A 54,516-nucleotide genomic window follows, 5' to 3' on the forward strand; every position below is an offset into this window, starting at 1 on the left:
TCGCGGCCTGTTTGGCCTCGTGGGCCGAGGTGGCCGTGGGCAGCTCGTAGTCGCGGGCGTAGCGACTGAACTCGTCGAGCAGCTGCTCGCAGCGCGTCTCGGACACCAGGATGATCGCCGGCTTCACCCTGTCGATCCTAGGAGGGCGGGCGCCGAGAAGGTATGCCGTCGCGCTCAGTCCGTGATCACGGTGACGCCGGTGGGCCGCCGGTTTTCCTCTGGTCGCTGACGCAGGGTCAGCCACAACCGGTGCGCGGTGATCACCAGGAGCGCCCAGGCGAGGCCGATGAGCCAGCCGGCGACGACGTCGGTGAGCCAGTGGTGCCCGAGGAAGACGCGGGAGAGTCCCATCGCCACGACGAACACCGTGGCCGTCGTGATGGTGACGACGCGCTGCCAGGTGGCGGTCGTCTCGATGAGGATGAGGTAGGCCACCACGGTCGTCAGGACGGTGGCGTTGAGCGTGTGCCCGCTGGGGAAGCTCGGTGAGATCTCGAGCGGTGGCACGGCCAGCGCCGCCGGCGGCCGGGCCCGGTCGACGAAGTCCTTGCCCACGATCGTCATGGCGATGGACCCGGCGGCTGCGACGACGGTCAGGACGATGGGCGTCCAGCGACGGCGCCGCCAGGTGACGATGGCGACCGCCACGGCGGCGAGGATCGGCATGCCGACCGGCCCGCCGACGTCGGTGAAGGCGGTGACGGCCGAGTCGAGACCGGGGGATCGCAGCGTGACGGCCGCGTCGAGCACCGGCTGGTCGATCGCGGAGAGGGACCTGTTCTCGGTGACGCTCTCGTAGACCGACTCGATGCCCTCGACCAGCAGGACCATGACGACGATCGCGATCGCGGCGAAGACGACGAAGGCCAGGTGCGCGGACGACCACTGCACCGTTCGCGTCGTGGCGGCGACGAGCCACCGGCCGAATCTCGAGTGCCACGACGTGAGGTCGCGGGCGCCGATCGTGTCGTCTGGGGTGGATGGCCGGCCGGTCGGTGGCATGGCCCCATCCTCACCCATGGGTTCGGGACGTGGCGGGAGGCGGCGCCTCGCGTCGGCGGCGAGCTGTTGCCCAGCCAGGTCGGAGCGCGTGCTGCAGCCTTGGATGACTCTGCGGCGCAGTCTGTTTGCTGTGGACGGCCGGTTGACAGGGGTGTCGAACCCGTGTTCGAATGTATGTCAAGAGATGACAACGACGGGGTCGAAGGAGTGGGGCATGACGACCGACGCCTGTGCGCCACACGCCGTGCAGGCGCGGCCGTCGCACCACCTCTCCGACGCTCTCGTCGACCTGACTGACCTGTCCGAGCTCTATGGGGCGCGAGCGGCAGGACGCGCGACCGTGCCCGTTCACGACCGATCCAGCGTCGAGCGTGCCGTGCGTCGTGAGGTGGCTCGGGTCCTGCTGGAGCACCAGCTTCCTGTGCTCGTCGCTGAGCTCGTCGCTGCCGCGACGGACGACCTGGCACTCGAGCCGCCCACCGACCTCGAGGCGATGGCGAGTGCCGAGCTCCGTGTCGTCGAGGCCGTCGAGAGGTGCAAGGCGGTCCTCGACGGAGTCGCTCTGGAGTCGCTCGCGAGGCTCGAGTCCGACATCGAGGCGGGGGAGCAGGCGCGATTCGCCGCGCTCGGTCGGGCGCGACCGCCGGGCTGGGTCGACCCCGCAGAGCTCACCGTGCTCGAGGTCGCCACGGCGACCGGTCTCGGTCAGCACGAGGTGGGCGCTCGTCTCGACCTGGCGACCACCCGCAGTCCGGGCGCCGCTGAGCTGCGAGCTCGCCTGTCCCGCGGGGAGGTGAGCCTCTACCGAGCGTGCACCGTCGAGCACGAGATCCGGCAGCTGCCGGCCGAGGCCGGGCCCGACATCGTCGAGGCGGCACTCCGGTCGAAGGACGATGCGCCTCCCTCGCCGACACTGTTCCGCCAGCGGCTCACTCGTGCCTGCCTGGCAGCCGACCGTGAGGCCGCGGCTCGTAGACGTGCGGCCCGGAGGCGCCGTGGTGCGCATGCCCGCATCGACGCCGATGGTCTCGGCGTGCTCACCGTCACCAACGACGCCGACAAGATCATCGCCGCGATGGAGCGGGTGGACGTGCTGGCCCGTGGCGCACGGCAGGCCGGCGACTCGCGCTCGCTTGATGAGTTGCGGGCCGACATCATCAGCGATGCGCTGATCTTCGGCGAGACAGACCTGTCACCGCGAGGTCCAGTCGATGCCGGACGCACGAAGGCCGGCCGCCGGCCACCGGCGCAGGTCACGATCGTCGTGCCCCTCAGCACAGCCTTGGGGCTCACCGATGCACCGTGCGAGATCCCTGGCTACGGATGGGTCACCGCCGAGCACGCCAGACAGGTCATCCTCAACCCCGACTCGGCGTGGCGACGCCTCATCGTCGATGCCACGACGGGCACGGCGCTCAAGCTGGAGACCCAGGCCTACCGTCCTACGGCTGAGATGAGGGCGCACGTCGAGGCGGTCGACGGCAGCTGTCGGGGGCCCGGTTGCACGGTCCCGGCAGCACGCTGCGACCTCGACCACGACATCCCCTGGCCGCACGGTCCGACGACCTGCACCAACCTCACCGGCAAGCACCGTCTGCACCACAACGTCCGCACCCACGGGCAGTGGCAGGCCGAACGCGACCCCCTCGACCACACGGTCCGCTGGCGCACGGCGGCCGGACGCCGCTACACGAGCCGTCCCCACGACTGGCTCGAGGCGCTTCGAGATGGCCCGCCGCCTGAGACCCCGCGGCGCGAGCACTCGCCGCACGAACACCCGCCCCATGAGCACTCGCCGGACAGCGACGGGCCGCCCTTCTGAAGCTTGGCGCCGGTTCGGTCAGCCGCCGAAGTCCTGGGTCCAGTAGGCGCCGTAGGGGCCGCCGGTGGCGTAGCCGACCCCGATGGCCCGGTAGCCGCAGTTGAGGATGTTGGCCCGGTGGCCAGGGCTCTTCATCCAGGCGGTCATCACGGCAGACGGGGTGCGGTAGCCGGCCGCGATGTTCTCGCCGAGCCGGGTGCCGGTGTAGCCCTGAGCCCTGATCCGCTGCACGAAGGTGCGCCCGTCGAGGGAGGTGTGCGAGAAGTAGCGCCGCTTCGCCATGTCGGCGGAGTGTGCCTGGGCGGCGCGGGCGAGCCGGGCGTCGGCGACCACTCCGCGGCACCCCACCTTGGCCCGCTGTGCATTGACGAGCTGGACGACCTGCTGCTGGTAGGTGAGTGCGGCGCTCGCCGGTGCCGCCGCCGTCGCCAGCGGGGCCGCCGCCAGCAGGACGGTCAGGCCGGCGAGGACGGCCGGGCGGATGCGGCGCGCGCGAGTGGTGGGGGCGGGCGTGGTCTTCATGGTGCCTCCGGGGAGCGTGACTCCGGCCGTGTGCCGTCCGGCCACGCTAGGCGCGTACGCGTCGGTACACTTACGAAACCGGCAAAAAGGACAATGGTCCCGAGTCAGCCGTGGCACTCCCGATGCTCGGCCCGCCACGCCGTGTACGCCTCCACCTGCTCCACGGCGTCCCAGGCGGCCTTGAAGATGCGAGCCGCCTCGGCCTTCTCCGGGTCCTCCGGACCGCGGGGCAGAGCGGCCCGTCCGTGCGAGCCGCTCTGTCCGCGCCGGTCGGCCGGCACCGGCCCCGCATACTTCCGGCCGCCCGGGTGGTTGGCGTAGCGCCGAGCCCGGGTGAACCCCATCTGGAGGTACTTGCGGGCCACGTCGGCGCCCACCAGGTCGCCGGCCGCCAGGTACGCGTCGAACCGTGACCTGATCGCGGCCGCGCTCTCGCGGGCGGCCTCCGGGTTGCGGAAGCGCCACAGGGGGAGCAGCTCGTCCTTGTACGGCTGGACCCGCAGCACTCCCTGCTCGCCGCGCCCGACGCGGTAGAGCTCCGGATGGGCCCGCAGGTCGAGGGCTGAGAGGTCGACCCCGTCGTACGGGTCGGCTGACGGCGTCACGCCATGTCCATGCCCGCTCGGGCGCCCCGACCGTCGGTGCGGCTGGCTAGCGTGCTTCCCATGACCCTCGAGGTGCGCCCCGCGACGCACGCCCGCTTCGGCGACGTAGCGACCATGCTGGGCCCGACGAACCCGGCGAGCACCGTCTGCTGGTGCCTGAGCCACCGCCTCGACTCGAGGACGAGCAGGCAGCTCGTGGGCGCAGCTCGCGGCGAGTACGTCGAGCAGCTGACGCGACGGCGGGTCGCTCCCGGCGTGCTCGCCTACGACGGCGACGAGGTCGTCGGCTGGGCCGCCGTGGCGCCGCGCGCAGAGCTGCCGTTCGCGCGGTCCACGAAGATCCCGCACGTCGACGACATCCCCGTGTGGTCGATCTGGTGCATCCGCGTGCGTCCCGGTCACCGGCGCCAGGGCATCTCCCACGCGCTGCTCGAGGGCGCCGTCGACTACGCCCGGCAGCAGGGGGCGCCCGCCGTCGAGGGCTACCCCGTCGACAACCGCGGCGAGAAGGTCGACCTCACGATGGCGTACGTCGGCACGCGCGCCCTCTTCGAGCGCGCCGGCTTCACGAAGGCAGCCGACACCGACTCCGTCTCCGGCGGCTTCCCCCGCGTCGTCATGCGCCTGGCGCTGTCCTAGGGTCGGCGCCATGACGGTCGTAGGTGCAGACGGACTCGCCCGCCCCACGTGGGCCTCGGTCGACCCGCTCCTCAAGGAGTACTACGACACCGAGTGGGGCATGCCGATCCGCGACGAGCACGGGCTCTACGAGCGCATCTGTCTCGAGGGCTTCCAGTCGGGCCTGTCGTGGGCGACCATCCTGCGCAAGCGCCCCAACTTCCGCGCCGCCTTCGCGGACTTCGACCCCGACGTCGTGGCCGGCTTCACCGAGAGCGACGTCGAGCGGCTGCTCGGCGACGCCGGCATCATCCGGCACCGCGGCAAGATCCAGGCGACGATCACCAACGCGCGCGCCACGATCGCGCTGCGTGACGAGGGCGGTCTCGTCGACTTCGTCTGGGGCTTCCAGCCGACCGACACGCCGCGACCGAACGACCACTCCGAGGTGCCGACCGTCTCCGACGAGAGCAAGGCCCTGTCAAAGGCCTTGCGCAAGAAGGGCTTTGCCTTCGTCGGTCCCACGACGATGTATGCCCTCATGGAGGCCGTCGGCATCGTCGACACGCACCTGCTCACGAGCCACCGTCGCGGCAGCTCCGGGGTCTGGCCCGCCTAGCCGAGGATCGCCCTCGCTGCGTTGTGGCCCGGGATCGAGCTCACGCCGCCGCCCCTCCGTGCGCCTGCGCCGCCGAGCAGCACGTTGGCGTATGCCGTCTCGACACCCCACGTGCCCACCTCGGAGTCCCGCTCCGCCCAGGGCCACTGCAGAGACCGGTGGAAGATGTTGCCGCCCGGCAGCCCCACGGACTGCTCGAGGTCGACGGGGCTCTTCACCTCGATGCAGGGGTTGCCGTCCGTGTCGCGTGCGAGCACCGACTCGATCGGCTCGCCGAGCACCGAGTCGAGGGACCGGATCGTCGCGAGCAGCGCCTCCTTGGTGGCCGTCGCGTTGTCCTCGCGGAAGAGCCGTGCCGGCAGGTGCAGCCCGAAGAGCGTCAAGGTCTGCGCCTCGGTCGAGGCGAGCTCCGGGCCCAGGATCGAGCGGTCCGACAGGGTGTGGCAGTAGATCTCGCACGGCGGCAGGTCGGGGATGTTGCCGGCCGCCGCCGTGGCGTACGTCTGCTCGAGCTGGCCGTAGCCCTCGTTGATGTGGAAGGTGCCGGCGAAAGCGGCGGCCGGGTCGACGGAGGCGTCGCGCAGGCGCGGCAGCCGGGTGAGCAGCATGTTGACCTTGAGCTGAGCGCCCTCGACGTCGGGCTCGGTCTCGACGAGATCAGCCCCGGACGCGGCGAGCAGTCGGTTGAGCACAGCTGGTGCACACGCGGCGACGACCGACGCTGCCACGGCAGTGCCGCTGCCGGCCGACCCGCCGGCCCACGCCACCTCACCCGTCGACGGGTCGAGCGAGGTCACCTCGGCGCCGGTCACGATCGTCACACCAGCCGAAACAGCCGCAGCGGCAAGGGAGTCCGTCAGCGCGCCCATGCCGCCCACGGGCACGTCCCAGTCGCCGGTGCCGCCTCCGATGAGGTGGTAGAGGAAGCAGATGTTCTGGCGGAGGTCGGCGTCGCCGAGCGAGGCGAACGTGCCGATGAGGGCGTCCGTGGCGATGATGCCGCGCAGGGTGTCGTCGCTCGTCACCGACTCGATGAGCTCGCCGATCGGGCGCGTGGACAGGGCGTCGAAGAGCGCGTCGTCTCCGGCGAGGTCGCGCACGTCGGCGCGCGACCGCAGCGGTTCCAGCACGGTCGGGAAGACGCGTTCGGCCACCCGGCTCATGCGCGCGTAGAAGTCGGTCCAGCCGGCATACGCGTCGTCGCTGCCGGTCAGCCCGCGGAAGGCCGCCCGGGTGGCTGTCTCGTCGGCGTTGTCGACGAGCAACCCGCGGTCGGGGTCGGCCGGCACCGGCGTGTAGGAGGAGAACCGCCGCCGGATCAGGCGCAGGTCGAGGTCGAGGTCGGTGAGCACCTGCCGCGGCAGCAGCGACACGAGGTAGGAGTAGCGAGACAGACGAGCGTCGACGCCGGTGAACGCCTGGGCTGAGACAGCAGCGCCGCCCACCCGGTCCGAACGCTCGAGGAGGAGGACGGTCCTTCCCGCGCGGGCCAGGTAGGCGGCGGCCGTGAGGCCGTTGTGACCGGCCCCGATGATGATGTCGTCGTAGCGCACCCGGTCAGACTAGGTGGCCCGACCGGGCTGCGCCCGACGACCTCATCACGACTTCGTCGCGACCTCGTCGCGTGTCACCGCGCCGTCGCGGCCTGCCTCTGCGACCACGCGCGGTCGGCGGCGTCGATGCTCGCGCGGCTGCGCAGGTCGACCCCGGCCCGCTTGGCCGCGGCCTTCGCCCTGGCGGTCGTGAGGTCGGGCGTGGCGACCTCCTCCGGCGTGATCGTGCGGTCGGCGGCGGCATACCTCCTGTTGCCCGCGGCGATCGCGTCGGCGGAGTAGGTGGTGGCGCCTGCCCCGGCGGCGAGCGCGACCCCGAACGCCGGCTTCGTCACGACGGCATAGCCGTCGCGGTGGCCCGCGACGTTCGGGTGGTAGCTCTCGCTGATCGGGTTGGACAGGCCGTTGAGCCACTCGGGGTTGTCGCAGACGGCGTGCCCGACGAACTTCGGGGCCGGGTTGACGAAGGTGAACCCACGCGCTGTGGCGGCGCTCGACGTGCGGGAGTTGAGCAGGTCGGCGGTCGCGTTGAGCCGCGACTCCTCGGTCGGGGAGAACCACGTGAAGGCGTTGCAGTCCTCGCCGTTGAAGATGCGCGGGTAGCCGACGACGATGACCTTCGCGTTGGGGGCCTTCGTGCGGATCGAGGAGTAGAGCGTCGACAGGCGCCCCGGCAGCGTGTTGTTGATGATGCTCTGCGCTCCGTCGATCGCACCGTTGCAGTTGCTCATCCAGGCCGGCTGCGCGCACTCGGTCAGCACGTCGGCGAAGCCGGCGTCGTTGCCGCCCACCGAGATCGTCACGTATGCCGTCGAGCTCGACAGCGCCGACAGCTGGGTGTTCGTCACGTCGGCGACCGTGGCGCCCGAGCAGGCCCGGAGGGTGAGCGCGAGGCCGAGCGAGGCCGCGTCTAGTGACGGGTAGGCGTAGACCGAGCGCTGGCACGACGTTCCGTCGCTGATGTAGGTGCGGGTGCCGGTGCCCGACGAGTAGGAGTCGCCGAGGGCCACGTAGGACCCTCCGGCTGCGACCGCCGGCGGGCTGAGCGCCAGTGCGGCGCCGATGCCGACGAGGGTGGTGAGGCCGGCCCCGACGGCACGCCTCCGGGTGGTGGGACTGGAGGACCTGACGAACTTGCGCTTCACGACACACTCCTTTGTGGGTGGAAGGCTGATGACGCCGAGCACTGCAGAGCCGTGCGAAGGGCGCCGACCCTCGCTGTGTGCTGCGGGTCACGTCCCGTACCGGACAGTAGGGCCCGGCGGCCGACCCCGCGAGCCGAACTTCCCCCGCCTGCGACGCAGGAGGCCGTCACCCGTCGGGGGTGATGCCGGGCGGGCGCGTCGCGACCGACGATGAGTGCCGACGGCTTCGCCTCGACGTCGTCACCGACATCGGAGGGAGTTCCATGTCCACCGTGACGGAAGGGCCGATCGGGCCAGTTGACCTGGCCGTCATCGGGTTCCGCGGAGACCTGCAGCAGGGCGGCATCCGGGACGCCGTCGCCCGAGCCGTCGACCGCGGGGCCGTCCGAGTGCTCGACGTCCTCCTCGTCCACAAGGACGACCAGGGCCGCGTCGTCCTCTACGACGCCCGAGTCGCCGGAGGGCGCAGAGGAGCTGCTGGGCTTCCCCACGCTGATGCCCGATCTCGTCGGCGAGGACGACGCCATGGCGATCGCGGCGGAGATGGACCCGGGCACGACGGTCCTCGTCATCGCCTGGGAGAACGCGTGGGCCGCCGAGATCGCCACGGCGGTGCGCGACCTCGACGGGGAACTGCTCGTGCTGGAGCGGCTGCCGCGCGAGGACGTGGAGGTGGCGATCGGCGCCCCCGCCGGTCGCCGCGCCGGCGGCCCCGACGACCGACGACCTGCTCGGTGCCCTCGAACGCCTGGGGGCCCTGCACGCACAGGGCATCCTCACCGACGACGAGTTCGCCCAGCAGAAGGCACGGATGCTCGCGGGCTGACCGCGGCCCTTCCTCACCCGCGTCATGACCGGTTCGGCCTAGGCTGGCGGTGCACTCGTGGCCCGACTCGGGGCCCGACCGTGGCCCGAGGGGGTCGTGGCGACAGGAGGACTGACCGTGGGCTTCCCCGAGAACGTGCTGGCCAAGGGCGAAAAGGTCGAGCGGGACCTGCACCCGCACTGGCTCACCGTGGTCGCACCGACGATCTTCGGCGTGCTGCTCGCCGCCGCCTGCATCGCCATCGCGGTGATCACCCCCGACGACACCGCTGGCAACCGCATCCAGTGGATCGCGGTCATCGTGCTCGTCGTCGTCGCCGTCCCCGCGGTGGTGGTGCCCTACCTGCGGTGGCGCACGACGCACTACGTGATCACGTCGCACCGCGTCATGGTGCGCCGCGGCATCCTCACCAAGAACGGCAAGGACATCACCCTCTCGAAGATCACCGACGTGAGCTTCGAGCAGACCGTGCTCGACCGCATGATCCGGTCGGGGTCGCTGCACATCGAGTCCGCCGGCGACAGCCCCGACGAGAACCTCGCGAACATCCCCCGCAGCAACGAGGTGCAGCAGCTGATCAACCGGCTCATCGACGAGGATGACCTGCGCCGCCGGCGCCACGGCAGCGCGGCTCTCGGGGACGGCTACGACGATGCCTCCGACGACGGCGCCTACGAGCGCCCCGACGACACGACCGCCATCCCGCGCTCGCGCCCCGAGCTCGCCGAGGAGCGCCGCCGCCGACCCCGCGACACCGAGGGGCAGGACTGAGACCGTGGACGCCACCAACGCCTACCGCGCCGCCCGCGACCAGCTGCTCGAGCTGCGGGGCGACCATGCCCGGGCCGTGCGGGAGTTCAGCTTCCCCGACGTCGGCGACCGGTGGAACTGGGCCGTCGACTGGTTCGACGCCATCGCGCGCGGCAACGACAAGGCGGCCCTGACGATCGTCGAGGAGGACGAGTCGTCGGCGACGGTCAGCTTCGACGAGATGGCCCGGCGCTCCGACCGCGTCGCGGCGTGGCTCGGCTCGCTGGGGGTGGGCCGGGGCGACTCCGTCGTGCTCATGCTCGGCAACCAGGTCGAGCTGTGGGAGACGATGCTCGCAGTCATGAAGCTCGGCGCCGTCCTCGTGCCGACGACCACCGCCGTCGGCCCGGGCGACCTCGCCGACCGGGTCGAGCGGGTGTCGGCGCGTGCGGTCGTGACGAACGCCGCGGAGGTGCACAAGCTCGACGACCTGCCCGGTGACTACGTCCGCGTCGCCGTCGGGAGCGATGCTGCCGGCGGCCCGCTCGAGGGCTGGCACGCGTACGCCGACGCCCCCGCGTCCGACGCCGGGCCGACGGCTCACCCCGGCACCGGGCCAGAGGACCGGCTCCTGCTCTACTTCACGTCGGGCACGACGAGCCGCCCGAAGCTCGTCGAGCACACCCAGCGCTCCTACCCCGTCGGCCACCTCACGACGACCTACTGGATCGGCCTGCAGCCCGGCGACGTGCACCTCAACATCAGCAGTCCGGGCTGGGCCAAGCACGCGTGGTCCTCGTTCTTCGCCCCGTGGATCGCCGAGGCGACGATCTTCGTGTACAACTACGCCCGCTTCGACGCCGCCGCCCTGCTCCGCATCCTGCGCGAGCACGAGGTCACCTCCATGTGCGCGCCCCCGACCGTGTGGCGGATGCTCATCAAGAGCGACCTCTCGGGTGGACCCGGGTCGCTCCGCGAGGTGATCGGTGCGGGTGAGCCGCTCAACCCGGAGGTCATCGCCCAGGTCGAGAAGGCGTGGGGCCTGACGATCCGCGACGGCTACGGCCAGACCGAGATGACCCTGTCGGTGGGCAACACCCCTGGCTCCGTCGTGAAGCCCGGCTCGATGGGACGCCCACTGCCCGGCTACCCCATCGTCGTCGTCGACCCGGTGACGAACGAGCCCGTCACGGAGGCTGATCCGGCGGGCAACCGCGAGGGCGAGCTCTGCGTCGACCTGGCGCATCGACCCGTCCCGCTCATGACCGGCTACCAGGGCGACGAGCAGCGCAACGCCGACGCGATGGCCGGCGGTTTCTACCACACGGGCGACGTCGCGTCGGTCGACGCCGAGGGCTACATCTCCTTCGTCGGCCGCACCGACGACGTCTTCAAGGCGAGCGACTACAAGATCAGCCCGTTCGAGGTCGAGTCGGTGCTCATCGAGCACCCGGCCGTCGCCGAGGCCGCGGTGGTCCCAACACCCGACCCGGTGCGTCTGGCGGTGCCCAAGGCCTACATCGCCCTCGCTCCCGGCCACGAGCCGGGTGAGGAGGTGGCCCGCTCGATCCTCGCCCACGCCCGCGAGAAGCTCGCGCCCTGGCAGCGCGTGCGGCGCATCGAGTTCTTCGAGCTGCCCAAGACGATCTCGGGCAAGATCCGCCGCGTCGAGCTGCGCGGCCGCGAGCGCGACCTCCAGGCGCTCGGCGGCAGCCAGCCCGACCTCGAGTGGCGCGACGACCAGTTCCCCGACCTCAAGGGCTGACCGTCAGCCACTGATCGTCAAGGGGCGATGGTCGAGGTCGACGGGGTCGACGGCTCCTGGGGGATCGGCCGCAGCGTCGTCTCCTCGATGCGGCTGCAGATCCGCTTCTTGGGGTCGGGCTGCGGCTGGCCCGGCTGCTGGACCGTGGTCGGCGGCCGGTAGGGGTCGATGCGGGCGCCGCTGACGACCTGCACGCTGTCGTAGGCCGGGCGTCCCTCGAGCAGGTTGCGGAACGAGTAGCGGGTCAGCGAGGTCAGCTCGCACGACGTGCCGAACTGCGCGATGTCGAAGGAGTAGGGCTGGCCGTTGAGCTCCTGCCCCGCTCCCTCGGAGTAGTGCGACACCACGCCCCCGCCCGTGAACGTGCCGACCTGGATGTGGTTGCCCTCGAGGGCAGGGGTGTGGATGTGCCCGTTGATGAGGATGCGTCCGCGCTCGACCTGCTCGGCGGCATACGGCTCGTGGGTCACGACGACGTCGGGCTCGGGCTCGTCGACCACGGCAGAGTTGTAGCGGTCGACCGCCGGCTTCGCCTTGCCCGTGGGGTCGGCGTTGTCGTCGCCGAAGTAGCGCGGGTCGTTGAAGCCGGTGATCCGCAGGCCGTGGAAGGAGAGCTCACGCAGGGCGCCTGCGGGGTCCTCGAGGAGCACCACGTTGGGGATGCGCGCCATCCGGGCGAGGACGGCGCGGTCGGTCGGCGAGGACTGGTCGTGGTTGCCGCTCGTGAAGATGTAGGGCACCCCGAGCGACTGGATCGATCGGTAGATGCCCGCGGCGTCACCCTCCTGTACGCGTCCGAAGTTGACGAGGTCGCCGCTGTCGATGACGGCGTCGATGTCCTCCTCCTCGATGATCGTGCGCATCAGGGCGTACTGGTTGGCACCGTGGATGTCGGAGACGAGCAGGAAGCGTGCCGACGGTGGCCCCTCGACGGTGCCGGCGACGTACTTCTGCTGGAGCGCCTGCGTGACGGCGAGCAGGTTGCGGAAGTAGGGCGTCACCTGCGTCGCGCGCGCCTCGACGTCGGCGAGCAGGCCGGCGTTGCGCTGCACGACGCCCAGCACGCCGCTCGTGCGGTACTCCGCGAAGCGGGACGGCTGGTAGGTGGTGGCGATCCCGGCGAAGGTGCCGGCCGTGGCGACGACCATGGCCGAGGCGACGAACGCGACGTGGTGACGGCGGGTGTTGCGCTGGCGGATGTAGTGCGACGCCAGCGCGAGCAGCACGGCGATCGCGCCCGCGCCGAGGACGAAGCGGATGCCGACGCCCGTCGCCGCCTGTCCGATCGCGGCCGAGATCTCGTCGTTCGAGGGCTGCAGCGCCCGGATGTCGACGTTGGGCCGGGTGAAGAGGCTGGTGATCTCCTCGCGGACGGCGACCTGCACGTCGAGGCCCGGGGACACGAGCGGTGAGGCGAACTGGACGTCGACGTCGCCGACGATGGTCGGCGCGTGGAGGACAGGCGAGTGCCTGGGCACGGGGTCGAGGCGCAGGACGGCGCGGTACTGCGACGTCTCGGCCACCGTCGGCGCGAGGTTCGTCGCGGCGACCCCGCCGAGGTAGCAGGCCGCCAGCACGGCGAGCCACTTGAGCACGTGCGACCCGCGGCGCAGCCAATGGCTGTCGCCGGACAGCAGGTTCCTCACCTGTCGCACCGTTTCACCCTAACCGGACCGGGCCCTGTCACCTCGAGAGCACCCACCGTTCACGTCCGCATGCTGCCATGGGGCCATCCCGGCGACGACGCGAGGAGGAGACGTGGGACCCGTTCGCCGCAAGGCCGTCGTCGGCGCGCTCCTGATGGCGTATGCCGTCCTGCTCGCCTTCGGGCAGCGCCTCCTCGGCGGGTCGGCGGGCGTCGTCATCCTCGTCGCGAGCTTCGTCGTCGGCTTCGCGTGGCTGCTGCTGCTCGTCGCTCCGTGGGCGGCCCGGGGCCGTCCGCGCCGCCCGCGTCAGCAGGCCCGGGCGCGGCAACCGCACCCGTAGTCTGGCCGCGTGAGCCTCGAGCACCGGCCGAACCGGATCATCCTCGTGCGGCACGGAGAGTCGGAGGGCAACCTTGACGACACCGTCTACGAGCGAGTGCCCGACCACCGGATCAGCCTGACGGACAGGGGTTTCGAGCAGGCACGGTTGACCGGCGAGAACCTGCGGGCGTCGCTCGACGGCGAGTCGGTCGAGGTCTACGTGTCGCCGTACGTCCGCACGCGGCAGACGCTCGAGGCGCTCTCGCTGCCCGTGGCCGAGCACGACGTGCGGGTCGAGCCGCGCCTGCGCGAGCAGGACTGGGCCAACTTCCAGGACCCGGCCGACATCGCGGAGCAGCGGGAGCTGCGCGACCGCTACGGCCACTTCTACTACCGCTTCACCCACGGCGAGTCGGGCTCCGACGTCTACGACCGGGTCTCGACGTTCCTCGAGTCGATGCACCGCAACTTCGAGACGCCTGCGGCCCCACGCAACGTCGTCATCGTGACCCACGGCCTGACGATGCGGCTGTTCTGCATGCGCTGGTTCCACTGGAGCGTCGAGTACTTCGAGTCGCTCGACAACCCGGAGAACGCGCAGCCGGTCGTGCTCCTGCGCCAGCCCGACTGGCGCTACAAGCTCGAGCGGCCCTTCACGCAGTGGAACACCGAGGTCGTGCCGACCGAGCGCGAGCGGTCCAGCTGGCTCTGACGGGACGCGCCGGCCGGCATACGGCCTAGAGGTACTGGCCGGTGGGACCGGCCTCGCCCGGCTGCTGGTCGGGGTGGGCGCCGGGTGGCGTGCCGTACGACGAGCCCGGGCCGGGCGGGAGCGCCCGCATCTGCTGCAGCTGCTGCTGCGCCGCCATCTGCTGGGCGACGAGCGCCGTCTGGATGCCGTGGAACAGGCCCTCGAGCCACCCGACGAGCTGGGCCTGGGCGATGCGCAGCTCGGCGTCGCTGGGGGAGTCGTCGCGGAACGGCAGCGCGATGCGGTCGAGCTCCTCGACGAGCTCGGGAGCGAGGCCGTCCTTGAGCTCCTCGAGCGAGCGGTGGTGGATGTCGGCGAGGCGACGGCGGCCGGCCTCGTCGAGGGGGGCGTTGCGCACCTCCTCGAGCAGCTGCTTGATCATCGAGCCGATGCGCATGACCTTCGCCGGCTCCTCGACGAGGTCGGCCGGGTTGGTGCGCTCGCGGGGCTCGTCCGGCTGGCGGTGCTCACCGGCACGGCCGCCTCGGCCGCCGTGGTCGCTGTCGGCGCTCGGGTCGGTCAGCGGTGTGGCGACGCCCATGCCGTCTGGCGTCACGACGACGATGCGCGGGTCGTCGCGCGTCCCGTCGTCGTCGGTGGCCTGTCCCTGTCGGCTCGCGTCGTCGCTCATGCGCTCCATCCTGCCCCACGCGCGCGGGCAGCGGGTCGGGGCCCGTGCGTCCCCCGTCAGGTCGCACGGGCCCCGGCGCGGGCGATCAGCCTGCTCGCGTCGCCTTCCCTCAGCGGGCACCCGCGGTGGCGAACCACGGGCGGTGGAGGTCGTGGTACTGCACGTCGCTCATCGCCTTGTCCATGTCGCCCATCTGCTCCATCATCTCTGGCGGCATGGGCTTCTTCTCGCCCTCGCGTGCCTCGGCCTCGGTGCGGAACGCCATCGTCTGGGTGAACCAGCCGTCCTTGTCGACCGCGATGGTGCCGCCGAGGATGTCGGGGCGCTCGGTGTGGAGGGTGTCCATCGGCATGTCGCGCATCATCCGGAACTTCTCCTGGTCGCTGATGCGGCCCTGGATGACCTGGACGAACTGTGCGTCGTCCGACCCGCCGTCGAGCATCATCGTCACGTCGTCGCAGTCGTGGAACGTGACGTCGCCGTCGAAGCACTTCTCGGTCTCGGCCCACCACGTGCCCTGCTCGGGCCGTTCGCTGTTGCGCATGGCCGACTCGCGCGAGTCGAAGCGCACCACGCCGATGAACTCGTTGGCGTCGTCGATGCCGTAGGTGCCGCCGAGCCAGCCGTCGGCGCCCGGCTCGAGCTCGTCGCGCCAGGCATCCATGCGGGCGTGGAGCCGGTCCGCGTCGTGGGTCTTGCCCTGAATCACTTGGATGAACACTGCTGGTGCCTCCCGGTACTCGTGTGGTGGGAGGGCCGCTTCGTGGCGAAGTGGTCCACCTGTCGACGGTACGCCGGTGGCCGCGCGGGCGACACGGGACGAGTCGGACACGGCCGGATCGTCCCGCAGGACGGGGTTGCTCGGGCCAGATGGGGATTCAGACGGTCAGCAGGATCTTGCCGATGTGGCCCGAGGCCTCCATCTCGCGGTGTGCCTCGGCGGCGTGCTCCAGCGGGTGGCGGGAGTGGATGACGGGACGCACGTCGCCCGCCTCGACGAGCGGCCACACGTGCTCACGCACGGCGGCGACGATGGCGGCCTTCTCGGTGGCCGGGCGCGTGCGGAGCGACGTCGCGATGACGGCGGCCCGCTTGGCGAGGAGCATCCCCATGTCGAGCTCGCCGCGCCGGCCGCCCATCAGGCCGATGGTGACGAGGCGCCCGTTCGTGGCGAGTGCCTCCACGTTGCGGCTGAGGTACTTCGCGCCCATGTTGTCGAGGATGACGTCGGCTCCATGGCCGTTGGTCAGCTCCCGCACGCGCTCGACGAAGTCCTCGTCCTTGTAGTTCACGAGGAACTCGGCGCCGAGCTCGCGGCACGCGTCGAGCTTCTCCTGGCTGCCCGCCGTCACCGCGACGTGCGCCCCGACGGCCTTGGCCAGCTGGATCGCCATGGTGCCGATGCCGGAGCTGCCGCCGTGGACGAGCAGCACCTGGCCGGGCTGGATGTTCGCGACGAGGAAGACGTTCGACCACACGGTGGCGGCCACCTCGGGCAGGCCCGCCGCGTCGACGAGCGACACGCCCCGCGGGACGGGAAGCACCTGCTCGGCGGGCACGACCACCTTCTCGGCGTAGCCGCCGCCCTCGAGGAGGGCGCACACCTCGTCGCCGACCTGCCACTGCTCGACGTCGTCGCCGACGGCAGCGATGCGGCCGCTCACCTCGAGGCCCGGGAGCTCCGAGGCCCCCGGCGGGGGCGGGTAGTGGCCGAGCCGCTGCATGACGTCGGCGCGGTTGACTCCCGCCGCCGCGACGTCGATGAGCACCTGGCCGGGACCCGCCTCGGGGTCGGGCACCTCGTCGAGGACGAGGCTGTCGGCGTCGCCGGGCTCAGGGATCGTGATCGCACGCATGGCCCGAGCCTATTGACCGGCTGACCGGCGTCGAACGGCGACCGCCCCACCCGAGGCGCCCTCGACCTCCCAGACGTGCCCGCCCCCGCGCACGACGCCATCCGCGGCGAGCGTCGTGTTCTCGTCGACGGCCACACCGTGCGGTGCGAGCCCCGCCTGCACGACGGCGACGAGGCGTGACACGTTGCCCCAGTGCGCGGCGTGGACGTCGACCGCCCCCTCGACCAGGCCGATGCCCTCGACGACCGTCACGGGGTCGAGGTCCTCGTTGCTCTCGTCGGGGCAGACGGCGCGCCCGTCGATGCGCCAGCCGCCGATCACGGCGTGCGTGGCCGCGATCGCAGCGCCGGCCGAGAAGCCGGCATACGGCATACCGGCTCGGACGCGCTCGGCGATCGCGGCGTACGCGGGGGACAGTGACGCGTGGTACTCGGGCGTCGGGCCGCCGCCGACGAAGAGCCCGTCGACGTCGTCGAGGCGGGCGGTGTCGAACGGTGTGCCGATGGCCACCCGCTCCACTGCCAGCTCGTGACCGCCGACTCGTCCGAGCATGTCGAGGTAGCGCTCGTGGTACTCGAGCGACTCGGGGTCGGTGCCCATGACGACGAGCAGGACCCGCGGTGTGCGGTCGGCCGCGCGTGCCGCCGCCTCGACGAACCCGCCGTAGAGCTCCGTGGCGAGCCCCGCGTCCCATCCACCGCCGACCAGGAAGACGTCCATTCCCGCACCCTAGGAGGGTGCGGGACTCAGCGGCGCAAAACCGTGCTGCTCGGGCTCAGCCTGCGTCCGATGTCCTCGGCGGCGACCCGGGCCCGGGCGACGAGGTCGCCGACGTGCTCGCTCGTGGCGTCAGCCGTGCGCAGGGTCAGCGCGATGGCCGCGAGCGGGCGCCCGCCGCGGTCGAGCACGGGCACGGCGACGGACGACAGATCGGGCGTGACGGTGCCCTCCTCGCGCGCGTGGCCCTCGGTGCGGGTGCGGGCCAGGACGGAGCGCAGCTCGGCGAGCGACCGCGGCCCACCGCCGCCGCTGCGCTGCACGAACGACGCCCGGTCGGGGTAGAGCGCGCGCACCTGGGTGGCCGGCAGCGCCGACAGCATCGCGAGCCCGCTCGCCGTGAGGTGGGCGGGCAGGCGTACGCCGACGTCCGTGACGAGCATCGGCTGGCCGGGGGCGCGCTCCTCGAGGAGGTAGATGACGTCGCGGCCGTCGAGCGTGGCGAAGTGGGCGTTGCGCCCACACTGGTCGACGAGCCGGCGCATCGCGGCGCGCGCGACCCGAGCGAGCGGTGCCTGACGCTGGTAGGCCGACCCGAGCTCGTATGCCGCCTGGCCGAGACCGAAGCGCCGTTCCTCCACGTAGTGGGTGACGTAGCCACGGCCGTGCAGCACCTTCAGCAGGTGGTAGACCGAGCTGCGCGGCAGCCCGAGGTCGCGGGCGATCGACGCGGCGGGCAGCGGCTCGGCGTGGCGCGAGAGGTGCTCGAGGACGTCGAGCGCGTTGGCGGCGGCCGGGGCGTTGGACACGTGGGTCCACCTCCTGTCCGCGATCGGCGTCGTCTCGCATCTGAGACAATTGTGCGCCTCCGGGGGCTGCCGCGCCAGTGCGTCGACGGTTCGATGGGACCCATGAGCGAACGCCCCTCCGCCACCGTCACCGTCACCGTCGGCACCGGCCCCCTGACCGTCGACGACGTCGTCGCCGTCGCCCGCCACGGCGCCCGCGTCGAGCTGTCCGCCGAGGCCGAGGCCGAGATCGCCCGCAGTCGTGAGGTCGTCGAGGCGCTTGCCAACGACACGGTGGCGCACTACGGCGTCTCCACCGGCTTCGGCGCGCTCGCGACGCGACACATCCCGACCCCGCTGCGCGCCCAGCTGCAGCGCTCGCTCGTGCGCTCGCACGCCGCCGGCACCGGCCCGGAGGTCGAGCGTGAGGTGGTCCGCGCCCTCATGCTGCTGCGCCTCTCCACGCTCGCCACCGGCCGCACCGGCGTCCGCCTCGAGACCGCTCGGGCGTATGCCGCCGTGCTGAGTGCCGGCATCACCCCGGTCGTGCACGAGTTCGGGTCGCTCGGCTGCTCCGGCGACCTGGCGCCGCTGTCGCACTGCGCGCTGGCGGTCATGGGCGAGGGCCCGGTGACACTCGAGGACGGCACCGTGACCGATGCCGCAACCGCCCTGCGCGACAACCGGATCGAGCCCATCGTGCTCGCCGAGAAGGAGGGCCTGGCCCTCATCAACGGCACCGACGGCATGCTCGGCATGCTCGTGCTCGCGGTCCACGACCTGCGCCACCTGCTCAAGGTCGCCGACGTCTCCGCCGCGATGAGCGTCGAGGGACTGCTCGGCACCGACGACGTCTTCGCAGCCGACCTGCACGCGCTGCGCCCGCAGCTGGGACAGGCCCTCTCGGCGGCGAACATCCGTGCTGTCATGGCGAACTCGCCCATGCGTGAGTCGCACCGCACCGAGGAGTGCACCCGCGTCCAGGACGCCTACTCCCTCCGGTGCGCGCCGCAGGTGCACGGCGGCGCCCGTGACACGGTCGAGCACGCCGCCCGGGTCGCCGACGCCGAGCTCGCCTCTGCCGTCGACAACCCGGTCGTGACGCCGGACGGCCGCGTCGAGTCGAACGGCAACTTCCACGGGGCACCGGTCGCCTACGTGCTCGACTTCCTCGCGATCGTCGTCGCCGACGTCGCCTCGATGGCCGAGCGCCGCACCGACCGGTTCCTCGACCAGGCCCGCAACCACGGCCTGCCGCCGTTCCTGGCCGACGACCCCGGCGTCGACTCGGGCCTGATGATCGCCCAGTACACGCAGGCCGCCATGGTCTCGGAGCTGAAGCGGCTCGCCGTGCCCGCCTCGGTGGACTCGATCCCGAGCTCGGCCATGCAGGAGGACCACGTGTCGATGGGCTGGTCGGGCGCCCGCAAGCTGCGCCGGTCGGTGGACGCCCTGGGCAGGGTGCTCGCGATCGAGCTGCTCGCGGCCGCACGCGGCATACGGCTGCGGGCTCCCCTCGAGCCAGGGGCGGCGGCTGCTGCGGTCATCGCGGCCCTCGACACGCACACGAACGCTGCTCCCGGCCCCGACCGGTTCCTCGCACCCGACATCGAGGGCGCGCACGTGGCGGTCGTCACCGGTGACGTGCTCGCCGCCGCCGAGTCCGCCACCGGCCCCCTCCGCTGAACCACACGGCATACCAACGTTTTTCGCACTCGAAGGAGAGTGACATGGAAGGTGCACGACCCGTCCGCGCGGCGCGTGGGACGACCCTGACCGCGCAGTCGTGGGCCACCGAGGCCCCGCTGCGGATGCTCATGAACAACCTCGACCCCGAGAACGCCGAGCGGCCCGACGACCTCGTCGTCTACGGCGGCACGGGCCGGGCGGCGCGCGACTGGAAGTCGTTCGACGCCATGGTGCGCACCCTCACCACGCTCAAGCAGGACGAGACGATGCTCGTCCAGAGCGGCCGCCCCGTCGGCGTGATGCAGACCCACGAGTGGGCCCCGCGCGTGCTCATCGCCAACTCGAACCTCGTCGGCGACTGGGCCACGTGGCCCGAGTTCCGCCGCCTCGAGCACCTCGGCCTGACGATGTACGGCCAGATGACGGCCGGGTCGTGGATCTACATCGGTACCCAGGGCATCGTGCAGGGCACCTACGAGACGTTCGCCGCCGTCGCCGAGAAGCGCTTCGGCGGCACCCTCGCCGGCACGCTCACCCTGACCGGCGGCTGCGGGGGCATGGGCGGCGCGCAGCCGCTCGCCGTCACCATGAACGACGGCGCCTGCCTCATCGTCGACGTCGACCCGGCACGCCTGCACCGTCGCGTCGAGCACCGCTACCTCGACGAGGTCGCCAAGGACCTCGACGACGCCATCGACAAGGCGCTCGCGGCCAAGCGCGAGCGTCGCGGCTGGTCCGTGGGGGTCGTCGGCAACGCGGCCGAGATCTTCCCCGAGCTGCTGCGCCGTGGCGTCGAGATCGACATCGTGACCGACCAGACCTCGGCGCACGACCCGCTCAGCTACCTCCCCGAGGGCGTCGACCTCGCCGACTGGGCCGAGTACGCCGAGAAGAAGCCCGAGGACTTCACCGACCGCGCCCGGGCCTCGATGGCCAAGCACGTCAAGGCCATGGTCGAGTTCCAGGACGCCGGCGCCGAGGTCTTCGACTACGGCAACTCGATCCGCGACGAGGCCCGTCAGGGCGGCTACGACCGTGCGTTCGAGTTCCCCGGCTTCGTGCCCGCCTACATCCGCCCGCTCTTCTGCGAGGGCAAGGGCCCGTTCCGCTGGGCCGCGCTCTCGGGCGACCCGCGCGACATCGCCGCGACCGACAAGGCCGTGCTCGACCTCTTCCCCGACAACGACCGCCTGCACAAGTGGATCCGCGGCGCGCAGGACCGGATCGCCTTCCAGGGCCTGCCTGCCCGCATCTGCTGGCTCGGCTACGGCGAGCGCGACAAGGCCGGCCTGGCCTTCAACGAGCTCGTCCGCACCGGCGAGGTGAGCGCCCCGATCGTCATCGGCCGCGACCACCTCGACAGCGGCTCCGTCGCCAGCCCCTACCGCGAGACCGAGGCGATGGCCGACGGCTCGGACGCCATCGCCGACTGGCCGCTGCTCAACGCCCTCGTCAACACGAGCTCGGGCGCCAGCTGGGTCTCGATCCACCACGGCGGCGGCGTCGGCATCGGGCGCAGCCTGCACGCCGGCCAGGTCTCCCTCGCCGACGGCACCGACCTCGCGGCGCAGAAGCTGGCCCGCGTCCTCACCAACGACCCCGGCATGGGCGTCATCCGTCACGTCGACGCGGGCTACGACATCGCCGACCGGGTCGCGCACGAGCGTGGCGTCCGCATCCCGATGCAGGAGGGCTGAGAGCCCGTATGCCGTCCGCTGCCGCTTCGATGTACTCCGCGGTCACCCGTGACCGCGGAATACATCGACCCGCGGAGGGCCGGAGCGGTCAGCGCGGGTGGCGTCAGCGCGGGCGGCGCACCGTGATCGGGCCCTTGGCGTGGTCCGGGTCGATGACCCGGCCGCCCTGGACGATCTGGGCGCGCCCGGTGGAGGCGAGCCGCCGGGCTGCGTTGCGGGCAGGCTCGACGAGCTCCTCCCACTCGGCGCCGCCCACGGCCCTGGCCGCCTCGGCGGGGTCGACCGACCCCGAGGCCGCGTGGGCCCTGACGAGGGCGGTCAGCCGGTCCTCCAGCTCGATGTCGACCGGCGTCAGGCCGCGCTTGCGGCAGTTGTCGGAGCACCAGCGCACGGTCGCCCAGTCACGCTCCCAGGCCTTGCGCCAGGTGATGGTGCGGCCACAGCGGGCGCACGGCTTGGTGGGCAGCGGGGTGCGGGGCATGGTGACCAGTGTCCGCCATCGTGACCTCTCGACCTGCCACCGGTGGCACTCGTGACCTCTCGACAGGTCGGGACCCGCAAGAATTGGCCTCTCGACGGTGCAGGACCCGCGAGAAGTGGCCTCTCGACGGTCGAGGGGGTGGGGTGCTCGTGCTCAGGGGGTCTTGCGCGTCTCCTCGTCGGAGATGTCGGCGACGGTTGCGTCGAAGACGCGGATGACGTCGTCGCCGTTGACCGTGAGCCCGACGCCGTGCCCTCCGCCGCCGAGCGAGACGGTGCGGCCGACGAGGTGGCTGTCGGCGATGACGGGCAGCGCGGTCGCCGAGCCGAAGGGTGTGATCGTGCCGCGCTCGTAGCCGGTCACGGCCTTCGCGGCCTCGGCGTCGGGCATCGAGATGCGGTTCGTGCCGAGCAGCGCCCGCACCTTGGCCCACGAGAACGTGCGGTCGCCGGGCACGAGCACGAAGACGTGGTCGTCCTCGGCCCGCCGCACGACGAGCGTCTTGATGAGGTCGCGCGGCTCGATGCCCCGGGCAGCCGCCGCCTCCTCGAGGCTCGACACGCGGCCGTGGCGGGTCACGGTGTGCTCGATGCCCGCCGCTCGCGCCGCCTCGACGGCCGGTGTCGAGACCTGGTCGGCAGTGGGATCGCGGTCGGCATCCATGGAGTGAGCCTAGTGACGAGGAAGGGTGGTCGACCATGACGACGAGGCCGACGACGAGCACGACGAGCTTCGACCGGATGTGGGCCGAGCTGGCGCCGCTGGGACGTGACGGCGGCACGGGCGGCTACCGCCGGTACGCGTGGACCCGCACCGACCACGACCTGCGCGAGTGGTTCGCGGGGGAGTGCGCCGCCCGCGGGCTCGACGTCGTCGAGGACCGCGCCGGCAACCAGTGGGCGTGGTGGGGCGACCCCGACTCGACCCCCGGTGTCGTCATCGGCTCGCACCTCGACTCGGTTCCCGACGGGGGCGCCTTCGACGGGCCGCTCGGTGTGGTCAGCGCCCTCGCGACCGTCGACGCGCTCCGCGAGGCCGGAGTCGTGCCCGACGTGCCGCTCGGCCTCGTCAACTTCGTCGACGAGGAGGGCGCCCGCTTCGGCATCGCCTGCGCCGGCTCGCGCATCATCACCGGCGCCCTCGACGCCGACCGGGCCCGTGGGCTGGCCGACGCCGACGGCGTCACCATGGCCGAGGCCTGGCAGCGGGCCGGCCGCGACCCCGGCAGCCTCGGCCGCGACGACGAGACCGTCCGCCGCATCGGCACCTTCGTCGAGCTGCACGTCGAGCAGGGCAAGGCCCTCGCCCTGGCCCCCGACGGCTCGGAGGACCTCGACGACCCGGCCCGCGCCGTCGCCCTCGGCACCGACATCTGGCCGCACGGACGGTGGCGCATCGACCTGCCCGGCGAGGCCAACCACGCCGGCACCACCCGCATCGAGGATCGCCACGACGCGATGATCGGCCTCGCCGGCGTCGTGCAGGCAGCCCGGGCGTCAGCCGTGTCGCTGGGCTGCGTCGCCACCGTCGGCAAGGTCGTCGTCGAGCCCGGCGGCGTCAACGCGATCCCGAGCCACGTGACGGCCTGGCTCGACGCCCGCGGCCGGGACGAGGACGCCGTGCGCGCCACCGTCGAGGCCGTCACCGCCGAGGCGGGCAGCCACGGCGCGACCACCACCCTCGAGTCGTGGACCCCCACCACGACCTTCGACGCGGGTCTCGTCGACCGGCTGCACGGCGTACTCCCCGACGCGCCGCTGCTCGGCACGGGCGCCGGGCACGATGCAGGCGTCCTCGCCACTCACGGGGTGGCGAGCGCGATGCTCTTCGTGCGCAACCCCACAGGAATCTCACACTCCCCCGCCGAGTCGGCGGAGGCCACGGACTGTCACCATGGGGTCACGGCGCTCACCGCCGTCGTGACCGAGCTGTGCTCCCGGAAGGACCTCGACCCCATGGGTAGTGCCCGATGACCGCGTTCTGGTGTGAGAGCGCGTGGCTGACAGGCGGATTCGCGCGGCGTGTGCGGCTGGTGACGCAGGACGGTCTCCTCAAGGACGTCCTCGTCGACGCCGACCCGCAGCCCGACGACGTGCGCCTGGCCGGTGTGACGCTGCCGGGCATGGCCAACGCCCACAGCCATGCCTTCCATCGCGCGCTCCGCGGTCGCGTCAATGGCGGCGGCGGCAACTTCTGGAGCTGGCGCGAGCAGATGTATGCCGCCGCGGAGCAGCTCAACCCCGACACGTACTTTGCGCTCGCGCGGGCCGTGTTCGCCGAGATGGTGCAGGCTGGCATCACCGTCGTGGGCGAGTTCCACTACGTGCACCACCGCCCGGGTGGGCACCCGTACGGCGACCCGAACGCGATGGGTCTCGCCGTGCGGCAGGCGGCCGACGAGGCCGGCATCCGGCTCACCCTCCTCGACAGCTGCTACCTCGAGGGCGGCCTCAACGGCGGCGGCCACGTGGAGCTGCACCCCGGACAGCGCCGGTTCAGCGACGGCACCGTCGAGGCCTGGGCCGCCCGCATGTCGGAGCGTCGCCCAGAGACCGACCGGGTGCGGCTCGGCGCCGCCATCCACTCCGTCCGCGCCGTGCGCCGCGAGGACCTGCCGAAGGTCGTCGAGGCCGCCGGCGACCTGCCCCTGCACGTGCACCTCTCCGAGCAGCACGGCGAGAACCTCGCCTGCCAGATGTTCTACGGCGCCAGCCCCACGCAGCTGCTCGACGAGGCGGGCGCCCTGGGCGCCCACTCGACCGCGGTGCACGCCACGCACCTCGAGGACCGCGACATCGGCCTGCTCGGTGGCACCGGAACCGGCGCCTGCTTCTGCCCGACGACCGAGCGCGACCTCGCCGACGGCATCGGCCCCGCGCGGGCTCTGCACGACGCCGGCAGCCCGCTCTCGCTCGGCTCTGACCAGCACGTCATCATCGACCCGTTCGAGGAGCTGCGCGGCCTCGAGATGCACGAGCGGCTCGTCACCAACGAGCGCGACCGCTTCTCGGCCAACGACCTGCTCCTCGCGGCTTCGTTCAACGGCTACCGGTCCCTCGGCTGGTCCGACGGCGGACACCTGAGCAAGGGCGCGCTCGCCGACTTCGTCACGGTGCGCACCGACACGGTCAACACGGCAGGGGCCGCGCACGACCAGATCATCTACGCGTGCGTCGCCTCCGACGTGTCGACCGTCGTCGTGGGCGGCGACATCGTCGTCTCCGACGGGCGGCACCGGATGGGCGACGTCGGCCGCATGCTCGTCGGCGCCATCGACCGCGTCGCCGGAGGGGTCCCCGCGTGAGCCTGCTCCTCACGGGCATCGCGGAGCTGACGACGAACGACCCGGCCCGCGGTGACGGTCGCGCCGACCCCGCTGACCCCGGCGACGCCCTGCTCGGCATCATCCGCCATGCCGCGCTCGTCGTCTCCGCCGACGGAGTCATCGAGTGGGTCGGCCCGGCGTCCGAGGCGCCCGACGCCGACGAGCGCCGCGACCTCGGGGGGCGTGCCGTCATCCCCGGCTTCGTCGACTCGCACACGCACCTCGTCTTCGCCGGTGACCGCTCGGCCGAGTTCGCCGCCCGCATGACCGGCACGCCCTACGACGGCGGGGGCATCGCCGTCTCGGTGGCGGCGACCCGCGCCGCGAGCGACGACGAGCTGCGCGCCCTCGTGGTGGCGCGCGTCGCCGAGATGCGCGCCCAGGGGACCACCACGGTGGAGATCAAGAGCGGCTACGGCCTGACCCTCCAGGACGAGCTGCGCTCGTTGCGCATCGCCCGCGAGGTCACCCCGCACACGACCTTCCTCGGCGCCCACGTCGTGCCACGCGAGTACGCGACGGACCGGGCGGCCTACGTCGACCTCGTCACCGGCCCGATGCTCGACGCGGTCACCGCCGACGGGCCCACCAGCCTCGCCGAGAGCATCGACGTCTTCTGCGAGCCGCACTCGGCCCACGCGTTCGACGGCGACGAGGCCCGCACGATCCTCGAGGCGGGCCGGGCTGCCGGTCTCGCGCTGCGCGTGCACGGCAACCAGCTCGGCCACGGGCCCGGGGTGCAGCTCGCCTGCGAGCTCGGCGCGCGCAGCGTCGACCACTGCACCTACCTCGACGACGACGACATCGAGGCGCTCGCAGCCGCGCGCGGCACGACCGTGGCCACCCTGCTGCCGGGCGTCGAGTTCTCGACGCGTTCGCCCTACCCCGACGCGAGGCGCCTGCTCGACGCGGGCGTCGACATCGCGCTGGCCTCGGACTGCAACCCGGGCACGTGCTACTCGTCGTCGATCCCGTTCGCCATCGCCCTCGCCGTGCGCGAGATGGGGATGACACCGGCCGAGGCGCTGCACGCGGCCACAGCCGTGTCAGCTCGCTCGCTCGGCCTCGACCGCCGGGTCGCGGTGGGGCAGCCGGCCGAGCTCGCCGTCATCGAGGCGCCGAGCCACCTGCACCTCGCCTACCGAGCCGGGGTGCCGATCGTGCGGGCGCTCGGGCTCTAGCTCGTCGCGTCGTCAGCCGGCTGCTTGACGTTCTCGGCGTGCTCGCAGCGGAGCACCGAGCCCGGGCCGGGATGGATGATCCCGGTGTGGCCGTCAGACCACTCGACGACGTACGGCGGGCCGCCGCCCTCGCCCTTGACCTCGCGGATCGTGCCCTCGCGGGTGTTCTGGCCGACGTGCTCCGCGGCCATCGTGATGCGGTCACCGACCTGTGCCTCCATGGCACACCTCCTCAGGGCTCCAGTCCAAGCAGACCACGTCGCGGCCCCCGCGGAAAGACCTTCAGCGAAAGGCCTTCACGGTAAAGCCCTCTGCGGCAAGGAATCCGCAGGCGCTCTCGATGCGTCGAGCAGCACCCGCTCGCCGTAGCGGGGCACCGACACGGCGCAGTCGAACCGCTCGCGTATGCCGTCAGCCAGCGCCCGCGCCGACGCCGGCTCTCCGTGGACGACGTGGACGGACTCCGGTGCGTGCGGCATCTCGCCCAACCAGGCGAGCAGCTCGTCGGCGTCGGCGTGCACCGAGAAGTCGTCGAGGGTCACGACCTCGGCGCGGACCGGCGCGTAGCGCCCGGCGATCTTGACCTCACGGGCGCCGTCCTGCAGGTCGCGGCCGCGCGTGCCGATCGCCTGGTAGCCGGTGAGCAGCACCGTGTTGCGGGCCTGGGGGAGCAGGTAGCGCAGGTGGTGCACCACGCGACCGCCGCTCGCCATCCCCGACGCCGAGACGATGATGCTCGGGGTGCCGGGGTTGTTGAGGCGCATCGACTCCTCGGCGGTGTGGGCGGTGCGCAGCCCCGACAGGCGCCGCAGCCGGGCCAGCGCCTCGGGCCGCATCTCGCTCTGGTGGGCGGGGTCGCGGTAGATGTCGAGGGCGGCGAGGGCCATCGGGCTGTCCACCCACACCGGCACGTCCGGCACGGCGTCGCTCTCGACGAGGTCGGCGAGGGCGAGCAGCACGATCTCGGTGCGGTCGACCGCGAAGGCCGGGATGACGACGCTGCCGCCCCGGCGGATGGTGCGCCGGATCGCCTCGGCCATCACCCTGTGGCCCGGGTCGACCTCCGGGTGGCGGCGGTCGCCGTAGGTCGACTCGACGACGACGGTGTGCGCGGCGGGCGGCCGGGCGCGGGGGAACAGCACCGGGTGGTCGTCGCGGCCGAGGTCGCCGCTGAACAGGACGCTCGCGTCCCCGGTCTCCACCAGCACGCTCGACGAGCCGAGGATGTGCCCGGCACGCACAAAGGTCACGGTCGCGCCCGCGGCCCCCACCGAGCCGCCCTCGCCGACCGGCGCCAGGGCCGCCACCGCGCGCTCGGCATCGGCAACGGTGTAGAGCGGCAGGGGAGGGTCGTGCTTCGACCAGCCGCCGCGGCGGGCTCCCTCGGCCTCCTCCTCCTGGAGGTGGGCGCTGTCCCGCAGGATCACTCCGGCCAGGGCAGCCGTCCCGGCCGTCGTGTGCACCGGGCCGGCGAACCCTCCGCGCACGAGGGCCGGCAGGTAGCCGCAGTGGTCGAGGTGCGCGTGGGTCAGCGCGACGGCGTCCACGGTCGCCGGGTCGACGGGTGGGGCCTCCCAGTTGAGGGCGCGCCAGCGACGCTCGCCCTGGTAGAGGCCGCAGTCGACCATCAGCCGCCCTTTCCCGCCCTCGACGAGGAACTTGCTGCCGGTGACGGTTCCTGCGGCGCCGAGGAAGGTCAGGGCCGGTGCGTGACCGCGTCGTCCGTCGCTCCCTGCCACGTGCTGCCGCCCCGGCCCCTGGTGAAGTCCCATGACCCCTCCTGACCTCCGCTGCCCCCGCCTCGGGGACACCTCCATCGTCCTCCCGGCCGCTCGTCGGGGCCTCGGTCTCGGGCCTGTCGCGACGTGATGATCCAGACCCGTGTGCGACCACGGTCTGACGACCGCACCGCCCCGCCCTCGTAGGCTCTGGGCGTGACCGAGGGCAACGTCTACGACTGGCTGCAGCGCCGGCCGATGCTCCTCGACGTGCCGCTCGCGCTCGTCCTCGCGCTGCTGGGACTCGTGGTGCTCGGCGAGGGCCACGGAATCGGCTGGGCCGTGATCGGCGTCGCGAACCTCGCGCTGGTGTGGCGGCGCAGCCACCCGGCCCTCGCCTTCGCGGTCGTCAGCGTCGCGCTCGCCGTGCGCGTCATCCCGACGAGCAACCTCCTGCCCGGCGACCTCGCGTTCCTCGTCGCGCTCTACTCGCTGGCCGCCTACGACCCGCGCCGGGGCGTGCGCTTCGCTGGCCTGGGGGTCGCCGCGCTCGGCTCGGCCATCGCCGGCCTGCGCTTCAACGCGGCCGGCGGGCGGGCCCCGGGGGCGGGCGAGTTCGTCTTCACCTTCATGGCCTGCGCCGCCGCATCACTTGCCGCGTGGGCGCTCGGCGACCTCAAGCGCGCCAGGCTCCAGCGCCTCTCCGACCTCCAGGACCGGGCCGAGCGCATCGAGCGTGAGCGCGAGCAGGAGCTGCGCCTCGCCGCCAAGGACGAGCGCGCCGCCATCGCCCGCGAGATGCACGACGTCGTCGCGCACGCCCTGTCGGTCATCGTGGTGCAGGCCGACGGCGCCGCGTATGCCGCCGAGCGCAGTCCCGAGGGCGCGCTCGCCCGATCGGTGGGTGCCCTCGAGACCATCGGCTCGACGGCCCGGGACGCCCTCACCGAGACCCGCCGCCTCGTCGGCGTGCTGCGCGACCCGGAGTCGGGTGCCGAGCTCGCACCGACCGGTGGCCTCGACCAGCTGGACGACCTCGTGTCCCGCGTGCGGGCGGCCGGCGTGCCGGTCACGCTGACGGTGCAGGGCGCCGACCTCGACCGTTCCGTGGGTCTCGACCTCGCGGCCTACCGCGTCGTCCAGGAGGCCCTGACCAACGTCATCAAGCACGCCGGACCGGGCGCGAGCGCGGTCGTCGACGTGCACCAGGCGCCCGACCGGCTGCGCATCTGCGTCACCGACGACGGGCGCGGGCCGGTCGACGACGACGGCCGGGGCCACGGACTGCCCGGCATGCGCGAGCGGGTCGCGGTGCACGGCGGCACGCTGACGGCCGGTCCGGGCCCGAACGGTGGGTTCGAGGTGCTCGCCACGATGCCGACCAAGGAGGCGCCGTGACGGGCGACAGGACGAGGGTGATGCTCGTCGACGACCAGGCGCTCGTGCGGGCCGGGTTCCGCATGGTGCTCGACGCCGAACCCGACATCGACGTCGTCGCCGAGTGCGCCGACGGGCAGGCCGCGCTCGACGCGCTGCCGGGCCGGGACGTCGACGTCGTGCTGATGGACATCCGGATGCCGAGGCTCGACGGCATCGAGGCGACGCGCCGCATCGTGGCCCGCGGCGAGGTGCCGAAGGTGCTCGTGCTGACCACCTTCGACCTCGACGAGTACGTCTACGCAGCCCTGCGTGCGGGCGCGGCCGGGTTCCTGCTCAAGGACGCCGGACCCGCCGAGCTGCTCGCCGCGATCCGGGCCGTCCACACCGGTGACGCCGTGGTCGCGCCCGGCCCGACTCGGCGCCTGCTCGACCGGTTCCTGCCCGTGCTCGCGACCCCCGCCCTGTCGACGGGCACCGAGCGTCTCGACGTGCTCACCGCCCGTGAGCGCGAGGTGCTCGAGGCGGTCGGACGGGGCCTCAACAACACCGAGATCGCCGTGGCCTTCTTCGTCGCCGAGGCCACGGTCAAGACGCACATCGGGCGCATCCTGGCCAAGCTGGGACTGCGCGACCGCGTGCAGATGGTCGTGCTCGCATACGAGACGGGGCTCGTTCGCGTCGGTGACGGCTAGGGGCCGCCGGCGACCCGGCTAGCGCTTGCCGGTGGCCTTGTCGATGGCCTTCTGGGTCGCCTTCTCGGCCTTGGCTTTCGCCTTGTCGAGCTTCTTGGCAGCCTTCTTGTCGGTGGGCTTCACCTGGTCGTCCTCGAGCGCCTTGGGCAGGTGGCCGGTCGACCGCCGGTAGTAGGTCGCGGCCCCGCGCTCGGCGGCGACGCGGGCGGCCGAGACCGCCATCGACGAGATCGCCGTGAAGAGGATGACGTCGCGGGTGCGCTCGCGCTCGTAGTCACCCTTGACCGGCACGTTGCGGCCGGTGGCGAGCTTCCAGCCCTTCTGGGCGGCGTCGGTGGCGAGCTTCGTCGCGACGAGCGTCGTGCCGACGCTGAGGATCTTCCAGACCGGCCCGCCCATCGGGGTGCGCGGAGCGGCGGCCGCCTTGGCCTTCTCCTTCGAGCGGGAGAGCTGCTTGGCGGCCTTCGTCGAGTCCTTGGAGCCCATGGCGTGACTGTACCCATGGCGGCCGGAGTAGAGTCACCCCCACAACTGAACAGCACCACCACCCATCACGACAGGGGAGCGCGAGACGCGCTGAGAGTGCGGCAGCCCAGACGGCCGAGCCGCAGACCCTCGAACCTGCTCCGGTTAGCACCGGCGAAGGAAGTCGGTATTTCTCAGGTCACCTTGACGGCCCACGCCATGCGGCGTGCCCGTCGCGGTGTCCTCCCCCAGGTATCCACCGCTACTGGAACCCGGGAGGCCCATCATGTCCAGCACCATCACCGCCAGTGGTCCGCTGACCCGCTGGCGCACCATCGACCTGCTCACCTGCGCCTTCCTCGGTGTCGCCTTCGGCGTCGCCTACTGGGCGTGGGGACTGGTCTACGCAGCACCGTCGGCCGCCGTGTCGGCCGGCTTCCCACCCCTGGCCGCGCTCTTCAGCTGGCCGTGGCTCGTCGCCGGCATCGTCGGCATGCTCATCATCCGGCGCCCCGGCGCGGCAGTCTTCACCGAGCTGCTCGCGGCCGTGGTCTCGGCGCTCATCGGCACCCAGTGGGGCCTGACGACGCTCGTCTCAGGCCTCGTCCAGGGGCTCGGCGTCGAGCTCGGCTTCGCCGCCTTCGGGTATGCCGTCTACCGCTGGGCGCCGCTGCTGCTCGGTGGCTTCCTCGGCGGCGCGTTCGAGGCGGTCTACGAGTGGTACTCCTACTGGACCGACTGGGCCTGGGACTACAAGATCGCCTACCTGCTCCTGCTCGGCGGCTGCGTCGCCGTGCTGGGGTCGCTGCTCTCGGTCGCCCTGACCCGAGGGTTGGCCACGGTGGGTGCGCTCAACCCGTTCCCACCCGGCCAGGAGGTCCGCGAGCAGCGTGCCGTCTGACCATCCGCCACCCCACCCGTTTGAGGTAAACCCGCCGATGAAACCACGCGCCGAATACCTCAAAGCGGGGGCGTATGCCGTGTGCTCCGGCGCGGAGGTGCGCGTCTCGGACCTGACGTGGCGACCCTACGGCCGGTCGCGTCCGGTGCTCGACCGCCTCGAGCTCACGATCGCGCCCGGCGAGCGAGTGCTGCTCGCCGGGCCGAGCGGCTCGGGCAAGTCCACGCTGCTGCGGGCGATGGCCGGGCTGCTGCTCAYGGCGGACTCGGGGGAGCTCGAGGGCCAGGTGACCGTGGGCGGCGTCGCGCCGCAGGCGGTTCCCGGCTCGGTGGGCCTCGTGCTCCAGGACCCCGGGGCCGGCGTCGTCGCCTCGACGATCGGGAGGGACGTGGCCTTCGGGCTCGAGAACGTGCAGGTCCCGGCCGCCGAGATGCCGCGCCGCGTGCGCGCCGTCCTCGATGAGGTCGGCCTCACCATGGCCGCCGACAGCTCACCTGCCACCCTCAGCGGGGGCGAGTCCCAGCGGCTCGCCCTCGCTGGGGCGCTCGTCATGGAGCCGTCGGTGCTGCTCCTCGACGAGCCGACGGCGATGCTCGACGCCGACACGGCAGCAGGCGTGCGCGCGGTCGTCGCCGACGTCGTGGACCAACGGGCCCTCACCCTCGTCGTCGTCGAGCACCGGCTCGACGGGTGGCTCGACCACGTCGACCGCCTCGTGGTGATCAGTGCCGCGGGCTCGGTCGTGGCCGATGGAGAGCCCCATGGGGTTCTGGCTGAGCACGGCGAATCGCTTGCTGCGCAGGGCATCTGGGTGCCGGGAGTGCCTGACCCTGAACCGCTCGACATCGCCCTGGGGCCTGCGCCCGGCGCGGCTGCCGGAAGGGTGGGCGACGGTCGCGTCGTCGCGGCCGCCACCGGCGTACGCGTGGAGCACCGCACCCGACGCCTGGGCGAGCCGTCGCGCGACACCCTCGCCGTCGACGGCGCCGACCTCGACGCGCGCGCGGGCCGCACCGTTGCGCTCGTCGGTCCGAGCGGTGCCGGCAAGTCCTCTCTCATGACGGCGCTGGGCGGCCTCGTGGCCCCGTCGGCCGGCACGGTCGAGCTGGCGCTGCCGCTCACCCCCGCCGAGGCGGGTGACCGTGGCAGCGCCCGCGACCGGCTCGCCCCGCCGCACGAGTGGGCCTCCACCGACCTGGCCCGCGTCGTCGCCTGGGTGCCCCAGCGCGCCGCGACGAGCCTCGTCGGGCGCACCGTCCGCGACGACGTGCTGACGACGCCCTCGGCCCTGGGGCACGACCCCGAGGTCGCCGGGCGGCGCGCCGACGCACTCCTCTCGTCCCTGGGGCTGGCCCACCTCGCCGCGGTCGACCCCCGACAGCTCTCCGGCGGCGAGCAGCGCCGACTCGCGATGGCCTCCGCCGTCGCCCACGGCCCGGCGCTCGTGCTCGCCGACGAGCCGACCGTCGGCCAGGACCGGCTCACCTGGGCCGCCGTCACCGGCGTGCTTGCTGCCGCGCGCGACGAGGGGGCGGCCGTCGTCGTCACCACCCACGACCCGGCTGTCGTCGACGACGCCGACCGGGTCGTCCGGCTCGAGCCGCCGCCCCAGCCCGCACCTGACCGCGAGCCAGAACGGCGCACGCTGCTGGCCCGGGTGGGGCCGCTCGCCCTGCTCGCGGCGGCGCTGTGCGTGCTGCCGCTGCCGGCGCTGCTCGACAGCTGGCGCCAGGGCCTGCTCGTGCTGGGCGTCGAGATCCTCCTCGGCCTCGTCGGGCTGCTCGCCCCCGGCCGTGGCCGGGCGCCGCAGGGGAGGCTCCGGGGCGTCCTGCGCCGACTGGCCCCGGCCACCCTCGCGGTTCTCGGGGTGGCCTGGTCGGCCTGGCTGCTCGGCGGCCACGACCTCGAGGTCGCCGCCGGGGCCGCCCTCCGCGTGCTCTGCCTGCTCGTGCCGTCGGCCGTCGTCGTCGGGTTCCTCGAGCCCGAGCAGCTCGGCGACCACCTGGCCCAGCGGCTGAGGCTGCCGGCCCGGCCGGTCGTCGCGGCGACGGCTGCATTGCAGCGCGTGCAGGCTTTCGACACGCTCTGGACCGAGCTCATGACGACCCGTCGGGTGCGCGGCACCCGCGCCGACCGCGGTCCGGCGGCCCGGGCCCGCGAGGCCGTCGTCGTGACAGGCGGCCTGCTCGTCGGGGCTCTCGGGCAGGCTTCGGCGCTGGCACTCGCCATGGACGCCCGCGGCTTCGCCGGCGCGACCCGCCGCACGTGGGCGGGGCCCGCCCCGTGGCGGCTGCCCGACACGCTCGCCCTCGCAGCCGGCCTGCTCGTGGTCGCCGCCGCCGTCGCGGCCCGGCTGGCGCTGACCTGAGGTCCGCCGGGGCACAATGGGCGGCGCACACCCAGCGACAGGAAGGGGCCTCCGTGCCCATGCCAGGCCGACCCCGTCGGGCGCACGCCGTCACCCGTGTCCCCCGCGCCCGCGCCCGCGCGCTCGCGGCCCCGGCGCTCGCGCTCGGGCTGGCCCTGACATCGCTGGCCGGTTGCGGGCAGACGACGCCCACACCGTCCGACGACTCGGTGGCGCCGACCGTCAGCGTTCCGGTCCAGCCGACGATCACGGCCGAGACACCGACCGACGACGCCGCCGACCCGTCCGTGGAGCCGACCGACGGCGGCCTCTTCGACGCCTCCTCGAGCCTCGCCGGGGCCTCCTGCGCACCCGCCGGCGACTCGTGGAGCTTCACCGGCACCCTGACCAACTCCGACACCGAGCAGCACACGTTCACCGTGGCCGCCTTCATCGTCAAGTACTCCGACGGTTCCCAGGTCGCCATCAAGGAGCTCGACGTCAAGCTCGCCGCGGGGGCGAGCACGCCCGTCGCGATCCGCGGCTTCTGGACCGGGCCCAAGGCCGGGGTCGAGTGCCTGAGCGGCGTCACGGTCAAGGGACTCTGACGTGCGCCTCTTCCTCGTGCGGCACGGCCAGACCCACGCCAACGTCGCCCGGCAGCTCGACACCGCCGTGCCCGGCCTCGACCTCACCGAGCAGGGCCGCGAGCAGGCTCGGGCGCTCGCCGACCGGCTCGGCGACGAGGACCTCGGCGCGATCTACACCTCCGACCTCGTGCGCACCCAGCAGACGGCGGCGCCCCTCGCCGAGCTGCTCGGTCTCGAGATGGTGGTGCTCCCGGGGCTGCGCGAGATCCAGGCCGGCGACTGGGAGATGACGACCGACTGGCAGCCCTACATCGACGCCGTCGTGCGGTGGCGTGAGGACCCCGACCACACCATCCCCGGCGGTGACAGCGGGGCCGGCTTCATGCAGCGCTACGACGAGGCCATCGCCCAGATCGCCTCCGACGGCCACGAGTCCGCGGTGGCCGTCAGCCACGGCGCGGCCATGCGGGTGTGGTGCAGCGCGTCGCTCGGACTGCCTGCCGACTTCTTCGACGAGCGCCGCCTCGACAACACGCACGTCGTCACCATGGAGGGCGACCCCGCCACCGGCTGGGGCCTCCTCGCCTGGGGTGACGAGCCGGTCACCCATGGCTGAGCCCGCGTCCGCGTCGCGGCCGGCGCCGGCACGGGCGCCCCGGGCCGGCCGCGGCATCAGCCCCGCCGGCTGGCGGTGGGTCGGCTGCGCCGGCGGTGTCGTGCTGGCGGCCGCTTCGTGGGGCTCCGGCGCGCTGCCCCGGCCCAACACCGGCATCCTCTGGCCGGGCGTCGCCTGGTCGACGCCGAAGGGCGGATCGCCGCTGCTCGCGTCGGTGTCGGTGCTCGCCCTGGCCGCCCTCGTGCTCGCCTGGTGGCGGCTCCGGTCGGCGCCCGTCACGGTGCGATGGTGGTGGGTCACGGTGGCGCTGTGGTTCGCGCCACTTGTCCTCGCCATGCCGCTCTACAGCCGAGACCTCTACTCGTATGCCGCCCAAGGGCTGCTGTGGGACCAGGGCCTGAACCCCTACGACCACGCCGTGCGCGAGCTGGACTCGCCGTGGCGCGGCTCCACCGCACCGACATGGCTCGACAGCCCGACCCCCTACGGGCCCGTGTGGCTGCTGCTCGCCCGGGCGGTCGCGTCGGTGTCGGGCGAGCTGTGGGTCGCGCTGCTGCTCCTGCGCCTGCTCGCGGTCGCCGGTGTGGCAGTGCTCGCCTGGGCCGTCCCCGACGTCGCCCGTCGCCTGGGCTGGTCGCCGGTCCGCGCGGTGTGGCTGGGAGTGGCCACACCGCTCGTCGGAGCCCACTTCGTCGGCGGTGCGCACAACGACGCGCTCATGGTCGCAGCCGTGCTCGGCGGCCTGGCGCTCGCCCTGAGGGGCCGGTTCGTCCTGGCCTGCGTCGTCATCGCGCTGGGCGCCATGGTCAAGGTGACCGCCGTCGTCGCGCTGCCGTTCCTGGCCATCCTCTGGGCCCACCACGTCGCGACGGCACGCCCAACCGAACCGCGCGAGACGGCATACGGCTGGGGTCGGGTCATCCGTGCGGGAGTGCTGACGCTGCTGTGCGCGGGAGTGCCGATGGTGCTCGGTGGCATCGTCACCGGACTCGGGTTCGCCTGGCTCAACCCCACGTCGACTCCGGGCAAGAACGAGCAGTGGACCTCGTTGCCCACCTCGGTCGGCATCGCGGTCGGCGCGGTCGGTCACCTGCTCGGCCACGACGAGTGGCGCGACACCGGCATCGCCGTCGCGCGGGCCGTCGCACTCGTCGTGCTCGCGCTGCTCCTCGTCGTCATCTGGCTCGCCGCCCTCAAGCTCGCCGCGGGCGCGGACCCCGAGCGCCGGATACGGGCCGTGCGCGGCCTCGCCTGGGCCATGCTCGCCGTCGTCGTGCTGGCCCCGGTCTTCCTCGGCTGGTACTACCTCTGGATGCTGCCCGTCTTCGCCGTCTCACTCGGTCACCTCTGGGCCGAGCGGCTCGAGGTGCCCCTGGCCGCGGTGGCGACCGTCGTCTGCGTCGCCACCCTCCCCGAGGGCTACAGCCTCGGCCTCACGACGACGGTCGTCGGGGTTCCCTTCGCACTCATCGTCGGCGTCCTGCTCGTCCGCCGTGGGCTGCGCACCGCGCGCCGGGCCGACTGGCGCCACCTGCTCGACCTCGACCGTCCGCTGCTGCCGCGCCCGTGAGCGACTGCCGGCCGTGAGTCACGGAACGGCGACAGGTTGCCCGCGACGCTTCCGGCCCGCCACGGTGTGTCCCACACTGTCCCGGTGAGCGACTTCGGCTTCGCCGACGAGGCCCGGCCCGCCCGCCCGAGAGCCGTGCGGACGAGCCCTGACGGTGGTCCGCCACCCCCACGGTCCCGTCGCAGGCCCAGCCTGTTCGCGGTCGCCTTCGTCGTCGTCCTCGTCGCACTGCTCGCCTTCATCGGCTGGGCCTGGTCGGGCCGACTGCACAGCGACGACGTCGCAGCCTGGACCGCGATGGAGAAGGAGGTCGAGGAGCTCGACCACAACCTGACCCCGTTGGGGCACAGCGAGATCGCGCCGTGCCGTGAGTCCACCGAGGGTCGCGTCACCCGCACCTACCCGCCGTCGACGGGGCCCCAGGCGGCCGAGCTCGTCGGCTTCCTGACGCAGAAGGGGTGGACGCAGACAGCGGCGACACCACCGACGTACGCGCGGCTCACCCGCACGCTCGTCGGGCACGAGATCACCATCGACGTCGCCGCCACGAGCGGCGCCTCACTCGTCGACTCGGTGACGGCCACCAGCCCCGCCTCGGCCTTCGGCTGCCTGCTGCGCTGACAGCACCGAGGGGCGCTGACCGGGCCGGCGGCCCCCGGCGGGCGTGGTGAGACCGACGTCACCGAAGCGGCGGGCCACATGCTGGGAATTGCGCGGTCGGCGGCATACGGGAGTGCGACGCTTGGCCTCATGCGCAAGGTGACCCAGAGCAAGAAGCTGCAGAACGTCTGCTACGAGATCCGGGGTCCCGTGCTCGCCGAGGCCAAGCGGCTCGAGGAGGAGGGCCACCGCATCCTCAAGCTCAACATCGGCAACCCCGCCCCGTTCGGCTTCGAGGCTCCCGAGGACATCCTCGTCGACGTGATCCAGGAGCTGCCGACCGCCCAGGGCTACAGCGACAGCAAGGGCATCCTCTCGGCCCGGCGAGCCGTCAAGCAGCACTACGAGGTGCGCGAGTTCCCGCCCCTCAACGTCGAGGACATCTACCTCGGCAACGGCGTCAGCGAGCTCATCGTCATGGCCATGCAGGGCCTGCTCGACAACGGCGACGAGGTGCTCATCCCCGCGCCCGACTACCCGCTCTGGACGGCGGCCGCCAGCCTCGCCGGTGGCACTCCCGTGCACTACGTCTGCGACGAGCAGGCCGACTGGGCGCCCGACATCGACGACATCCGCAGCAAGGTCACCGACCGCACGAGAGCCATCGTCGTGATCAACCCGAACAACCCCACCGGGGCCGTCTACCCGCGCGAGGTGCTCGAGGCCATCGCGCAGGTCGCCCGCGAGCACGAGCTGATCGTCATGGCAGACGAGATCTACGACAAGATCCTCTACGACGGCGCCACGCACACCTCCATGGCGGCCCTCGCTCCCGACCTGTTGTGCCTGACCTTCAACGGCCTGTCGAAGGCCTACCGCGTCGCCGGCTTCCGCTCCGGCTGGCTCGCGATCACCGGCCCCAAGGAGCACGCGCGCAACTACCTCGAGGGCCTCGACATCCTCGCGAACATGCGGCTGTGCGCCAACGTGCCGGCGCAGCACGCGATCCAGGTCGCGCTCGGCGGCTACCAGTCGATCAACGAGCTGATCCTCCCGGGAGGCCGGCTGCTCGAGCAGCGCAACATCGCCTGGGAGATGCTCAACCAGATCCCCGGCGTCTCGGTGACCAAGCCGCAGGGCGCGCTCTACCTCTTCCCGCGGCTCGACCCCAGGGTCCACGACATCCGCGATGACGAACGGTTCGCCCTCGACCTGCTGCGCGACCAGAAGATGCTCGTCGTGCAGGGCACCGGGTTCAACTGGGCGACGCCCGACCACTTCCGGCTCGTCTTCCTGCCGCGCGTGGAGGACCTCGGGGAGGCCGTCGGCCGCCTCGAGAAGTTCCTGTCGACGTACTCGCAGTAGTCGTCGGTGTCGTCGGTGTCGTCGGCGGTGGTGCGGGGCTCAGCGGGAGGTGGCCCACCACTTGAGCAGCAGGCCGAGCACGACGGCCCAGACGGCGGTGAACGCCAGGGCGAGGGCGGCTGCGAGGATCGCCGGCCGACGTCCGTGCGGCTCGCGCCGGGCGAGGCTCAGGCCCGCGAGCGCCAGTCCCAGCAGCTGCGGCACGAAGACGAAGCCGAAGACCGCTCCCGACAGCGAGACGAGCACCGCGCCTCGGGCCAGCGGCGCCTGCGCCGCGAGCTGCGTCGACGCGGCGTCGCGGGGACGATCGGTGTCGCTCACGCGTTCAGCCTAACGATGGATCCCTTGCCCAGCGCCGATGCTCCACGCCCGTATGCGGTGAGGTCGCGTCGCGCGCGCGTGCTCGCTGCCCTGGTGGCCCTGCTCGCGGGCGCGACGCTGTCGGCCTGTGGCGGGTCCGACCCGACCATTGCCGACGTCCCGTCCGACATTGCCAGCGCCCGGCCCTCGATCTCGGCGGAGGAGGCGCAGTTCGTCATCGACGCCCGCAAGCTCGGCGCCGCGGTGACCGGCACGAGCGTCGCCGACGACATCGAGACCGGCACCACGACCTGCTGGGCGCTGCGCAACGGCGGCGTCCAGCTGCGCCAGATCGCCGTCGACGACGCCTCGAAGCCGCTCGACAACACCGGCGACGCGCTGCGCACGAAGCAGCTCATGGCCGCGGGCGTGCAGGCCTTCTGCCCCGACTACGACGACCAGGTCCCTCAGCTCGGTCTGCCCTGAGCCCAGGGAACCGGCCCGGGAACACCCTGCCCGCCGCGTCGGTTGGCACCCACGTGAGTCCTGCCAGAGCCCAGCTGAACATCCTCGACCTCGTCCCCGTCATCGACGGTGGCACCGCGACCGATGCGATCGCCTCGACCGTCGACATCGCCCGCCACGCGGAGAAGTGGGGCTACCAGCGCTACTGGATGGCCGAGCACCACAACATGCGGGGCGTCGCGTCGAGCTCGACAGCGGTGCTCATCGGGCACGTCGCCGACCACACCGAGACGATCCGGGTGGGCGCCGGCGGCATCATGCTGCCCAACCACGCGCCGTACGTCGTCGCCGAGCAGTTCGGCACGCTCGCGACGATCCACCCGGGTCGCATCGACCTCGGCCTCGGTCGCGCCCCGGGCACCGACCCCTTCACGACGCGTGCCCTTCGCCGCAACGAGGCCGCCGCGATGAACTTCGCGGGCGAGGTCGAGGAGCTCATCGGCTACCTCGGCGACCCCGATCCCGACGCCAAGGTGCGCGCGATCCCGGGTGAGGGCACCCGCGTGCCGATCTGGATCCTGGGGTCGAGCCACGGCGGGGCGCAGGTCGCAGCAGCCCTCGGCCTGCCCTACTCGTTCGCCTCGCACTTCGCTCCGGCCGCGCTCATGAGCGCGCTCGAGGTCTACCGGTCGCGCTTCACGCCCTCGACCGAGCCCGGCGGCCTCGACGCCCCCCGCTCGATGGCCGGCGTCAACGTCATGGTCGCCGACACGACCGAGGAGGCCGAACGCCTCTTCACCAGCGTGCTCCAGCGCTTCCACGGCATCGTCACGGGCAGGCGTACGGCCCTGCCGGAGCCGTCGGGCGACATCGCCGGCCTCATGGCGCAGTGGTCGCCGGCCGAGCGCCAGGCCGTCTCCGACATGACGCGGGTCTCGCTCGTGGGCACGCCCGACGAGGTACGCGACGGGCTGGCCGGGTTCGTCGAGGCCACGGGCGTCGACGAGGTCATCGTCACGTGCGGCGCCCACGACCACGAGGATCGCCTGCGCTCCTACGAGCTGCTCGCCGACGCCTGGCTGTGACCCCCGGCTGCGCGACGGCCTGCCGCGCGACCTCACCCGACCCACCCCGCGCCCTTCTGGAAGGCTGCACCCCATGAGCTCCGACGACCTGCGCCAGATCACCCTGACCCGCGACAGCCAGGGCCGCTACACGGCTCGCAACCGCCGGGGCGGCTCCATCACGACCAGCTCCGGCACCGACGAGCTCTCGCCGGTCGAGCTGCTCCTCGCCGGCATCGCGGCGTGCACCGCCGTCGACGTCGACACCGTCACGAGCCGCCGCGCCGAGCCCGACGACTTCGAGGTGGTCGTCACGGCCGACAAGGTCAAGGACGAGCACGGCAACCACCTGCAGGACATCAACGTCAGCTTCCGCGTCCGCTTCCCCGACGGCGAAGGCGGAAACGTCGCCCGTGAGATGCTGCCGAAGCTCGTCAAGCGCTCGCACGACGAGTGGTGCACCGTGAGCCGCACCATCGAGCTCGGCACGCAGATCACAGCCACCGTCGACTGAGCAGGGTCGCGCGCGACGCCGGACGTCGTCGCGTCTTCCCTGTGTGACGCGACGACATGGTGCGGCACGTCGTGCAGGTCAGAAGGCGGACGGGCCCACGTTGACCAGCAGGCTGATCTCGTTGTGAATGGCGTGCTTCTGGGGCGTCGTCGTGGCGCGGTACTCCTGCTGAAGCGACCGGAGGACGGGGCCGACCGTGCTCACGTGGGTCGAGGTCCAAGGGGGATCCGGGGCGGGGACCGCGTGGGCGGCGGCGGGAACTGCGAGTGCTCCGAGGACGACCAGGGTGGTCGCCACGATGCGAGTGTTCATGGTGCTCCTCGTGGATGTGTGCACCGGCGCGATGCCGACACATCCACGATCTGCTCGCGGCCAGGGAGGGCACATCGGGAGGACTACCAGTTCTCGCGGTGGGATCTCCCTATGACCACTCGCGGCAGCGCACAAGAGACAGGGCCGTCCGAGGCGTTCATCGGGACGACCCTGTCTCCAGCGGAGCCCGGCGTCAGTGGTAGACGACGACCTTGTCGCCGACCCGCACCTTGAAGAAGAGCGCCTTGATCTGGGCGTGGTCGGCGATGTTCACGCAGCCGTGGCTGGCGCTGGCATAGCCGAGGCGTGCGAAGTTCGACGAGTAGTGCACGGCCTGGCCGCCGGAGAAGAACATGGAGTAGGGCATCGGGGTGAAGTAGAGGTTCGAGATGACGTACTCGTACATGCGCGAGACGCGGAAGGTGCCCTCGCGGGTCTCCTTGCCGGGACGACCGAACCGCGCCCACATGACCATCAGCGGCTTGCCGTCGACGACCCACGTCAGGGTGCGGGTGGCCTTGTCGACGCACATGACACGCCCGGTGCGGCAGCGGCTGTCGAGCGCGCCGACCGCCGGCATGACCGGACGGAGGCCGGCGTTGAAGCGGTGCTGGTCGAAGGTGCCCGGCGTGTAGGTCAGGGCGACGAGGCGTGACCAGGTGCGCTGGTCGATGACGCCGGACTGGGGGAGGTTGCGCTGCTGCTGGAAGGTGAGCACGGCGCGGTCGAGCGCCGACCAGTAGACGCCGGTGATGCCGTAGCCCCACGCCCCCAGGGCCCGAAGCCGCAGCTGGACCTCCTTGAGCTGGGCGGTCGGGGCCGTGCGGCCGATCGCGACCGGGCTGGCGGTCACGGTCTTGAGGCGGTCCCAGGTGCGCTGGTCGACGACGCCGGTCTGCGGGAGGTCGTAGAGGATCTGGAACGTGAGGACCGAGCGGTCGACGGCCGACCAGTAGACGCCGGTGATGCCGTAGGCGAAGCGCCCGTTGACCTTGAGCCGCACCTGCAGGTCCTTGACCCGCACGGCCGAGGCGGTGCGCGGAAGCACGACCGGGCTGTTGGTGAGGGCGCGAAGGCGATCCCACGTCGGCTGGTCGACGATCCCGGTCTCGGTGAGCCCCCCGGCGTGCTGGAAGGCGAGGACCGAGCGGTCGACGGCTGACCAGTAGACGCCCGTGATGGCATACGGGAACTGCCCGACGAGCTTGAGGCGCACCTGGAGGTCCTTGATCCTGCTCACCGGCGCCGTGCGGGGGACGATGGCGGTGGGCGCCGCAGCAGCAGCGACCGCCCGGGCCGGCGCGGGCGTCGCCGTCGCCGGCTGCGCGGGTGCCTGGGCCTGGGCGCTGGTCTGCTTGTTGCTCTGGGTGCTGGTCTGCGTCGTGGGCGGAACCGTGGGGGCAGTCGTGGCTGGAGCGTTGGTGGTGCTGGTCGTGCTGGTCGTGCCCGTCGGTGCCGGCGTGCCCGTGCTGTCGTCGGCCCGTGCGGCGGGCGCACCCAGCGTCAGGGCGACGACCGCGAGGGCGGCGGCGACGGCGGTGGTGGTGGTGGTGCGCTTGTTGTCCATGCGGATCGTCCTCATGGTGTCCCCTGGTCTCTGACCGCGCTGCGGCGTGTGTGAGTCGGCGCGATCGCGCCCCTCATTGTGGCAGCCAGTCGCCCGTTTCGCGCGGTGTGCCTGCACCTCCCAGACGCGCCGGATCGGCAGAAGGTTGTCGCGGGACGTGGATCAGGCGCCGGGCAGTCGTCGCACCGTGAGGATCTGCTCGGCCCGGCCGACGGGCCCTTGCTCGTCGTGGATCGTGGTCGACGTGAGCCCGAGGCCGGTGGGACCCATGGTCACCCGTGTGTCGAAGCCGACCCAGCCGCGCACCGGCTCGCGGAAGAGGTGGACGGCCAGGTCGACGTTGGGAAACATCCACTCGCGCGGTGAGACGCGCACTGCGATGCCGTTGGCGGTGTCGGCCAGTCGCACGAGATCGGCTGTGGGAGAGCAGGTCTCACCGTCGACCAGCGGGTTCAGTGCCCGGATCCACGCGACGGTGCGGCCGGGACGGCGGTCGGGAGCGACGCGGAACTCGAGGCCCTCGATGTAGCCGCCGTCCCACGTGTCGGTGCCCGACCAGGGCTCCAGCTCATCGGGGCCGGGGATCGCCTCGAGCTCGACGCCGGCCACCGGCTCGGAGTCGTGGGCCGCGAGCCGCCAGGCGTGCGCGCGCACGACGGCGCGGCCGTCGACGACCATCGTCGCCTCGACCAGCTCGATGGTGCGCCCGGGCCGGGTGGTCCGCACCTCCACGCGACTCGGCCGGGCCGGGATCATGCCGAGGATGTCGAACGAGATGCGGGCGAGCTGCATGCCCTCGCGGGGCTCGTGCAGGTCGATCTCGTGCGCGAGGATGCCGCTGACCGGCGCCATGTGCTGCTCGTCGTCGCGCCAGGCGCCCTGCACGTGCACGGTCGGGCCGTAGAGCCCCGGGCCGAGCCGGCGGTAGAAGGCGGCGGTGTCGCGGTCGAGCGCGTGCGTCGTGGCGTCGCCGCCGGGTTGGTCGTGGGGGGAGTCGCTGGTCACCCGGCCAGCCTAGGCACCTGCTGCTCCGGGCTCGGCCGCCCCGTCCGTCAGGCCGAGGCCCAGGTCGACCATGCGGACCAGCCTCGGTGCGAGCTCGTCGACGGCCCCCGGCGGCAGGTCGCGAAGGGGCCCTTCGAGGGCCAGCATCGCCATGCCGTGCACGGCGGACCAGGCGAGCAGCTCGGCGCCCGGGCGCTGGTCCGGCGACATCACGCCCGCCTCCACCATCGCGTCGAGGGCCGTCGACAGCAGCTGGAACGGCGTGAGCCCGGCGGCCCCGGCGGCGTGGGCCGAGGCTGCCCGGCTGAGGTCGACGGGCACCGCGAACGCCGTGCGGAACAGGCCCGGCTCGTCCATGGCGAACCGCAGGTATCCGACGCCGACCGCCCGGAACCGGGCGCGGGCCCGCTGCCGACGCTCGAGTGCCGGCGGGACCGCGTCCATGGTCGCGCTGATGACGTCGGCCGCACGGGCCTGCGCCCGCGAGACGACGTCGCCGAGCAGGGCGTCGCGGTCGGCGAAGTGACGGTACGCGGCATTGGCCGAGACCCCGACGCGACGCGTGGCCTCGCGGAGCACGACCTTGTCGGGGCCCCCCTCACGGGCCAGGTCGGTGCCGGCCTCGAGGAGGGCCCGGCGCAGGTCGCCGTGGTGGTAGGTCGCCCGGGGCTCGACGGTCCCGTCGAGGGCCCCGTCTGGCTCGGAGGCGGCGGACGTGCTCACGGCCCCATCATGCTCCGCCGCCCGAGTGCCCGTCAGAGTCGTCAGAACCCGAAACGGCCGGCCGTCGCGCGCACCGCGTCCGCCGAGGCCCGCAGCCCGGTCAGCTCCTCGTCGGTCATCGGCACCTCGATGCGATCGCCGACACCGCCGGCGTGCACGATCGCCGGGACCGAGAGGCACACGTCGCTGATGTCGTAGTAGTCGTCGAGCAGCGACGAGACGGGCAGGATGCGGCGCTCGTCGTTGAGCACGGCCTCGATGATGCGTGCGGCGGCGAGCCCGATCGCGTAGTTCGTCGCGCCCTTGCCCTCGATGACCCGGTAGGCCGACTCGACGACGTCGGTGGCGATGCGGCCACGCGTCTCGGCGTCGAGTCCCCTCGACCCGTCGTGCGCCCGCCACTGGAGCAGCGGCACCGACCCGATCGACGCGGACGACCAGAGCGGCAGCTCGGAGTCGCCGTGCTCGCCGACGACGTACGCGTGGATGCTCTGGGCCGCGACCTGGGTGTGCTCGGCCAGCAGGAACCGCAGCCGCGACGAGTCGAGCACGGTGCCCGACCCGAAGAGCCGCTCGGGCGGCAGGCCGGACACCCGCAGCGCGGCGTACGTGACGACGTCGACGGGGTTGGTCACCATGACGTGCACGGCGTCGGGGGCGACCTCGACGAGCCGCGGCAGGATCGAGCGGACGATGCCGATGGTCGACTCGGCGAGGTCGAGCCTGGACTGGCCCGGCTTCTGCTTGGCGCCGGCGGTGAAGACGATGACGTCGGAGTCGGCCAGCACCTCGATGTCGTCGGACCCGTCGACGCGGGCCATCGGCACGAACTGGATGCCGTGGCTCAGGTCGAGGGCCTCGGCACGCACCTTGGCGGCGTTGACGTCGAAGAGCGCGACCGTCTGGGCTGCGCCACGCATCAGGGTCGCGTACGCGAGGGTGGCGCCCACAGCGCCGGCTCCGACGATGCCGACCTTCGTGCGCCGACGGTGCCGGGGCGGTTCGGGTGTGGTGCCGCTCATCGTGACTCCTGCGCTCCGAGGGTGGTGCCGGCAACGCTACCGACGTGTCGCGGTCCGGGAGTCGCGCGCGGCGAAGTCGTGCGAGCCTGTCCGCATGGTGGTTCCCGAGCCCGTCCTCGAGGCGGCCGTCGAGGCGCGGCGCGTCGTGGTGGTGACCGGCGCGGGCATGTCGGCCGAGAGCGGGGTGCCGACGTTCCGTGACGCCCAGACCGGGCTGTGGGAGCAGTATGCCGCGGAGGACCTCGCGACCCCCGAGGCCTGGGAGCGCGACCCCGCGTTCGTCTGGGCCTGGTACCTCTCGCGGTTCGGCGCGGTCGCGCACGTGCAGCCCAACGCGGGCCACCTCGCCGTCGCGCGCTGGGCCGATCGGGCGGCCGATCCAGCAGTCGTCCGGGTCGTGACCCAGAACATCGACGACCTGCACGAGCGGGCCGGCAGCCGCGACGTCGTGCACCTCCACGGGTCGCTCGCGAGCTTCCGCTGCGAACGGTGCGAGACGGCATACGCCGGTCCGGTCGTCGCGCCCGAGCAGCCGGTCGAGCGCCTGGACCCACCCACCTGCTCGCGCTGCGGTGGGCAGGTGCGGCCGGGTGTCGTCTGGTTCGGCGAGCTGCTGCCGCTCGACGCGTGGGAGCAGGCGGTCGCCCTCGTCGAGGCCGCCGACCTGGTGCTCGTGGTGGGCACGTCGGGGATCGTGCACCCGGCCGCCGGGCTGCCCGTCCTCGCCCGCGGCGCCGGCGCCGTCGTCGTCGAGGTCAATCCGCTCGAGACCGACGTCTCCGACGTGGCCCACGTGGTCTGGCGCGAGACGGCCGCCCTCGCCCTGCCGGCGCTCGTCGCGGCGGTGGAGGCGCGCCGAGGGCGCGTCTAGGCGAAGAGCTCCTCGAGGCAGGCGTGGAACATCTCGGTGTGGGCGTCGACGTCGGCCGCCGTCGTGGCCGGGCTCATCAGCGCCATGTTGTGGAACGGCGTGAGCAGGATGCCGCGGTTGAGGGCGTAGAGGTGGAGGTACTGCTGCAGCTCGAAGTCGTCCGCGTCGTGGGCCTCCCGGCCGTCGTGCGAGGGGCGACCGGAGAAGTTGTACTCGGCGCGGGCCCCGAGCCGCGTGACGTGCCAGTCGGCGCCGACCGCGTCGATGCCGGCCTGCACCCCGTCGGCCCAGGCGTCGGCCAGCGGCACCATCTGCTCGAAGGCCGCGGGGGTCATCACCTGCTCGAGCGTCGCCTTCATGGCGGCCATCGAGAGGCCGTTGCCGGCGAGGGTGCCGCCGATGCCGCCCACGTCGATCTCCTCGAGCTCGACGGAGGCCGCGATGCGGTCGGCGATCTGCTGGCTGAATCCGAAGGTGCCGCAGGGGATGCCGCCCCCGATCGACTTGCCGATGACGAGCAGGTCGGGCGCCAGACCGTGGGCGGCCGTGTAGCCACCTGGCCCCGCGCAGATGGTGTGCGTCTCGTCGTTGACGAGCAGCGCGCCATAACGGGTGGCGAGCTCGCGCACGCCCTCGTTGTAGCCGGGGTCGGGCAGCACGATGCCGATGTTGGTCAGCGCCGGCTCGACGAGGACCGCGGCGACGTCACCGTGGGCTAGCGCCCGCTCGAGGTCGTCGAGGTCGTTGAACTCGACGACACGCGTCGTCTCGGACGTGGGCACGGGCGCCCCGATGTTGCCGGGCCGGTTCCTGGTCGAGCCGTCCGGGCCGAGCGTGGCGAAGGCCTCGTCGACGGACCCGTGGTAGCACCAGTTGTGCACGACCACCTTGCTGCGACCGGTGAGGTGGCGGGCGTATCGGATCGCGTGCCGGTTCGCGTCGGTTGCCGTGAGCGTGAACTGCCAGTACGGCAGGCCGAACCGCTCGGCCAGGCCGGTGGAGACCGCGATGGCGTCCTCGGTGGGCAGCATCGTGGTGATGCCGCGCCCGAGCTGGTGGGTCACCGCGTCGACGGTGGGTGCGGGGGAGTGGCCCATCATCGCGCCGGTGTCGCCGAGGCACAGGTCGACGTGGTCGATCCCGTCGACGCACGTGAAGTGGGCTCCGGCCGCCTCGGCGACGAACACGGGGAAGTCTCCCGGCCACTTGACCATCCAGCTCATCGGCACGCCGCCGGGCATGTGGGCGGCGGCCTGCTCGGCCAGGGACCGCGACCGCGGCCTGGCCTCCACGAAGGCCTGGCGCTCGCGGGCGTGCAGGACGGCGAGGTGGGCGCGGTCCACGGTGCTCATCTGCGCATCCTGCCCGGGCGGGGGCTCCGGCGGAAGGGGCGAGGCCCCTGATGGCACCTGCGGAATCCGTAGGTGTTGGAAGGGGATTCAAGTGAAAATCCACAGGATGCGAGGTCTTGCGGGCGCGCCCCGAGATGGCATGATCCCGCCATGCCCCCAGCCTTGCCGCCCTCCATGACCACGAGCGGCTATCGGGGGCTCAGCCTCTGGCACGACACGATCGACGACATCGAGCCGCGGCCCTCGCTCGGCGCCGACACCGAGGTCGACGTCGCGATCGTGGGGGCCGGCTACACCGGGCTCTGGACGGCATACCACCTCGTCTCGGCCGACCCGACGATCCGGGTCGCCGTCATCGAGAAGGAGGTCGCCGGCTTCGGCGCCTCCGGGCGCAACGGCGGCTGGTGCTCCGCCCTCTTCCCGACCTCCCTCAAGCGGATGGCGGCCGAGCGCGGTCGTGACGCAGCGGTGCGGATGCAGCACCGCCTCCACGACACGGTGGCCGAGATCGGGCAGATCGCCGAGTCCGAGGGCATCGACTGCCACTTCGAGCAGGGCGGCTACCTCTCCGTCGCCCGCAACCCCGCGCAGCTCGAGCGGATCCGCGAGGAGGCCGCCGACCACCGCTCGTGGGGCTTCGGCGACGAGGACCACCGGCTCCTCGACCCGCACGAGGTGACCGCCATCGCGTCGGTCTCCGACGCCCTCGGCGGCTCCTTCACGCCGCACTGCGCCGCGATCCACCCCGCCCGGCTGGTCCGCGGCCTCGCCGACGCCGTCGAGCGCCGCGGCGTCGCCATCTACGAGCGCACGAGCGCCGTCGACATCCGCAGCCACCGCGTCGTCACGCCCCACGGCACGGTGCGCGCCGACCACGTCGTCCTGGCCACCGAGGGCTACACCCCGACCGTCGCGGGCCGGCGCCGCGCCATCGCGCCCATCTACTCCCTCATGACCGCCACCGAACCGCTGGCCGACGACGTGTGGGCCCAGATCGGCCTCGAGGGTCGCACCACCTTCGCCGACAACCGGCACCTGACGATCTACGGCCAGCGCACGCGTGACGGCCGCATCGCCTTCGGGGGCCGGGGTGCGCCGTACCACTACGCCTCCAAGGTGTCGCCCCTCTACGAGCGCGACGAGCGCGTCCACGCCAGCCTGCGTCGGATCCTCGTGGAGCTCTTCCCGGTGCTCGACGGCGTCACCTTCACCCACGCATGGGGCGGCAACCTCGGCGTGCCCCGTGACTGGTTCCCGTCGGTGCGCCACGACCGCCACACCGGCCTCGCGTTCGCCGGCGGCTACGTAGGCGACGGCGTCGCGACGTCCGCGCTCGCCGGCCGCACCCTCGCCGCGATGATCCGTGGCGACGACCCCGAGGGGCTCGCGACACTCCCGTGGGCCGGCCGCACCTCGCGCGACTGGGAGCCTGAACCGCTGCGCTGGATCGGGGTCAACGCCGTGACGGCGCTCATGACGTCGGCGGACTGGTCGGAGCGCCGCACCGGCCGGCCCTCCCGTGCGGCATCGGCCTTCTGGACGGCGATCGGCCAGTAGGTCCGCGCACCCCGCGAGCAGGTGCGAGCGTCAGCGGCCGTATGCCGTGAAGGCGCCGTCCACGAGCACGGGCACCACCTCCGACGTGTCGAGCTCGCCCGCCACGGCGACGTCGTCGGGCCAGCCCTGCTCGACGAGCTCGCGACCGCTCGCGCAGCCCGTCAGCGCCTCGTCGAGGCGGTCCTCGACGGCGAGCCAGGCGGTGCCGGCCGCCTCGGCCTCGGGACTCAGCAGCAGGGGACCCGCCCGGTGCTCGAGCCTCCCCGCGAGGGCGGCGACGACAGCGCCGGCGCCCCAGAGGTCCTCGACGGCGGGCCGCAGCGAGCCGTCTGCCCAGCGCTCCCCGGCCGGCACCACGACGACGGCAGGGGGCGTCGCCGACCCCACCGTCGAGTCGAGCCAGTCGACGAGCCAGGCGGCGACCGCCGGGCGGTTGCGCAGCGACGCCGCCACGACCTGCGCCCCCGCGCCGGCGAGGAGTGCTGCGATCGTCGAGCCGTTCGGCGAGGGGAGCACCAGGTCGCGCAGCGGGCCGGCCGCCCGGATCGAGGTGGGCGAGAGGCTCACGCCTCCGTCGGCGCGTGACGTGGAGCGCGGCACCGCCAGGGTCGCGCCGCGCTCGTCCGCGAAGACCCGGGCCGAGTCGTCCTTCCACGGGTAGGGATGCACGCGGGTGCCTGCATCGGCGGCGACCGACACGCACGTGGTGAAGCTCAGCACGTCGACGACGACGGCGCACACGGGTGACCCGGCGGCGACGGCATACGTGGTCAGGGCCTCGCCGGCCGTGGGACCCCAGTCGAGCCGGACGACGTGCTGGTCCTGCGAGTGCCACGGGTGCATGACCCCAACCTAGAGGGGTCTCAGGCCCCGAACGCCTGCGTCCAGTAGGTGCCGTAGGAGCCGCCGGTCGCGACGCCGACGCCGATGGCGCGGTAGGCGCAGTCGAGGATGTTCGCCCGGTGACCGGCGCTCGCCATCCACGCCTCCATGACGGCCTCGGCGCCGCGCTGGCCGGCGGCGATGTTCTCGGCGAGGGCGCCCCCGACCCAGCCCTCGGACCGGATGCGCTGCGCGAAGCCGCGCCCGTCGGGGCTCGTGTGCGAGAAGTACGCGTGGGAGGCCATGTCGGCGCTGTGGCGCTGGGCCGCTCGGGTCAGCGCCGGGTCGGGCGTGACCGGCCCGCAGCCCGCGCGGGCGCGCTCGACGTTGACGAGCGCGACCACCTGCGAGGCCAGCTCGTCGCCTGGCGGTGTCGGGGCGGTGCCGGAGGGCGACGTCGACGGGGTGGTCGACGGGGTGGTCGACGGGGTGGTCGACGGGGTGGTCGACGGGGTGGTCGACGGGGTGGTCGACGGAGCCGGCTCGTTCATCTCGCTGATCGTGCTCGTGGGGGTGGGCCGCGGGGGATGCCCGAGGCGCACGTCGCCCGCCGATCGCAGGATCGCGACGCCGGCCAGCACGAGCAGCGCGGACGCTGTCAGCGTGAGGACCATGGCACGACGTGACCCGAGATCCGCGGGGTCGGTGTGCCTTCCCATGAGCGCCTTTCGTCGACCGGCGAGCGGTACCTTACGCGTCCGGGGGGCATGCGGGCGCGTTGGAGGACGGGCGGGTCCCGGCCTCAGGCGCGTTCAGGCGGCGGGGGTCAGGCGCCGCAGACGCCGCCGCACCCGCCGGCACCGCAGCCGCCCCCGCAGCCACCGCCCGCGGCGACCGGCTCGGGCACCTCGTGCCGGTGCTCCCACGCCGTCTCGAGCGCCTGGGCGAAGACCTCGACCGGCTGTGCGCCGGACACGCCGTACTTGCGGTCGAGCACGAAGAAGGGCACCGACTCGATGCCGAGCATCTTGGCCGTGGCCTCGTCGCTGCGCACGTGGTTGCCGTAGTCGTCGGAGTCGAGCATGTCGCGCACCGCGCCGGCGTCGAGGCCGATGTCGGTGGCGAGGCGCACGAGGGTCTCGCGGTCACCGACGGCGAGCCCGTCGGTGAAGTAGGCGCGCATGAGGCGCTCGTGGGCGGCATCGGCCAGGCCGTGCTCGGCGGCCAGGTGCACGACTCGGTGCGCGTCGAAGGTGTTGCCGTAGCGGGCCTGCTCCCAGTTGAACTGGAGCCCGAGCTCGGTGGCGGCCGCAGCCATCGACCGGTGCTGCGCGACGGCCTGCTCGCGGGTGGTGCCGTACTTGGCGGCGACGAGATCGACGAGCGGCACGTCCGACACCGGCTCGGCGCCGCGGTCCAGCTCGAAGCTGTGCCACTGCACCTCGAGCTCGTCGGCGTGCTCGAACTGCGCGATGGCGGCCTCGAGGCGCCGCTTGCCGAGGTAGCAGAACGGGCACACGATGTCGGACCAGATGTCGATCTTCACGGACGTGAAACCTACCCGCGCACGCCGGTGTTCCCCACATCGCGCGTGATGCGGCGCACGATGGCCGACGCCGCCTGCTCGTCACGGGTCTCGGGCAGCCAGTGGCCCGCGTTGAGCTCGACGAACTCGTAGTCGCCCGTCACGTGCTCGCTGGTGAGCTCCGCCGCGGTGCGCCCGAGGAAGGGGTCGCGGTTTCCCCACACGTACGTCGTCGGCACCTCGACCCGGTGCGCTCGCGCGTGCGAGTGGCGTGCTGCCCGGTACCAGTTGATCGGCCCGGCGAGCGCGTCAGGGCGAGCCAGCCGGGCGGCATACCTGCTGCAGTCCTCGCTGGGCAGCCCGCTGCGCGCCATGAGCGACTCGAAGCGGGCAGACACCGCCCGCTCGGGCAGCCGGGGCACCTGGAAGGCGGCCATGTACCAGCTCTTCCGCTTCTGCTCGACCCCCCGGCGCCAGGCGCGGCCCATCGCGGCGGGGTGCGGTGTCGAGAGCACCGTGAGCGAGGCGATGCGCTGCGGGTGGTTGGCGGCGACCAGCCAGGCCAGCGCCCCGCCCCAGTCGTGGCCGACGAGGTGCACCCGCTCACGTCCGGACGCGTCGACGAGCGCCAGCACGTCGGCGACGAGCTCGTCGAGGCGATAGGCCCGCACGTCGGTCGGTCTCGCCGACGGCGAGTAGCCGCGCTGGTCCGGTGCGAGCGTGCGCAGCCCGGCAGCGTGGAGCCGTTGCGCGACGCGGTCCCAGCTCGAGCGGTCGGTCGGGAAGCCGTGCAGCAGCACCACGACCTCGCCCGCGAGGGGACCGGCGTCGGTGACGTCGAAGGTGAGGCCGTCACGGCTGAACGAGGTGGTCCGCTGGTCGGGGTGGCGCATGCCCCCATCCTGCCCGGCGGACGGTCGGGGGACGGCCCGCGGTCGGGGTGTTCCCGTAGGGGGCAAACCTGAGGCGGCCGCCCCACGCGCCCACCTACTGTTGAGTCATGTCCCAGGGGTCCGGTCCGCGCCCACCCGGGCGCGCCGGCCGCCCGTGGTGGCACCTGTCGCGCACCGGACTCTTCTTCGGCGCCGCCTACTTCCTCACCGCCATGTCGCCGAGCCTGCTCCCGCGCACGTGGTACTACCAGGGCCTGATCAGCGGTCTCTGCGCCGTCGCCGGCTACGCCCTCGGCGTCACCGTCGCGTGGGTCGTGCGCACCGTGGCGAGGCTCATCGACCTGCGCGTCATGGTGAGCGGCGAGGCGCGGCACTGGCTGCTCGTCGCCGCGCCCGTCTTCGGCGGCGTCGCCGTGCTCGGCCTCACCGTCGCCAACGTGCGCGCCCAGGCCCGCACTGCCGCGGTGGTCGGGCTGGAGCCGCTCGACCCCGTCGACTGGGCCCTCGCGCTGGCCCTCGCCGCCGTCATCTCCGTCGTCTTCCTCGCCATCGCGCGGGGACTGCGCAGCGCCACGCACCACCTCGCCGAGGCGGCCGGCCACGTGCTGCCCCGGGCGCTCGCCAGCGTCATCGCCGTCGTCGTGGTCGCCCTGGCGACGGCCTGGGTGACCGACAGCGTGCTCTTCCACCGTGGCATGCAGGCCTTCGCGGGCATCGCGGCACAGGTGAACTCGAGCTCGCCGAGCGGTCGCTCGGCGCCCACGTCACCGCTGCTCTCGGGCAGTGCTGGGTCCCTCGAGCGCTACGACACCCTGGGCTACCAGGGCCAGATGTTCGTCACGAGCGCGCCGACGGCCGCCCAGATCTCGCGCGCGACCGGGCGCGGGGCCATCGACCCGATCCGCGTCTACGCGGGGCGCACCAGCGACCGCACCGTGTCCGACGTGGCCGACGCCGTGGTGGCCGAGCTGAAGCGCACCAACGCCTTCCACCGTCGGGTGCTGGCGGTGTTCACGACGACCGGCACCGGCTGGGTCGACGACTGGTCGGCGCAGTCGGTCGAGTACCTCGCCAACGGCGACAGCGCGATCGCCGCGATGCAGTACTCCTACCTGCCCAGCGCGATGTCGATCATGACCGACCGAGACACCCCCCGCGAGGCGGGCAAGGCGCTCTTCGACAAGGTGTATGCCGTCTGGAAGGCCCTCCCGGAGGACGAGCGCCCGCGGCTCGTCGTGGGCGGCGAGTCGCTCGGCGCGTACGGCGGCCAGGCCGCCTTCGCCGACGCCGATGACATGATGGCCAGGGCCCAGGGCGGCGTGTGGGTGGGCACTCCGAGCTTCACCGGCATCGCCGAGTCCCTGACCACGCGGCGCACCGAGGGGTCGCCCGAGATCGTGCCGGTGGTCGACGACGGGGCTCACATCCGCTTCGCCGCGAGCGGCGACCAGCTGACCCACGACTACTACGGCCGCGACTACGGCACGTGGGACTTCCCGCGCTTCGTCTACGCCCAGCACCCGTCCGACCCCGTCGTCTGGTGGAACCCGGCGCTGCTCGGCGCCGAGCCCGACTGGCTGCGCGAGCCGCGGGGGCGCGACGTCAACCCCGACGTCACCTGGATCCCGTTCGTCACCTTCTGGCAGCTGACCACCGACATGGCCGTCGGCCACGACCCGCCCGACGGCTACGGCCACCGCTACGGCGCCGAGCTCGTGCCGGCGTGGGGGTCGGTGCTCGGCGGGTCGCCGACCGACGACTACTCGAAGATCGTCGAGGGCATCGACGAGACGGTGAACCGGGTCGAATGAGCGTCAACCGCTTCCACGGCCGAATCGCCGGCGTCGGCTCGACCTCCGGGGTGCGCGTCGTCGTCGGGGCGTGGGACCGCACGCCGCTCGGGTCCTTCGCCGATGCGATGGTCGAGAGGGACGACGGCCATCGCCTGCTTCTCGCGCCGAGGGCCGAGG

Annotated in this window: 57 protein-coding genes, 1 pseudogene and 1 riboswitch (2 of these 59 running past the window's edge); of the genes and pseudogenes, 30 read left to right on the plus strand and 28 right to left on the minus strand. The window is 72.7% G+C overall.

Annotated elements, in window-relative coordinates:
- Both AC1DE0_RS19765 and AC1DE0_RS19770 read right to left on the minus strand, forming a co-directional pair.
- Window positions 1-127 carry the 5' portion of an NAD(P)/FAD-dependent oxidoreductase gene (locus tag AC1DE0_RS19765; protein WP_478104608.1) on the minus strand. It extends 1,559 nt beyond the left edge of the window, so only the first 127 of its 1,686 coding nucleotides appear in the window; it begins with the start codon at window positions 125-127; its stop codon lies beyond the left edge, outside the window.
- Window positions 128-174: 47 nt separating this feature from the next.
- On the minus strand, window positions 175-1,002 hold the full coding sequence (locus AC1DE0_RS19770) for a phosphatase PAP2 family protein (RefSeq protein ID WP_478104610.1): 828 nt from the start codon (window positions 1,000-1,002) through the stop codon (window positions 175-177).
- Window positions 1,003-1,216: 214 nt separating this feature from the next.
- Between AC1DE0_RS19770 and AC1DE0_RS19775 the strand changes: the two genes are divergently transcribed.
- Window positions 1,217-2,824 carry an HNH endonuclease signature motif containing protein gene (locus AC1DE0_RS19775; RefSeq protein WP_478104612.1) on the plus strand — a complete coding sequence of 536 codons (1,608 nt, stop codon included), beginning with the start codon at window positions 1,217-1,219 and terminating at the stop codon, window positions 2,822-2,824.
- Between the two features lie 18 nt (window positions 2,825-2,842).
- Here the strand turns inward: AC1DE0_RS19775 and AC1DE0_RS19780 are convergent, their stop codons facing one another.
- Both AC1DE0_RS19780 and AC1DE0_RS19785 read right to left on the minus strand, forming a co-directional pair.
- The gene (locus tag AC1DE0_RS19780; protein ID WP_478104615.1) at window positions 2,843-3,346 is read right to left on the minus strand and encodes a CAP domain-containing protein; all 504 of its coding nucleotides are present in this window, start codon (window positions 3,344-3,346) and stop codon (window positions 2,843-2,845) included.
- A 104-nt stretch (window positions 3,347-3,450) separates the two neighbouring features.
- Window positions 3,451-3,951 (minus strand): DUF4385 domain-containing protein, encoded by a 501-nt coding sequence (locus tag AC1DE0_RS19785; protein WP_478104619.1) that lies wholly within the window; start codon window positions 3,949-3,951, stop codon window positions 3,451-3,453.
- A 60-nt stretch (window positions 3,952-4,011) separates the two neighbouring features.
- On the opposite strand from AC1DE0_RS19785, the gene AC1DE0_RS19790 reads away from it, so the two are divergent.
- Window positions 4,012-4,590 (plus strand): GNAT family N-acetyltransferase, encoded by a 579-nt coding sequence (locus AC1DE0_RS19790; RefSeq protein ID WP_478104622.1) that lies wholly within the window; start codon window positions 4,012-4,014, stop codon window positions 4,588-4,590.
- A 10-nt stretch (window positions 4,591-4,600) separates the two neighbouring features.
- Window positions 4,601-5,188, plus strand: coding sequence for a DNA-3-methyladenine glycosylase I (locus AC1DE0_RS19795; protein WP_478104624.1), 588 nt, complete (start codon window positions 4,601-4,603; stop codon window positions 5,186-5,188).
- Here AC1DE0_RS19795 and AC1DE0_RS19800 read toward each other — a convergent pair.
- Both AC1DE0_RS19800 and AC1DE0_RS19805 read right to left on the minus strand, forming a co-directional pair.
- Window positions 5,185-6,741 (minus strand): phytoene desaturase family protein, encoded by a 1,557-nt coding sequence (locus tag AC1DE0_RS19800; RefSeq protein WP_478104626.1) that lies wholly within the window; start codon window positions 6,739-6,741, stop codon window positions 5,185-5,187. The two genes, AC1DE0_RS19795 and AC1DE0_RS19800, sit on opposite strands and share 4 nt — an antisense overlap.
- 74 nt (window positions 6,742-6,815) lie before the next feature.
- Window positions 6,816-7,886 (minus strand): SGNH/GDSL hydrolase family protein, encoded by a 1,071-nt coding sequence (locus tag AC1DE0_RS19805; protein WP_478104628.1) that lies wholly within the window; start codon window positions 7,884-7,886, stop codon window positions 6,816-6,818.
- A 263-nt stretch (window positions 7,887-8,149) separates the two neighbouring features.
- Between AC1DE0_RS19805 and AC1DE0_RS19810 the strand changes: the two are divergent.
- From AC1DE0_RS19810 to AC1DE0_RS19825, 4 genes and pseudogenes are all read left to right on the plus strand, one after another.
- Window positions 8,150-8,368 (plus strand): annotated as a pseudogene (locus AC1DE0_RS19810) (DUF6325 family protein); the annotation flags it as partial.
- Window positions 8,369-8,634: 266 nt separating this feature from the next.
- Window positions 8,635-8,712 (plus strand): SHOCT domain-containing protein, encoded by a 78-nt coding sequence (locus AC1DE0_RS19815; protein ID WP_478104802.1) that lies wholly within the window; start codon window positions 8,635-8,637, stop codon window positions 8,710-8,712.
- A gap of 117 nt (window positions 8,713-8,829) precedes the next feature.
- On the plus strand, window positions 8,830-9,483 hold the full coding sequence (locus tag AC1DE0_RS19820; protein WP_478104632.1) for a PH domain-containing protein: 654 nt from the start codon (window positions 8,830-8,832) through the stop codon (window positions 9,481-9,483).
- A 4-nt stretch (window positions 9,484-9,487) separates the two neighbouring features.
- Window positions 9,488-11,227 carry an AMP-binding protein gene (locus AC1DE0_RS19825; protein WP_478104636.1) on the plus strand — a complete coding sequence of 580 codons (1,740 nt, stop codon included), beginning with the start codon at window positions 9,488-9,490 and terminating at the stop codon, window positions 11,225-11,227.
- 17 nt (window positions 11,228-11,244) lie between these two features.
- Here AC1DE0_RS19825 and AC1DE0_RS19830 read toward each other — a convergent pair whose 3' ends face one another.
- Complete coding sequence (locus AC1DE0_RS19830) at window positions 11,245-12,882, minus strand: metallophosphoesterase family protein (RefSeq protein WP_478104639.1); 1,638 nt, start codon at window positions 12,880-12,882, stop codon at window positions 11,245-11,247.
- Window positions 12,883-12,985: 103 nt separating this feature from the next.
- Between AC1DE0_RS19830 and AC1DE0_RS19835 the strand changes: the two genes are divergently transcribed.
- Window positions 12,986-13,213, plus strand: coding sequence for a hypothetical protein (locus tag AC1DE0_RS19835; RefSeq protein WP_478104643.1), 228 nt, complete (start codon window positions 12,986-12,988; stop codon window positions 13,211-13,213).
- Window positions 13,214-13,222: 9 nt separating this feature from the next.
- Window positions 13,223-13,906: a histidine phosphatase family protein gene (locus AC1DE0_RS19840; RefSeq protein WP_478104648.1), complete on the plus strand. Its 684-nt coding sequence runs from the start codon at window positions 13,223-13,225 to the stop codon at window positions 13,904-13,906.
- Window positions 13,907-13,931: 25 nt separating this feature from the next.
- Here AC1DE0_RS19840 and AC1DE0_RS19845 read toward each other — a convergent pair whose 3' ends face one another.
- The 5 genes from AC1DE0_RS19845 to AC1DE0_RS19865 form a co-directional block, all read right to left on the minus strand.
- The gene (locus AC1DE0_RS19845) at window positions 13,932-14,576 is read right to left on the minus strand and encodes a bacterial proteasome activator family protein (RefSeq protein WP_478104652.1); all 645 of its coding nucleotides are present in this window, start codon (window positions 14,574-14,576) and stop codon (window positions 13,932-13,934) included.
- Between the two features lie 109 nt (window positions 14,577-14,685).
- Window positions 14,686-15,297, minus strand: a complete 612-nt coding sequence (locus AC1DE0_RS19850) for a hypothetical protein (RefSeq protein ID WP_478104656.1) — start codon at window positions 15,295-15,297, stop codon at window positions 14,686-14,688.
- Between the two features lie 157 nt (window positions 15,298-15,454).
- The gene (locus AC1DE0_RS19855) at window positions 15,455-16,432 is read right to left on the minus strand and encodes an NAD(P)H-quinone oxidoreductase (protein ID WP_478104659.1); all 978 of its coding nucleotides are present in this window, start codon (window positions 16,430-16,432) and stop codon (window positions 15,455-15,457) included.
- 9 nt (window positions 16,433-16,441) lie between these two features.
- On the minus strand, window positions 16,442-17,152 hold the full coding sequence (locus tag AC1DE0_RS19860; RefSeq protein WP_478104664.1) for a Type 1 glutamine amidotransferase-like domain-containing protein: 711 nt from the start codon (window positions 17,150-17,152) through the stop codon (window positions 16,442-16,444).
- A 26-nt stretch (window positions 17,153-17,178) separates the two neighbouring features.
- Entirely contained in the window at window positions 17,179-17,958 is a 780-nt protein-coding gene (locus AC1DE0_RS19865) for an IclR family transcriptional regulator (protein WP_478104668.1), read from the minus strand.
- 102 nt (window positions 17,959-18,060) lie between these two features.
- Between AC1DE0_RS19865 and hutH the strand changes: the two genes are divergently transcribed.
- Window positions 18,061-19,623 carry a histidine ammonia-lyase gene (gene hutH, locus AC1DE0_RS19870; RefSeq protein ID WP_478104672.1) on the plus strand — a complete coding sequence of 521 codons (1,563 nt, stop codon included), beginning with the start codon at window positions 18,061-18,063 and terminating at the stop codon, window positions 19,621-19,623.
- 44 nt (window positions 19,624-19,667) lie between these two features.
- Window positions 19,668-21,323 carry a urocanate hydratase gene (hutU, locus tag AC1DE0_RS19875; protein ID WP_478104676.1) on the plus strand — a complete coding sequence of 552 codons (1,656 nt, stop codon included), beginning with the start codon at window positions 19,668-19,670 and terminating at the stop codon, window positions 21,321-21,323.
- Window positions 21,324-21,426: 103 nt separating this feature from the next.
- Here hutU and AC1DE0_RS19880 read toward each other — a convergent pair whose 3' ends face one another.
- On the minus strand, window positions 21,427-21,804 hold the full coding sequence (locus tag AC1DE0_RS19880; RefSeq protein ID WP_478104678.1) for a DUF3253 domain-containing protein: 378 nt from the start codon (window positions 21,802-21,804) through the stop codon (window positions 21,427-21,429).
- A 153-nt stretch (window positions 21,805-21,957) separates the two neighbouring features.
- Window positions 21,958-22,467 (minus strand): aminoacyl-tRNA deacylase, encoded by a 510-nt coding sequence (locus AC1DE0_RS19885; protein ID WP_478104680.1) that lies wholly within the window; start codon window positions 22,465-22,467, stop codon window positions 21,958-21,960.
- A gap of 35 nt (window positions 22,468-22,502) precedes the next feature.
- On the opposite strand from AC1DE0_RS19885, the gene AC1DE0_RS19890 reads away from it, so the two are divergent.
- Genes AC1DE0_RS19890 through hutI form a run of 3 tightly spaced genes read left to right on the plus strand, consistent with a single transcriptional unit; the run spans window position 22,503 to window position 26,310 of the window.
- Complete coding sequence (locus AC1DE0_RS19890) at window positions 22,503-23,777, plus strand: allantoate amidohydrolase (RefSeq protein ID WP_478104682.1); 1,275 nt, start codon at window positions 22,503-22,505, stop codon at window positions 23,775-23,777.
- On the plus strand, window positions 23,774-25,108 hold the full coding sequence (locus AC1DE0_RS19895; protein ID WP_478104686.1) for a formimidoylglutamate deiminase: 1,335 nt from the start codon (window positions 23,774-23,776) through the stop codon (window positions 25,106-25,108). The genes AC1DE0_RS19890 and AC1DE0_RS19895 overlap by 4 nt, the downstream gene beginning before the upstream one ends.
- Window positions 25,105-26,310, plus strand: coding sequence for an imidazolonepropionase (gene hutI / locus AC1DE0_RS19900; RefSeq protein ID WP_478104691.1), 1,206 nt, complete (start codon window positions 25,105-25,107; stop codon window positions 26,308-26,310). The genes AC1DE0_RS19895 and hutI overlap by 4 nt, the downstream gene beginning before the upstream one ends.
- Here hutI and AC1DE0_RS19905 read toward each other — a convergent pair.
- Window positions 26,307-26,531, minus strand: coding sequence for a DUF1918 domain-containing protein (locus tag AC1DE0_RS19905; protein ID WP_478104693.1), 225 nt, complete (start codon window positions 26,529-26,531; stop codon window positions 26,307-26,309). The two genes, hutI and AC1DE0_RS19905, sit on opposite strands and share 4 nt — an antisense overlap.
- A 75-nt stretch (window positions 26,532-26,606) precedes the next feature.
- A complete protein-coding gene (locus AC1DE0_RS19910) occupies window positions 26,607-28,082 on the minus strand; it encodes an MBL fold metallo-hydrolase RNA specificity domain-containing protein (RefSeq protein ID WP_478104695.1) in 1,476 nt (491 codons plus the stop codon).
- A gap of 162 nt (window positions 28,083-28,244) precedes the next feature.
- Here AC1DE0_RS19910 and AC1DE0_RS19915 point away from each other — a divergent pair, with 162 nt between their 5' ends.
- Both AC1DE0_RS19915 and AC1DE0_RS19920 read left to right on the plus strand, forming a co-directional pair.
- Window positions 28,245-29,426, plus strand: coding sequence for a sensor histidine kinase (locus AC1DE0_RS19915; RefSeq protein WP_478104700.1), 1,182 nt, complete (start codon window positions 28,245-28,247; stop codon window positions 29,424-29,426).
- 20 nt (window positions 29,427-29,446) lie between these two features.
- Window positions 29,447-30,100, plus strand: coding sequence for a response regulator transcription factor (locus AC1DE0_RS19920; RefSeq protein WP_478104806.1), 654 nt, complete (start codon window positions 29,447-29,449; stop codon window positions 30,098-30,100).
- A gap of 18 nt (window positions 30,101-30,118) precedes the next feature.
- On the opposite strand, the gene AC1DE0_RS19925 is transcribed toward AC1DE0_RS19920, so the two are convergent.
- Complete coding sequence (locus AC1DE0_RS19925; RefSeq protein ID WP_478104704.1) at window positions 30,119-30,586, minus strand: DUF4235 domain-containing protein; 468 nt, start codon at window positions 30,584-30,586, stop codon at window positions 30,119-30,121.
- Between the two features lie 62 nt (window positions 30,587-30,648).
- Window positions 30,649-30,765: riboswitch (TPP riboswitch) on the plus strand.
- Between the two features lie 86 nt (window positions 30,766-30,851).
- Here AC1DE0_RS19925 and AC1DE0_RS19930 point away from each other — a divergent pair.
- The 7 genes from AC1DE0_RS19930 (at window position 30,852) to AC1DE0_RS19960 (ending at window position 38,554) form a co-directional block, all read left to right on the plus strand.
- Entirely contained in the window at window positions 30,852-31,466 is a 615-nt protein-coding gene (locus tag AC1DE0_RS19930; protein ID WP_478104707.1) for an ECF transporter S component, read from the plus strand.
- Between the two features lie 37 nt (window positions 31,467-31,503).
- Window positions 31,504-33,834: an ATP-binding cassette domain-containing protein gene (locus AC1DE0_RS19935; RefSeq protein WP_478104711.1), complete on the plus strand. Its 2,331-nt coding sequence runs from the start codon at window positions 31,504-31,506 to the stop codon at window positions 33,832-33,834.
- 59 nt (window positions 33,835-33,893) lie between these two features.
- Window positions 33,894-34,421, plus strand: coding sequence for a hypothetical protein (locus AC1DE0_RS19940; protein ID WP_478104716.1), 528 nt, complete (start codon window positions 33,894-33,896; stop codon window positions 34,419-34,421).
- 1 nt (window position 34,422) lies between these two features.
- Window positions 34,423-35,019: a histidine phosphatase family protein gene (locus AC1DE0_RS19945; RefSeq protein ID WP_478104718.1), complete on the plus strand. Its 597-nt coding sequence runs from the start codon at window positions 34,423-34,425 to the stop codon at window positions 35,017-35,019.
- Entirely contained in the window at window positions 35,012-36,589 is a 1,578-nt protein-coding gene (gene mptB, locus AC1DE0_RS19950; protein WP_478104720.1) for a polyprenol phosphomannose-dependent alpha 1,6 mannosyltransferase MptB, read from the plus strand. The genes AC1DE0_RS19945 and mptB overlap by 8 nt, the downstream gene beginning before the upstream one ends.
- A gap of 84 nt (window positions 36,590-36,673) precedes the next feature.
- The gene (locus AC1DE0_RS19955; protein WP_478104723.1) at window positions 36,674-37,210 is read left to right on the plus strand and encodes a hypothetical protein; all 537 of its coding nucleotides are present in this window, start codon (window positions 36,674-36,676) and stop codon (window positions 37,208-37,210) included.
- Window positions 37,211-37,339: 129 nt separating this feature from the next.
- Entirely contained in the window at window positions 37,340-38,554 is a 1,215-nt protein-coding gene (locus AC1DE0_RS19960) for a pyridoxal phosphate-dependent aminotransferase (protein WP_478104727.1), read from the plus strand.
- A gap of 39 nt (window positions 38,555-38,593) precedes the next feature.
- On the opposite strand, the gene AC1DE0_RS19965 is transcribed toward AC1DE0_RS19960, so the two are convergent.
- Window positions 38,594-38,875: a hypothetical protein gene (locus AC1DE0_RS19965; RefSeq protein WP_478104731.1), complete on the minus strand. Its 282-nt coding sequence runs from the start codon at window positions 38,873-38,875 to the stop codon at window positions 38,594-38,596.
- 24 nt (window positions 38,876-38,899) lie between these two features.
- Here AC1DE0_RS19965 and AC1DE0_RS19970 point away from each other — a divergent pair, with 24 nt between their 5' ends.
- The 3 genes from AC1DE0_RS19970 (at window position 38,900) to AC1DE0_RS19980 (ending at window position 40,897) form a co-directional block, all read left to right on the plus strand.
- Window positions 38,900-39,340: a hypothetical protein gene (locus tag AC1DE0_RS19970; protein WP_478104735.1), complete on the plus strand. Its 441-nt coding sequence runs from the start codon at window positions 38,900-38,902 to the stop codon at window positions 39,338-39,340.
- Between the two features lie 53 nt (window positions 39,341-39,393).
- The gene (locus tag AC1DE0_RS19975) at window positions 39,394-40,404 is read left to right on the plus strand and encodes an LLM class flavin-dependent oxidoreductase (RefSeq protein ID WP_478104739.1); all 1,011 of its coding nucleotides are present in this window, start codon (window positions 39,394-39,396) and stop codon (window positions 40,402-40,404) included.
- 73 nt (window positions 40,405-40,477) lie between these two features.
- Window positions 40,478-40,897, plus strand: a complete 420-nt coding sequence (locus AC1DE0_RS19980; protein ID WP_478104741.1) for an OsmC family protein — start codon at window positions 40,478-40,480, stop codon at window positions 40,895-40,897.
- Between the two features lie 78 nt (window positions 40,898-40,975).
- Here the strand turns inward: AC1DE0_RS19980 and AC1DE0_RS19985 are convergent, their stop codons facing one another.
- The 5 genes from AC1DE0_RS19985 to AC1DE0_RS20005 all read right to left on the minus strand — a co-directional run bounded on the left by AC1DE0_RS19985 (window position 40,976) and on the right by AC1DE0_RS20005 (window position 45,526).
- Window positions 40,976-41,209 carry a hypothetical protein gene (locus tag AC1DE0_RS19985; protein ID WP_478104744.1) on the minus strand — a complete coding sequence of 78 codons (234 nt, stop codon included), beginning with the start codon at window positions 41,207-41,209 and terminating at the stop codon, window positions 40,976-40,978.
- Window positions 41,210-41,402: 193 nt separating this feature from the next.
- A complete protein-coding gene (locus tag AC1DE0_RS19990; RefSeq protein ID WP_478104748.1) occupies window positions 41,403-42,791 on the minus strand; it encodes a L,D-transpeptidase family protein in 1,389 nt (462 codons plus the stop codon).
- A gap of 147 nt (window positions 42,792-42,938) precedes the next feature.
- Window positions 42,939-43,781: a thioesterase family protein gene (locus tag AC1DE0_RS19995; protein ID WP_478104752.1), complete on the minus strand. Its 843-nt coding sequence runs from the start codon at window positions 43,779-43,781 to the stop codon at window positions 42,939-42,941.
- 9 nt (window positions 43,782-43,790) lie between these two features.
- Window positions 43,791-44,504, minus strand: a complete 714-nt coding sequence (locus AC1DE0_RS20000) for a TetR/AcrR family transcriptional regulator (RefSeq protein ID WP_478104755.1) — start codon at window positions 44,502-44,504, stop codon at window positions 43,791-43,793.
- A gap of 41 nt (window positions 44,505-44,545) precedes the next feature.
- On the minus strand, window positions 44,546-45,526 hold the full coding sequence (locus AC1DE0_RS20005; RefSeq protein WP_478104758.1) for an L-lactate dehydrogenase: 981 nt from the start codon (window positions 45,524-45,526) through the stop codon (window positions 44,546-44,548).
- 94 nt (window positions 45,527-45,620) lie between these two features.
- On the opposite strand from AC1DE0_RS20005, the gene AC1DE0_RS20010 reads away from it, so the two are divergent.
- The gene (locus AC1DE0_RS20010) at window positions 45,621-46,397 is read left to right on the plus strand and encodes an SIR2 family NAD-dependent protein deacylase (RefSeq protein ID WP_478104763.1); all 777 of its coding nucleotides are present in this window, start codon (window positions 45,621-45,623) and stop codon (window positions 46,395-46,397) included.
- Here AC1DE0_RS20010 and AC1DE0_RS20015 read toward each other — a convergent pair.
- On the minus strand, window positions 46,394-47,749 hold the full coding sequence (locus AC1DE0_RS20015) for an aspartate aminotransferase family protein (RefSeq protein WP_478104766.1): 1,356 nt from the start codon (window positions 47,747-47,749) through the stop codon (window positions 46,394-46,396). The two genes, AC1DE0_RS20010 and AC1DE0_RS20015, sit on opposite strands and share 4 nt — an antisense overlap.
- A 150-nt stretch (window positions 47,750-47,899) precedes the next feature.
- Between AC1DE0_RS20015 and AC1DE0_RS20020 the strand changes: the two genes are divergently transcribed.
- Window positions 47,900-49,306 carry an NAD(P)/FAD-dependent oxidoreductase gene (locus tag AC1DE0_RS20020; protein WP_478104771.1) on the plus strand — a complete coding sequence of 469 codons (1,407 nt, stop codon included), beginning with the start codon at window positions 47,900-47,902 and terminating at the stop codon, window positions 49,304-49,306.
- A gap of 30 nt (window positions 49,307-49,336) precedes the next feature.
- On the opposite strand, the gene AC1DE0_RS20025 is transcribed toward AC1DE0_RS20020, so the two are convergent.
- The 4 genes from AC1DE0_RS20025 to AC1DE0_RS20040 all read right to left on the minus strand — a co-directional run bounded on the left by AC1DE0_RS20025 (window position 49,337) and on the right by AC1DE0_RS20040 (window position 52,546).
- Entirely contained in the window at window positions 49,337-50,149 is an 813-nt protein-coding gene (locus AC1DE0_RS20025; protein ID WP_478104775.1) for a 2-phosphosulfolactate phosphatase, read from the minus strand.
- Between the two features lie 20 nt (window positions 50,150-50,169).
- The gene (locus AC1DE0_RS20030; RefSeq protein WP_478104779.1) at window positions 50,170-50,847 is read right to left on the minus strand and encodes a CAP domain-containing protein; all 678 of its coding nucleotides are present in this window, start codon (window positions 50,845-50,847) and stop codon (window positions 50,170-50,172) included.
- Between the two features lie 107 nt (window positions 50,848-50,954).
- Window positions 50,955-51,674, minus strand: a complete 720-nt coding sequence (locus AC1DE0_RS20035) for a DsbA family oxidoreductase (protein ID WP_478104782.1) — start codon at window positions 51,672-51,674, stop codon at window positions 50,955-50,957.
- Between the two features lie 11 nt (window positions 51,675-51,685).
- On the minus strand, window positions 51,686-52,546 hold the full coding sequence (locus AC1DE0_RS20040; RefSeq protein ID WP_478104786.1) for an alpha/beta fold hydrolase: 861 nt from the start codon (window positions 52,544-52,546) through the stop codon (window positions 51,686-51,688).
- Window positions 52,547-52,653: 107 nt separating this feature from the next.
- On the opposite strand from AC1DE0_RS20040, the gene AC1DE0_RS20045 reads away from it, so the two are divergent.
- Window positions 52,654-54,357, plus strand: a complete 1,704-nt coding sequence (locus tag AC1DE0_RS20045) for an alpha/beta hydrolase (protein ID WP_478104790.1) — start codon at window positions 52,654-52,656, stop codon at window positions 54,355-54,357.
- A protein-coding gene (locus tag AC1DE0_RS20050) for a hypothetical protein (RefSeq protein ID WP_478104794.1) crosses the window boundary here: on the plus strand, window positions 54,354-54,516 show its 5' end (the start). 464 nt of this gene lie beyond the right edge of the window; 163 of the gene's 627 nt are visible here — the first part of the coding sequence; it begins with the start codon at window positions 54,354-54,356; its stop codon lies beyond the right edge, outside the window. The genes AC1DE0_RS20045 and AC1DE0_RS20050 overlap by 4 nt, the downstream gene beginning before the upstream one ends.

The organism is Terrabacter sp. 05T424 (assembly GCF_056396225.1).

What these genes read in the sequence shown, in the direction of transcription:
- AC1DE0_RS20020 (WP_478104771.1), top strand. Translation starts at nt 47,900, where the DNA reads ATGCCCCCAGCCTTGCCGCCCTCCATGACCACGAGCGGCTATCGGGGG.
- AC1DE0_RS19920 (WP_478104806.1), top strand. Translation starts at nt 29,447, where the DNA reads ATGCTCGTCGACGACCAGGCGCTCGTGCGGGCCGGGTTCCGCATGGTG.
- AC1DE0_RS20040 (WP_478104786.1), bottom strand. Translation starts at nt 52,546, where the DNA reads ATGCGCCACCCCGACCAGCGGACCACCTCGTTCAGCCGTGACGGCCTC.
- AC1DE0_RS20045 (WP_478104790.1), top strand. Translation starts at nt 52,654, where the DNA reads ATGTCCCAGGGGTCCGGTCCGCGCCCACCCGGGCGCGCCGGCCGCCCG.
- AC1DE0_RS19925 (WP_478104704.1), bottom strand. Translation starts at nt 30,586, where the DNA reads ATGGGCTCCAAGGACTCGACGAAGGCCGCCAAGCAGCTCTCCCGCTCG.
- AC1DE0_RS20025 (WP_478104775.1), bottom strand. Translation starts at nt 50,149, where the DNA reads ATGCACCCGTGGCACTCGCAGGACCAGCACGTCGTCCGGCTCGACTGG.
- AC1DE0_RS20030 (WP_478104779.1), bottom strand. Translation starts at nt 50,847, where the DNA reads ATGGGAAGGCACACCGACCCCGCGGATCTCGGGTCACGTCGTGCCATG.
- AC1DE0_RS19770 (WP_478104610.1), bottom strand. Translation starts at nt 1,002, where the DNA reads ATGCCACCGACCGGCCGGCCATCCACCCCAGACGACACGATCGGCGCC.
- AC1DE0_RS19880 (WP_478104678.1), bottom strand. Translation starts at nt 21,804, where the DNA reads ATGCCCCGCACCCCGCTGCCCACCAAGCCGTGCGCCCGCTGTGGCCGC.
- AC1DE0_RS19905 (WP_478104693.1), bottom strand. Translation starts at nt 26,531, where the DNA reads ATGGAGGCACAGGTCGGTGACCGCATCACGATGGCCGCGGAGCACGTC.
- AC1DE0_RS19940 (WP_478104716.1), top strand. Translation starts at nt 33,894, where the DNA reads ATGCCAGGCCGACCCCGTCGGGCGCACGCCGTCACCCGTGTCCCCCGC.
- AC1DE0_RS19910 (WP_478104695.1), bottom strand. Translation starts at nt 28,082, where the DNA reads ATGGGACTTCACCAGGGGCCGGGGCGGCAGCACGTGGCAGGGAGCGAC.
- AC1DE0_RS19775 (WP_478104612.1), top strand. Translation starts at nt 1,217, where the DNA reads ATGACGACCGACGCCTGTGCGCCACACGCCGTGCAGGCGCGGCCGTCG.
- AC1DE0_RS20015 (WP_478104766.1), bottom strand. Translation starts at nt 47,749, where the DNA reads ATGAGCACCGTGGACCGCGCCCACCTCGCCGTCCTGCACGCCCGCGAG.
- AC1DE0_RS19960 (WP_478104727.1), top strand. Translation starts at nt 37,340, where the DNA reads ATGCGCAAGGTGACCCAGAGCAAGAAGCTGCAGAACGTCTGCTACGAG.
- AC1DE0_RS19855 (WP_478104659.1), bottom strand. Translation starts at nt 16,432, where the DNA reads ATGCGTGCGATCACGATCCCTGAGCCCGGCGACGCCGACAGCCTCGTC.
- AC1DE0_RS19985 (WP_478104744.1), bottom strand. Translation starts at nt 41,209, where the DNA reads ATGAACACTCGCATCGTGGCGACCACCCTGGTCGTCCTCGGAGCACTC.
- AC1DE0_RS19890 (WP_478104682.1), top strand. Translation starts at nt 22,503, where the DNA reads ATGACGACGAGGCCGACGACGAGCACGACGAGCTTCGACCGGATGTGG.
- hutU (WP_478104676.1), top strand. Translation starts at nt 19,668, where the DNA reads ATGGAAGGTGCACGACCCGTCCGCGCGGCGCGTGGGACGACCCTGACC.
- hutH (WP_478104672.1), top strand. Translation starts at nt 18,061, where the DNA reads ATGAGCGAACGCCCCTCCGCCACCGTCACCGTCACCGTCGGCACCGGC.
- AC1DE0_RS19780 (WP_478104615.1), bottom strand. Translation starts at nt 3,346, where the DNA reads ATGAAGACCACGCCCGCCCCCACCACTCGCGCGCGCCGCATCCGCCCG.
- AC1DE0_RS20005 (WP_478104758.1), bottom strand. Translation starts at nt 45,526, where the DNA reads ATGAGCGGCACCACACCCGAACCGCCCCGGCACCGTCGGCGCACGAAG.
- AC1DE0_RS20010 (WP_478104763.1), top strand. Translation starts at nt 45,621, where the DNA reads ATGGTGGTTCCCGAGCCCGTCCTCGAGGCGGCCGTCGAGGCGCGGCGC.
- AC1DE0_RS19795 (WP_478104624.1), top strand. Translation starts at nt 4,601, where the DNA reads ATGACGGTCGTAGGTGCAGACGGACTCGCCCGCCCCACGTGGGCCTCG.
- AC1DE0_RS19885 (WP_478104680.1), bottom strand. Translation starts at nt 22,467, where the DNA reads ATGGATGCCGACCGCGATCCCACTGCCGACCAGGTCTCGACACCGGCC.
- AC1DE0_RS19990 (WP_478104748.1), bottom strand. Translation starts at nt 42,791, where the DNA reads ATGAGGACGATCCGCATGGACAACAAGCGCACCACCACCACCACCGCC.
- AC1DE0_RS19980 (WP_478104741.1), top strand. Translation starts at nt 40,478, where the DNA reads ATGAGCTCCGACGACCTGCGCCAGATCACCCTGACCCGCGACAGCCAG.
- AC1DE0_RS19895 (WP_478104686.1), top strand. Translation starts at nt 23,774, where the DNA reads ATGACCGCGTTCTGGTGTGAGAGCGCGTGGCTGACAGGCGGATTCGCG.
- AC1DE0_RS19845 (WP_478104652.1), bottom strand. Translation starts at nt 14,576, where the DNA reads ATGAGCGACGACGCGAGCCGACAGGGACAGGCCACCGACGACGACGGG.
- AC1DE0_RS19930 (WP_478104707.1), top strand. Translation starts at nt 30,852, where the DNA reads ATGTCCAGCACCATCACCGCCAGTGGTCCGCTGACCCGCTGGCGCACC.
- mptB (WP_478104720.1), top strand. Translation starts at nt 35,012, where the DNA reads ATGGCTGAGCCCGCGTCCGCGTCGCGGCCGGCGCCGGCACGGGCGCCC.
- AC1DE0_RS19860 (WP_478104664.1), bottom strand. Translation starts at nt 17,152, where the DNA reads ATGGACGTCTTCCTGGTCGGCGGTGGATGGGACGCGGGGCTCGCCACG.
- AC1DE0_RS19790 (WP_478104622.1), top strand. Translation starts at nt 4,012, where the DNA reads ATGACCCTCGAGGTGCGCCCCGCGACGCACGCCCGCTTCGGCGACGTA.